Raw genomic sequence first — 56918 nt, 5'->3', positions numbered from 1 at the left:
CTCTCCGTCCCACCCGTGCCGACCAGCGGGGAACTCCCCGGCGAGGCGGCCGCGCTGGCCGCCTTCCGCAAGGTGCGCGCCGAGCGGGCCGACGCGCCGCAGGGGACGTCGGCCGCCCTCGGGCACGGCACCGCGGCGCCGCCCTCCGACGCCGGACTGGTCCGTATCGGCCCGCGCGGCGACGGCGCCCGGCGCCCCCGCCGGCACCGTCCACTGCGCCTCGGGCTGGCCGCCGCGCTGACCGTCGGCATGATCGGCGGGGCGGCGGTGGCCGCGGGAACCGGAGCCTTGCCGACGCCGTTCGACGGCAGCCGGCCGGACCCCGCCGCCACCGTCTCGGCCGCCGCGTCCCCCGACCGGCCGCTCGCCTCGCCCTCGCCGCTGGACGGCGTGCGGGGCGGGCCGGTGCCGGGCAGCCCCACGCCCGGCGCGCCGGACCGGGGCAGCGCGCGGGACGGGGCGGACGGCGATACGGACCAGGACCCCGGCACCGACCAGGACGCCGACGCCGACGCCGACGGCCGGGCAACCGGCGGCGGGCGGCCTGACCTCGCCGCGTCCTGCCGAGACGTACGCGCCGGCAAGGGACTCGACGGCGCCCGTCGGCGCGCGCTGAAGGAGGCGGCCGGTGGTTCGTCCCGGGTCGTGAAGTACTGCAGGAACCTCCTCGCCGGGACCGACAGCGGCGCCCAGGACCGCGGCGGTGGCCGGGAAGGCGGCCGGGACTCCGACGAGTCCGGAGAGAGGAACCGGGACCGGGAGACCGGGAGGGACTCCGGCGACAAGGACGACAGGAGCGGCAAGGGCGGCGAGGGCGGCGAAGAGGGCAAGGGCGGCGGTGCAGGCGGAAAGAAGGGCGGCGGTGACGGCGGCGGCAAGGACGATGACGACGACGGCCACCACATAGCCCCGCCCGCCGGGCAGCACCACGACCCGCACGCCCCCTCGGCCTACGCGCCCCTGCCGCGGCAGGGGCCGACGTACCCGCCGCACACGTCGTCCACCGTCGCCGATCTCCCCCTTGACCTGCACTTTTCCAGGGGCGCAGGAATTTCCTCACCCCGGGTGTGACACTTTCGGCCGCCGTGGCGCAGTAATGAGTGAGCCGACTGGTCATCGGCTTTCGCACCGAGCCGGGGTTCCCCCCGTACCTACGGCTCGTGCACCTCGGCGCGGGCGGGACACGTTCCCCCGGTCCCGCCCGCGCCCCATTCACCGCCCCCGGCGGGGTCCCACCGCCTCACCGGTACACGACGACCTTGTCGCCGTTCCTCACCTGCGCGTACAGATCCGCGATCGCCGCCTCGTCCCGTACGTTGACGCAGCCGTGCGAGGCACCCGCGTAACCGCGTACGGCGAAGTCGTCCGAGTAGTGCACGGCCTGGCCGCCGCTGAAGAACATCGCGTAGGGCATGGCCGAGTCGTAGAGCGTCGAGACGTGGTGGCGGGACTTCCAGTAGACCTGGAACACGCCCTCCCGGGTCGGCGTGTACTGCGAGCCGAAGCGCACCGGCATCGTCGACACGGTCCGTCCGTCGATCATCCAGCGCAGTGTCCGGCTCGACTTGCTGACGCACAGCACCCGGCCGTTCAGACAGCGCGGGTCGGGCGCGGCGGCCGGCTGCCCGCCCATCAGGTACAGCTCCCACTTGCCCGGCTCCCGCGTCATCCCCAGCAGCCGCTGCCAGGTGACGGTGTCGGTCCGACCCGTCCTGGGCAGCCCGCGCTTGCCCTGGAAGCCGCTCACCGCGCGCTCGGTCGGGTCGTCGTACGTCCCGGTCGGCCCGTCGACGAGCCACTCGACCTGGCGCAGCCGGGCCTGCAGCTCACGGACGTCCCGGCCGGTGTCGCCCGGCAGCCACAGCGCCGGAGGTTCGGCACGGGCGGTCGGCGAACTCGACGCGGGGTCGCCGCCCGACGTGCCCTTCGGCATCCGGGGCTTCTTGGGTTCCTCCGGCTTCGCCGGCTGCTTCGGCTCCTTCGGCGGGGTGCCGGTCACGTCTATGTGCACCGGCGCGCGTCCGGCGCCGTCGGCGCTCGTGCCCTGCACGGTGCAGCCGCCCGCCGCCAGCGCGGCCCCCAGGGCGACGGCGACCGCCCTTCCCACGCTTCCCATACCCGTCATACGCATCACGGCCCCCCGCCGTCTCACCGTCCCGCACGGACGTCCCCTGAGATGTTCCCCGCGGATGACGCGGCGTGAACGGCACGGCATCGTTGTGACCGGGACCGCACCAAGGTTGTGAGCAAGGTCCCAGCGTGCGCCCCTGCACCGGGTGGCGCGCACGCCGATACAGTCCGTCGGAGGGTCGGTCTGTACTGGCGAGTATCTGACGGGTAGTTCGAGCAGTTCGAACATGTGCTCAGCGGGAGGCAACACACCATGGCGCGCGAGTCTGAGTCCGGACTGCCCATCGAACCGGTCTACGGGCCCGACACCCAGGCGGACTGGGACCCGGCCGAGAAGCTCGGCGAGCCCGGGAAGTACCCCTTCACCCGGGGCGTGTACCCGTCGATGTACACCGGCCGGCCGTGGACGATGCGCCAGTACGCCGGTTTCGGCACGGCGACGGAGTCCAACGCCCGCTACAAGCAGCTGATCGCCAACGGCACGATGGGTCTCTCGGTCGCCTTCGACCTGCCCACCCAGATGGGCCACGACTCCGACGCGCCGATCGCGAGCGGTGAGGTCGGCAAGGTCGGCGTGGCGATCGACTCGATCGACGACATGCGGGTGCTGTTCGGCGGGATCCCGCTGGACAAGGTCTCGACGTCGATGACCATCAACGCCCCCGCCTCCCTGCTGCTCCTGCTCTACCAACTCGTCGCCGAGGAGCAGGGCGTCGGCGCCGACCAGCTCACCGGCACGATCCAGAACGACGTGCTGAAGGAGTACATCGCGCGCGGGACGTACATCTTCCCGCCCAAGCCGTCGCTGCGGCTGATCGCGGACATCTTCAAGTACTGCAAGGCCGAGATCCCGAAGTGGAACACCATCTCGATCTCCGGCTACCACATGGCCGAGGCCGGTGCCTCGCCCGCGCAGGAGATCGCGTTCACCCTCGCGGACGGCATCGAGTACGTGCGTACGGCGGTCGCGGCCGGCATGGACGTCGACGACTTCGCGCCCCGCCTCTCCTTCTTCTTCGTGGCCCGTACGACGATCCTGGAGGAGGTCGCCAAGTTCCGCGCGGCCCGCCGGATCTGGGCGCGGGTGATGCGCGAGGAGTTCGGCGCCAAGAACGCCAAGTCCCTGATGCTCCGCTTCCACACGCAGACCGCAGGCGTGCAGCTGACCGCCCAGCAGCCCGAGGTCAACCTCGTCCGCGTCGCCGTACAGGGCCTGGGCGCCGTCCTCGGCGGCACCCAGTCCCTGCACACCAACTCCTTCGACGAGGCCATCGCGCTGCCGACCGACAAGTCCGCGCGCCTGGCCCTGCGCACCCAGCAGGTGCTCGCCTACGAGACGGACGTGACGGCGACCGTCGACCCCTTCGCCGGCTCCTACGTCGTCGAGAAGATGACCGACGACGTCGAGGCGGCGGCCCTGGAACTGATGCGGAAGGTCGAGGACCTCGGCGGCGCGGTCAACGCGATCGAGCACGGCTTCCAGAAGAGCGAGATCGAGCGCAGCGCCTACCGCATCGCCCAGGAGACCGACTCCGGCGAGCGGGTCGTGGTCGGCGTCAACCGTTTCCAGCTCGACGAGGAGGAGCCGTACGAGCCTCTCCGCGTCGACCCGGCCATCGAGGCCCAGCAGGCCGAACGCCTCGCGAGACTCCGCGCGGAGCGCGACCAGCAGGCGGTGGACACCGCGCTCGCCGCCCTGAAGAAGGCCGCCGAGGGCGAGGACAACGTCCTCTACCCGATGAAGGACGCCCTGCGCGCACGGGCGACGGTGGGCGAGGTGTGCAACGCGCTGCGGGAGATCTGGGGAACGTACGTACCCTCGGACGCCTTCTGACGTCTTCTGACGCCTGCTGACTGGGCGCTGGCGATCGCGGGGATCGGGGTGGTCTACCGCCGCGACTGAGCCGCGCCGGACGCCTTCGCCCGCTGTGTCGCCCGGTACCTGCGCACCGCGCGGGTGACGACCGGCGGCAGCAGGTCCAGGGCGAGACGGCGGGTGCGGTCACGCGGAGTCGGTGGCCGTGTCGTACGCGCCGCGGCGCCCGCCGGACGCGGCTGCCGGGGCTGCCCCGGCATCGGTCCGGCATCCGGGCGCGGTGCCGTCGCGGGCGCCGGGTGCCGCGAGGACGGCAGTGAGGGCGGCTGCATCCGCTTGCCCTTGGCGCGGGCCCGGACCAGCCGGTGACCGGCCGCCTGCTCCACGGTCACGGCGACGTCGTCGCGCCCGCGCAGGGCGGCGAGCAGCTCCTCCTGGACCGGCTCGGGGTCGCCCCAGGTGCCGTACAGCTTCTGGCTGCTCAGGCAGACGGGCCGCAGCCCGCGGTTGAGCACGGCCTCCCAGGCGGCGACGGCCACGCCCGGGGTGTGCTCGCTGCGGAAGTCGTCGAGGACGACGATGCCGTCCGGCAGCAGCAGGTCCCGGGCCGCGCCGATGTCGCCCTGGACGTGCTCGTACAGGTGCGAGGCGTCGATGTGGGCGAAGCGGCAGGTGCCGGGCGCGACCTCGTCGGTGATCGTGGAGCTGACGGCCTGGACGATCTTCGGCAGGGTGTCGTGGAAGGAGAGGTAGTTCCGCTCGAAGGCCTGCCGGGTGAGCGTGGAGTACGACTTCGCCGCCTCCGCCCGGTTGGCCGCGTCCGGCGGCTCGGTCTCGAACAGGTCGCAGACGGTGAGCGTCTCGCCGTCCCGCAGATGGTGCCCCAGCAGGATCGCGCTCTTGCCCAGGTAGGCGCCCAGTTCGAGCAGGTCGCCGCCGGTGCCCCGCCGCTCCTGCCGCTCCAGGAACCAGGAGAACAGCACCTGGTCGAGCGGCCAGAACCAGCCGGGGACGTCGTTCAGCTCACCGGGGTACTTGTGCGTCTCTTGCGCAGTGGCCATGAGGGGAGGATGCCTCCTCGACGCGCGAAAAGGAGCCAGCGCGCGCAGTACGGTGGCCGGAAAATCGCACGAATCGCTCAACGTACCCGGGCCGGCACCGTCCGCAGCCACGGAGGCGGCGGCTCTTCGACGCAGCGGTGCGGCAGCCGTGCCTCGCGCGCTCAGGTTGCCCGCAGGTACGCCGAGTGGGCCGCCTTGCCCAGGTACGTGAGGCGGGTGCCGTCCTTCAGGTGGTCGTCCAGGGCCTCCTTGACGCCGGGCCAGCTGGGGTCGCCGTAGTCGTCCAGGACGACGATCCCCCTGGGCGCGGCGATCTCCTCGGCCCACTGGAGGTCCAGCCGCACGCCCTTGGCCGAGTGGTCTCCGTCGACGACGATCACGCCGTAGCCGCGGTCGGAGACGGCCGCCCTGGTCTCGGGATCCTCGGAGAAGCCGCGCTGGATACGGGCCGCCGCGCCCGCCGGGCCGGCGAGGGCGAGGTTGGTGCGCACGGCGTGCTCGTCGACCGGGGTGCCCGTCGGGTCGGGGCGCGGGTTGGTGCCCGGCTGGAGCTGCACGCCGGCGAAGGGGTCGACGATGGTCAGGCTCGGGCTGCGGCCGTCGCGCTCCATCATCCGGATCAGCCCGGTGGAGAACATGCCGTACAGCGTGCCTATCTCCAGGATCTCGTCGTTCGGGGGATCGAGGAGCGGGATCGTGCCGAGCTTGCCGCAGATGTTCATGGTGCCGCCCGCGACCCGGCCCACGCCCAGCGACTCCAGCGCCACGAGCAGCCGGTAGGCGGTGGCGACGTTGCGCACCGCCGCGTCACGGTCGCCGGACAGCTCCGCGACCTCGGCGTGCAGGCGCTTCAGCGGGCCGTCGGCCACCACGCGGGAGAGGCCGCGACCGGTGGAGCCGAGGAGCAGTTCGTGGGTGAGCCGGTGGGCGGTGGCCTCCCGGACGGCCGGATCGACCGCCGAGCGGACCTGCCGCTCGACCTGCCGCTCGACCCGCCGGTCGATGCGCTGGTCGATGAGGTCGGCGACGGGACGCAGCAGACGCCGGGAGACCGGACTGCGGAGCAGGGAGCGGCTGTTCATGGGTCAACGACCTCAATCCGTCACGGAGGTGAACGTGCGGGTACGTGGAACGCCTGTGGGGTGGGTGGGGCCAGACTAGGGAGGTCCCTGACCGGAAGCGGAGTTGTCGAACGGGCCGGGAGAGGAACTTCTGCCGAACGCCGCATGGCGGAACGATGACCGCCCTCTTTGTTCACCGGAAGGTCACGCACACGTGGCCGAAGTTCATTCGGGACGGGTTCCAGCCGCTCGTGGCGCTCTCATAGCCTGCATCGATCCCCGAGCCCTGCCGGACACCGGCGGGCCCGCGCGTCCAACCCGGGAGTGACCACCCATCGCCGCCGAGCCCATGACCGCCGCCGCGCCCGTGCGCGACCCCGTCCCCGCCGACGCGGGGACACCGGCCCCGCGCCCCCGGGGCGAGCACCGCTACGACATCGACCTCGTCCGGGTCCTGGCCTCGATCGGGGTCATCGTCTGCCACGCGGCGGGCGAACTCATGAAGGCCGTGGACCGCGACCCCTCCGGGGGCGGACCCGTGTACTGGGTCGCGCTCGCCGGGGACGCGCTGAGCCGGTGCGCCGTGCCGCTGTTCTTCGCGATCGCCGGCTGGGTCGTGCTGAGCGGGGCGCCGCCCCGGGACGACGGGCAGATCCGCAAGCGGCTGACCCGCATCGTCGTGCCGATGGCCGTCTGGACCGCCGCCTACCTGGTGTGGGACTGGGCACGGGACGCCAACACCGACCCCACGCGCGAGCTCGCCTGGGACGCCGTGTTCGGCTCCGTACGGCCCGCCTTCCACCTCTGGTACCTGTACGCCTACGTCCCGGTGATCCTGCTGCTGTCCGTGGCCGTCCTGGTCCGTGCGGGCAAGCGGCCCTGGGGCGCGGGCGCCGCCCTTCTCGGCCTGGCGCTGGCCCCGACCCTCCTGGGCGACCTCGGGCGGCTTCTCGACGTCCGCGTACCCCCCTTCGCCTGGCAGTTCGGCGTTTACCAGATCGTGTACGCGGTCGCCGGCGCCGTACTGCTGTCGCTGCCGGGCTCCGCGGTCGCGGGCCGGGGGCGGCGCCTGCTCTGGCTGGCCGGCGGGCTGTGCGCGTGGGGGGCGGTGGCCGTCTACGAGCACCGGGTGCATTTCCCGAGTCCCTACGCGTCGGTCGTGGTGGCGCTGCTGGCGGGGGCCCTGCTGATGGCCCTCGACCGGATCAGGGTGCCCGAGAGGTTCCGCCCGCTGCTGGGCAGGCTCGCCGGGGCCTCCTTCGGCGCCTACCTGGTCCACCTGCTGTTCCTGGAGGCCGTCGCCCCGCACGTGGTGTCGGCGGACGCGGGCTGGCCGGCCGCCGTGGGCGGGCTCGTGGGGCTGACGGTCGCCACGGTCGTGCTGTCCTTCGCCGCCGCCCTGCTGTGGACGCGGCTGCGGCTGGGCCGCTGGCTGGGCTGAGCCGGGCGGCACGTGAGACACCGGAGCCCCCTTCGGCCACTCGGCGGAAGGGGGCTCCGGCACGGTCCGGGGCGCCGGGTCACTTCTTCCCGGCGCCGCGCCGTACCGCCCTGCGCACCACGCGCCGGGCCCGCCGCACCTGGAGCTTCGCGCGCAGTTGCGGACGGCTGCCGGGCAGGCCCAGCTCGGTCAGCCGCAGCTCGGGGAAGTAGTAGCCGGGGCCGGTGGCCAGGTTGGCGCGCAGCCAGGTCTCCGTCGGTTCGCGCAGATCCGCGTAGGTCTTGGGCTGCATGCAGAAACCGATCGCCCGGACCAGCGGGGACAGCGTCTCGGGGACCGTGTCGACGAGCGCGGGCGTCCGACCGCGCTCCAGGTCGGGCACCAGGTGGTCGACGACGGCGAGGGGCACGCGGTTGCTGTTCGGGTACGGCTTGAGCCGCTCCATCACCAGCGCCGTCCCCACCCGGGCGATGGGCACGTCGTAGTAGGCGGAGGCGGTCACCATCGCCGTGGAGAAGCAGCCGACGACGAGTTCGGGCGCGCAGTGGTGGTACAGCGTCTCGGCCAGCAGGGGCGCGTCCAGCACGGTGAGCCGCACGCCCGCGTCCGCCGCCGCCTTGCTCAGCGCGGCCGTGTAGCCGGCGGGCGCGGTCGGGTGGGGCTTGAAGACGACGGACCGGTGCCCGGCGCGCGCGGCCCCGGTGAGCATGCGGACGTGGAGGTCCTCTTCCTCCTCCGCGCTCAGGATGTTGATCGCCGCGAGATACTGGCCGAGCAGTACGGCCGTCGGCCGCTCCCGCAGCACGGGCGCCAGTCGCGGGTCGTCCGCCGCGTCGTGGGAGATCTCGTCGAGCACCGCGCGGAACGCCCCGTCCGGGACGACCTCGGGCGGGACGTCGTACTCCGACAGCAGCATCGGCTTCAGACCCGGTATCAGGTCGAGGTGGAGCAGCCGCCGAATGCGGCGCGCGATGGTCAGCGGCAGCTTCTCGCGGGTCGGGCCGTAGCTCATCAGGCCGTCGGCGTACACGTGGACGGTGCTCTCGGAGAAGATCGCCGCCAGCGCGCGGGCCGGGTTGACCTGGATCGACTCGACGGCGAGCTCGATCATGTCGCGCTCGCCGATGCCCCAGGCGAGACGGAACGCCTTCTGCCACAGCGGCACGTCGTTCCCGCGCGGACCCCAGGAGCTGGGGTGGTGCGGGCGGATCGCCTCGTTCCAGCCGACCACGGAGTCGAACCGGCCGGATATTCGCTCGTAGCCGTGCATCTCGTCGAGGCGCAGCGCGGTCTCGGGTATGGCGGCGTTGTTGGAGACCAGCAGGATGCGCCGGGCGCCGTCGCGCGGCCCGAACAGGCCCGCGTCGAGCGCCGCGGCGAGGGTGGCCGCTCCGTACAGGGTGGAGACCTGGAAGATCTGGGTCTTGTGGGGCATGGTCAGGCAGCCTTCCGCCCGTCACGCAGGCGGCTGAGCAACCTGCTCCGAGTGCTGTCGATGGTCCGGAGGGTCTCGTCCAGCACGTGCTGGGGCATCCGGTGCAGGGCGTCCCGCGCTTCGCGTCGCAGCCGCTGGGCCGCCGAGGCCTCGTACTCGTTCACCTTGCCGATGTGGAAGGCGATCATGGCGCAGTACGTCCGTACGGCCTTGGGGAGGAAGCGCTCGGCCTCCGGGTCCTTCAGCAGGTCCGCCAGGAGCATGTCGTAGGCCGGGATGAAGTCCAGCTGCCGGGAGTCCTTGATCTGGGTGAGCGAGGTGGCGACGCCCCGCCGGTAGAACACCCCGTGCAGACCGACGGACGCGTACGACTCGGCCTTCAGGTGGAGGCGCCAGATCCACAGCCGGTCCTCGGCCGTGCGCAGTTCGGTCGCGAAGCGCATCCCGCCGTCGTCGAAGAGGTGCCGGCGGTAGATCCCCGCCCAGACGAAGGGGTAGTCGACCATCGTCTCCATGTGGGGCGGCGCTATGCCGTCGCGCGGGTCCATCACGGTGTTGCGCACGGGGGCCGGGGGCCGCCGGACCACCCGCTCGGTGCCGGTGGCCTGGACGTGGTCGGTGCGGGCGAAGTCGCAGCCCAACTCCTCCACCCAGGAGACCAGTTCGGCGAGATACCCCGGACCGTACCAGTCGTCGCCGTCGAGGAACGTGACGAAGTCGCCGCGGGCCGCGTCGATCCCGCTGTTGCGCGCCTGGGCGATGCCCATGTTCTTCTCGTGCCGGATCACCCTGGCGTCGGAACGTCCCTGCGCCCAGCGGTCCACCGCCCATGAGGTGGAATCCGTGGAGCAGTCGTCGACGAGCAGGAACTCGAAGTCGGGGTCCGCGTTGTTGGCGAGACTTCTCAGAGTGCTCTCGGCGAAGACTTCCACATTGTGCATGGGGACGACGACGGACAGTTTCGGCACACGGGCCTCTCACGCTCGAAGGTCGGGGATTGGAACAGGCTAGCTACGCTCCCGGATTCGGCGGTGTCGCAGAAGGCGCGGAGAAGCGAACTCCATTCGCAGGGGAGGTGAACTCTTGGTGTCTCGGCCCGTCTCGGCCCGTCTCGGCCCTTCTCTGGCCTTCTCCAGCCTTCTCAGGCCGATCCGAAGGTATTTCGCAGTTCCTCGATGTTCGACCGAGTGGTCTTCCACAGGAATTCCTGCGCGGTGTGCACGTCCGCCACCGCGGCCGCGTGGTCGTCGAGGATCGCCGAGGCCCGCTCCGCGAGCCGGGGGCCCAGCTCCCGGTCGTGCACGGACAGCCCCCACTCCCGGCGCCCGATGTCGGACAGGAAGTAGGCGAGCTTCGGGTGGGAGACCAGGCTGAGGATCGGGGTCCCGCAGCCGAAGGGGATCATCCCGGCGTGCCCGCGCATCCCGATCACCAGCCGCGAACGGCGGTACAGGTCCCGGATCCCGTCGTTCGACAGGTCGTAGAGCTGCTCGACGGGCAGCGCGAGGCCGTGCTCCCGGCGCAGGTCGTGCACGAACTTCTCGTCGGCCGGCATGTGGGCCGCGTACCGCACGTCCGCCCGCTCCCGCAGACCGCGCAGCGCGGTGGCCAGCTGGGCGAGGAAGTGGCCGTAGTCGTGCCCGAACCGCAGGCCCGCGCGGTCGTACGCGCAGTTGACCAGGACGGTGTCGGACCGCTCCGGCGGAGCGAGCAGGCCGGGGTCCAGGTGCCGGGCCACCGTGGTCGGGCAGGGCTGGTAGCGCACCCGGTCGCGCAGCCCGGCTGGGAGCAGCTCGCGGACCCGGTCGATCGAGCCGTGGTTGCGCAGCCCGAAGAACGCCGACCGTTCGACCAGGACCCGCAGGCTCTCGGCGAACCGGCCCCGGCGGTAGAGCTGCCCGTCGAACACGTTGTAGCCGACCGCGAACACCGCCAGCGGCGCGGTGACGCGGGCCAGGAGGTCGTCCGGGACGTTCCACTGCCAGTGGCTGTTGCCGTTGGGGGAGGTGTCCGGGAGGAAGAGCCCGCCGCCGCCCACGATCACCCCGCGCCGCGCGTTCAGCTGCTCCAGCGCGGCCTCGTCGACCAGCCGGTGCACGGGCTGCGGGTACCAGCGGCGCGGGCCGGTGTCCGGGCCGAAGCACATGCGCACGGCCTCGGGCAGGACCTTGTCCCCGGCGTTCTCGTTGCCCTCGGCGAACAGGGCCACGTGCGCCAGCTGGTCCGCGGCGGCGTCGCCCGGCTGCCGCGGCTCCGGGACCTCCGGGCGGGTGCGCGCGTACCAGCTGTGGCAGCCGGCGTCGGTGGGGTCGGCGTCCAGGCCCTCGCGGGCGTAGGCGTGCGCGTCCTCCTCCCGCCCGCACAGCCAGGACAGGCGGGCGAGCTGCGCGAAGGCGCGCGGGGCGACGTCGGGGGACGCCGCCGCGAGCAGCAGATGCCCCTCGGCCTCGTCGTAGCGCGAGAGCGCCATCAAGGACAGGCCGAGCGTCTCGTGGCAGCGCGGCGCGTCCAGCCGGTCCGCGACGACCGGGGCGAGGACCTCGACGGCCTCGTCGTGGCGTCCCTGCCCGCGGTACACGTCGGCGACCGTGCGGGCGAGGTCCAGCGAGGGGCGGGCCGCCAGCAGGGGCGGCGCGCAGTACGCCAGCAGGTCGGGGTGCTTGCGTCCGGGCAGGGCGCAGTAGGCGGCCCGGAACTCCTCGTCGCTCATCTCGAAGCGGCGGCGCGCCTCGACGGCCGGGCCGTACCCGGGCGCGTCGAGCGGACCGGTGAAGCGCAGGACGGTGACGTGCGCGGGCACCGGCAGGTCGTCGTGGAGGCGGCGGGCGAGGAAGTCGTACCGCGCGTCGAGCGGGGCCAGCACGCCGTCGAGCACCGGGCCGAGGTCCTCGGTGACGCCGGAGAGCCGGGCCGCCAGGGCGTCGTCCACGTCGGCGCGCTGGATGACGAGGAGACCGTCCGGCAGCACCACGCGCCGCTCCCCGGCCTCCCCGGCGCACACCAACTGGGCCACGGCGCCCACCCCGTGGCGCATCCGCAGCAGCTCACCGATGTCGCCCAGGACGACCATGGCGGGGTCCAGGGCGACGACGGTGTCGTAGTCCGCCAGCCGGAAGACGTCCCCACGGCCCTCGGCCCGGCGTGTGACGACGCGCGGGTGCAGTCGGCGCAGCGCGTCGAACGAGGCGTCGGCCAGACCGGGGTGCAGGACCACGAAGTCCTCGCACACGCCCGGGTTGGTCAGCGCCAGGCTGCGTATCAGGGCGGGGAGGCCGGGCAGGGCGTCCTCGTCGGTGTGGACGGCGAAGGCGATCCGGCGTCTGCCGGTGACGGTGCTCCGGTCGTCCGCGGAGGAGGCGGAGGAGTGGGTCATCGCAGGGCGATCCTCATCTTGCTGTCGTCGACGTGCGTCGCGCGGTCCATGACCCACTCGGCCTCCCTGGGCCGCAGCCGGCCGGGCAGGGTGAAGCCGATGAGGTCCAGGCGGGGGCTCGCGTCCAGGAAGTCCAGGAGCCTGAGAACGGTGAAGGCCGTGGTCGTCGCCGTCCCCCAGCCGCCTTCGCCCAGCAGCGCCGGGTCGCCCAGGGGCCGGCGCAGGGAGGCGTCCCCGACGTGGTCCTGCGCGCCGGGGACGAGCCGTTCCCGGGTGGCGCGGCGCCAGGCGGCGGCCGGGTCGCCGAACACCAGCCGGACACCGGCCGGCCGCGTCCAGGCGGGCCCCTCCCACGGAGCGTCGCCCCGCAGCGAGACGGCGTGCAGATCGGTGCGCTCGCCGGTGCCCTCGGCCCGGACGCGGAACGCGTCGCAGCGCACCACCAGGTCGTAGCGGTCGATCTCGGCGCCCAGCGTGCTCCCGGCGACGTCACCGGCGTTCGCGACCAGGCACACCGTCCGCCCCGCGACCAGGCTCCGCAGGCCGCCGACGCCGATCGGGGTGCTGCCGCCGAGCAACGGGTCCGGCATCCCGGCCCGTTCGACGAGCCGGCGGTACGTGCCGTACAGCTCCAGGAGGCGCCGTACGCCGGGGTCGCCCAGGCCGTGCTCGGCGACCGCCGCCCGTACGTACGCGGCGAACCGCGGTGACACGGCCGCGGTGGTCGCATGCGGCTGCCCGAGCAGGTCGCGCAGTGCGGAGCCGGCCTCGGGGAAGAGCGCGACGGCCGCGTCGAGGCAGGCCCGCCGGCGCCGCAGGGTGTCCATCCTGCGGGCGACCTCGGGCGCCGCTTCGCCGTTCGGCAGCAGCGCGACGTACCGCTCGTAGCACTCCAGCGCCTCGTCGCCGCGGCCGAGACCGTCCAGGGCCAGGCCGCGCAGCCGCCACGCCCCCTTGGACCGCTCCCGGATCCGGGCCGACGTCTCGGCGACGCCCAGCGCCAGGCCGAGCCCGCTGTCCCCGCCGGCCTCCAGGGCGCGCTCGCCGACCTGGAGCAGGGTGTCGAAGTGGTCGGCCGCGGGGCTGTCGAGGGAGGTCGCCAGGGCGCCGATGGCCTGGGTGAGCCTGGCCTGCGGGGGAGTGGACCCGGCGCCCTGCACCGCGAGGTGCTCACCGCACAGGCGCATGCCCCGGGCGTACAGCGCCGGCCTGGCGGCCTCTTTCTGCCGTGCCTTGAACAATCCCGCCAGGGGCTTCGTCATGCGTTCCACCGTTCTCCGATCGGAGGCCGAATGTGCCCCAGCGCGACGGGTCGCGGGTGGCTTCGCGGCGGACGGTGGGTGAACACTTTCCCCCCGGCGCGCGGCCGGTGCCCACCGCCCGGCCTCACCGCCGCATCGTGCGCCGGATGGCCCGCGCCCGGCGTACCACCTTCCGCGCCGTGGAGTTGTGCGGCAGGAACCCCAGCCGCGCCGGAATGCCGCCCGGCAGCCCCAGGGAGGTGAGCCGGCGCTTCTTGAAATACCGCCAGGTGCGCGCGTCCAGGTGCTCGCGCAGGTACTTCTCGGCCTCCGGCCGCAGCTCCGGCAGTACCTTCGGCTGCATCGCGAACCCCACGGTCCGCACCAGCGCGGCGAGCGCGCCGGTGTCCATGCCCTGCCGCCCCTCGGCGACGGCGTCGGCGTCGGCCAGGTCCGGGAGGAGCGCGTCCACGATGGTGGCCGGGACGCGGTTGCTGTTCTCGTACGGTGTCAGCCGGTCCAGCAACGTCTCGGTGCCGACGCGGGCGACCGGCAGGCCGTACAGCGCGGACGCGGTGAGCAGGGCCGTGGAGAAGCAGCCGACGACCAGCGCCGGACGCGTCCGCTGGAACAGCACCTCGGCGAGGACCGGTGTCTCCACCACGGTGAGGTCGACGCCGAGCCGCTCGGCCTCCTGCTCCAGGACGCGGGTGTAACGGGCCGGAGCCGTGGGGTGCGCCTTGAACACCACGCACGTGTGCCCGAGGCCGGCGGCGCCGGTCAGCATCCGCACGTGCAGGTCCTCCTCCTCCTCGGCGGAGAGGATGCCCAGCGCCGACAGGTACTGGCCGAGCAGCACCGCGGGCCGCTCCACGTCCGGCAGACCGGCGCCGGTGTCCGCCAGTTCGGCCAGCACCTTGGTGAACGCCGGGGTCGGCACGATCTCCGGCTCGACGCCGAACTCCGTGAGCAGCAGCGGCGCGAGCCCCGGTACCAGGTCGAGGTGGAGCAGCCGCTCCACGCGCGTGCCGACCAGCGGGGCGAGCTTCGTGCGGGTGGGCCCGTAGCTCATCAGGCCGTCCGCGTAGACGGTCAGGGGCGCGTCGGTGAAGATCTGCGCCACGCCGAGCGCGGGATGCACCTGGATCGACTCCACGGCCAGCGCCACGTCGTCGTCGCCCAGCCCCCAGGCCAGCCGCAGGTGCCGCTCCCACATCGGCACGTCCTCCAGCCGCGGCGACCAGCCGCCGGGGTGGAAGGGATAGATCGCCTCGTTCCACGACACCACGTCGTCGAACCGGCCCCGCAACCGCTCGAAGCCGGGCATCCCGTCCACGGACGGCGCCGTCTCGGGCGTCGCCGCGTTGTTGGAGACCAGCAGGATCCGCCGGTCGGCCGCGTCGAAGCAGCCGCTGTCCAGGGCCGCGGCGAGCGTGGCCGTGCCGTACAGCGTCGACGCCAGGAAGATCTGTGTGGTCACGCCGCCGCCCCCGCTTCCAGCTGACCCGCGGCCGCGCGCCGGCGCAGCCGCCGCAGCCGCGTCGCCCGCTCGGCGTCCATCGAGCCGAGCACCTCGTCCAGCGCGTCCTGCGGCATCCGCCGCAGCGCCGCCGCGCTCCTCGCCTTCAGTATCCGGGCCACGGCGGGCTCGAACCTTTCGACGGAACCGAGATGGTGGGAGATGATCGCGCAGTACGTGCGCACCGCCTTCGGCACCAGCCGCGCGGCGTCCGCGTCCCCGGCCGCGCCCGCGAGGACCTCGTCGAAGGCGCGGATGAAGTCGAGCTGGCGGACGTCACCGATCTGGGTGAGCGAGGACGCCACCCCGCGCCGGTAGAAGACACCGAGCAGCCCGGTCACCGCGAAGGACTCCGCCTCCCGGTGCAGCTTCCAGATCCACGGCCGGTCCTCGGCCGTGCGCAGTCCGTCGGTGAAGTGCAGCAGGCCGCGCTCGGCCAGCCGGCGGTGGTAGACGCCCGCCCACGCGTAGGCGTAGTCGACCGAGGTGGTCCGGTGGGCGGGCAGGATCGCGTCGCGCGGACGCAGCGCCACGTTGCGGCGGCCGTGCGGCACCCGGTGCAGCGTGCGGTTCCGTCCCGTGCACTGCACGTGGTCGGTGCGCACGAAGTCGACGCCCAGCCGCTCGATGGCGTCCACCAGCCGGGCGCAGTGGCCGGGCGCCAGCCAGTCGTCGCCGTCCAGGAAGGTGACGTACTCGCCGCGCGCCCGGTCGATTCCGGTGTTGCGGGCGGTCGCCAGGCCACCGTTGCGCTCGTGTATGACCAGCACCGCCCCCGGCAGCTCGCGCTCGGCGCGCGCGAGGAGGTCCACGGTCCCGTCGGTCGAGCAGTCGTCGACGAGGATGAACTCGAAGTCGTCGCGCGCGTTGGCGCGGAGACTCCGCAGGGTGTCTGGTGTGTATTGCCGCACGTTGTAGAACGGCACGATGACGGAGAGCTTGGGCACGTGCACGACGTTATGCGGCGGCCCGGCATTCGGCTTTACCTGCGCCTTGATACGGGGTGAACGCGGCGTGGCGAAGCAGTGAAGCGAACATTTTTACGGACGCCGGGCGGCCCGAATCCCCATTCGGCGATGTGCTGTTCACCGTTTGTTGGATTCCGGTTGGACCGTTCCTAGAAATGGCTTCCTAGCGTCTACGACGTGCCAGCAAGTGCAACGAAGGCCCTGCGAGTCGCCGTCCTGGCGGATTCCGACACCCGGTGGAAATGGGGCGCGCTCACCGCGACCCGCATCTCCCCCGGGTCCCCCGAGAACACGGACATCCACCTCGACGGCTACCTCCTGCGCGGCCGAGCCACCCCCACCGCCCGCCAGCTGCGGGAAGTCGGCGTCACCGCGGACTCGCTCCGCGAGGTGACCGCCGTCGAGTTCCTGCGCGCCATGGGCGACGCGACGGGCGAGGAGTCCTACGACGTCCTCGTCCTCGCCCTGGTCGGCGGCGGCGTCCAGGCGATGCTGCACGGTCTGGGGCGGGTCTGGGAGGACCGCGCCGACCGGCCCGTGCTCGTCACCGGCTACGTCGGCGTCGTCTACGAGAAGCTCGCCGACGGCCTGCTGCTGCGCCATGGCGCCGACCTCGTCCTCGCCAACTCCCGCCAGGACGCGGACCGTTTCCGTGACGTGTACGAGGGGGTCGGCGCCGACGCCTCCGCGGTGACCGAGGTCGCCCTGCCCTTCCTGGGCGGAGCCGCCTACACCGGCGAGCCGGACGGCGACAACGGCGATGACCGGCCCTACACGGTCGTCTTCGCCGCCCAGCCCTCCGTGCCGGACAACCGCAGGGACCGCACGTACCTCCTCGAACGGCTGATCCGGCACGCCCGCCGGCACCCCGAGCGCGAGGTGCTGCTCAAGCTGCGCTCCAAGCCGGGCGAGCACACCACGCACATCGAGGAGCTGCCCTACCAGAAGCTGGTGCAGCGGGCCGACCCGCCGCCCAACTTCCGCCTGGTCTACGGCCACATGGGCGAGGTCCTCGACCGCACCGACCTGCTGGTCACCATCAGCTCCACGGCGGCCCTGGAGTCCCTGCACCGCCGCATCCCCACGGTCGTCCTCACCGACCTGGGCGTGCGTGAGGCGCTCGGCAACCACCACTTCGTCGGCTCCGGCTGCCTCGCCTCCTGGGACCAGCTCGACGAGTCACACCGCCCGGTACCCGACCCCGAGTGGGTCGCCCGGCAGGGCGTGGCGGCGGACGGCGGTTACGAGACCGCCTTCGACGAGGCCCGGAAGCGCATCACGGAGCTGCTCGGCCGGCCCGGCGGCCTGCCCCCGCTCGCCCCGTACTACACACCGGTCACCGCCCCCGGCTACCTGCCCGGCATCCTCGCCCGCCACCACCTCGGCCCCGACGGCACACCGCTGCCCGGCGCGCCGGCCGCGGACAAGGCACCCGGCCCGGTCCGGCAGGTGGTGCGCCGGGCGGCACGCGGCGCCTACCGGCACGGCGTCCAGCGGGTGGCTCCGGTCATCCGGCGGATGGGGGAGCTGTGAGCGCACCGGCACCCGAGACCCGCGCACCCGCGACCCGCGCACCGGCACCCGAGACCCGCGCACCGGCACCCGCGACCCGCGCACCGATACCCGAGACCCCCGCGTCCCCTGCGCAAGGAGCAGAACCCATGTCCAACCCGCAAGCGGGCCAGGGCGCTTCGGTGCGCCGGGTGCTCGCGGTGATCCCCGCGCGCGGCGGTTCCAAGGGAGTGCCCGCGAAGAACCTCGCCCCCGTCGGCGGCGTCCCCCTGGTGGCCCGCGCGGTGCGCGAGTGCCGGGCAACCCGGCTGGTGACGGACGTCGTGGTCTCCACCGACGACCAGACCATCGCCACCGCGGCCCGCGAGGCCGGCGCCGAGGTCGTCCTGCGGCCCGCCGCCATCGCCGGGGACACGGCCACCTCCGAGGCCGCCGTACTGCACGCGATGGACGCCCACGAGGCCCTGCACGGCGCGGCCGTCGACGTGGTGCTGCTCGTGCAGTGCACCAGCCCCTTCATCGTCCGCGAGGACATCGACGGGGTGGCCGGCGCGGTCGCCGAGGGCGGCGCCGACACCGCCGTGACGGTGGCACCGTTCCACGGCTTCGTGTGGCGGGACGGCGCCGAGGAGGGCGAGGCGGAAGAGGGCGGCTACGGCGTCAACCACGACAAGTCCTACCGCCCCCGCCGCCAGGACCGGCCCCAGGACCTCCTGGAGACCGGCGCCGCCTACGCCATGGCCGCGCCCGGCTTCCGCAAGCACCAGCACCGCTTCTTCGGCCGCACCGAACTGGTCCGCACCGACCCGGCCCGCGTCCTGGAGATCGACGACCCGCACGACCTGGCGCGGGCCCGCGCCCTGGCGCCCTTCTTCGACGCCGCCCGGCCCGGCGCGCTTCCGACCGCGCACGACATCGACGCGGTCGTCCTCGACTTCGACGGCACCCAGACCGACGACCGGGTGCTGATCGACTCCGACGGACGGGAGTTCGTCTCCGTGCACCGTGGCGACGGACTCGGCATCGCCGCCCTGCGCCGCAGCGGCCTGACGATGCTGATCCTGTCCACGGAAGTGAACCCGGTCGTCGCCGCCCGCGCCCGGAAGCTCAAGCTCCCGGTGCTGCACGGCATCGACCGCAAGGACCTCGCACTCAAGCAGTGGTGCGAGGAGCAGGGCATCGCGCCCGAACGCGTGCTCTACGTCGGCAACGACGTCAACGACCTCCCGTGCTTCGCCCTCGTCGGCTGGCCCGTGGCGGTCGCGAGCGCCCACGACGCCGTACGCGGCGCGGCCCGCGCGGTCACCACCGTCCCCGGCGGTGACGGCGCCATCCGGGAGATCGCGAGCTGGATCCTCGGCCCCTCACTCGACGTACCCGACTCCCCCGACGTACCCGACTCCCTCGAATCCCCCACGATCACCCAGTCCAAGTAAGGAACCCCTGCCATGAGCACCAACTCCCGCATCCGCGCCTTCGGTTCCCGCGAGGCCGGCCCCGGCCGCCCCGTCTACATCACCGGCGAGATCGGCATCAACCACAACGGTGAGCTGGAGAACGCGTTCAAGCTGATCGACGCCGCCGCCGAGGCCGGCTGCGACGCGGTCAAGTTCCAGAAGCGCACCCCCGAGATCTGCACCCCGCGCGACCAGTGGGACATCGAGCGCGACACCCCCTGGGGCCGGATGACGTACATCGACTACCGCCACCGCGTGGAGTTCGGCGAGGACGAGTACCGCCAGATCGACGACTACTGCAAGACCAAGAACATCGACTGGTTCGCCTCCCCGTGGGACACCGAGGCCGTCGCCTTCCTGGAGAAGTTCGACGTCCCCGCCCACAAGGTCGCCTCCGCCTCGCTGACCGACGACGAGCTGCTGCGCGCCCTGCGCGCGACGGGCCGCACGGTCATCCTCTCCACCGGCATGTCGACCCCGAAGCAGATCCGCCACGCGGTCGAGGTCCTCGGCTCGGACAACATCCTCATGTGCCACGCCACGTCGACGTACCCGGCGCAGGCCGAGGAGCTGAACCTCCGCGTCATCAACACCCTCCAGCAGGAGTTCCCGAACGTCCCGATCGGCTACTCCGGCCACGAGACCGGCCTGCAGACCACCCTGGCCGCCGTCGCCCTCGGCGCCACCTTCGTCGAGCGCCACATCACCCTCGACCGCGCCATGTGGGGCTCCGACCAGGCCGCCTCCGTCGAGCCGCAGGGCCTGACCCGCCTGGTCCGCGACATCCGCACCATCGAGGCCTCCCTCGGCGACGGCGTCAAGAAGGTCTACGACTCGGAGCTCGGCCCGATGAAGAAGCTGCGCCGCGTCCCCGGTGTCGTCGCCGAGGCGGAGATCGCCGCCGCCGCGGGCGAGCCCGTCACCGTCTGACACCCCCACCACGCCCTCACCACGGGACGGTCGTACGCCGATGAGCCCCCGCGCCGGGAATGCCGGCCCCCACACTCTCGCCTTCGTCGAGAGCCCGGTACAACTGCTGAACGTGCTGGAGTGGGCGCACACGTGCGCACCCGGCGCGGAGCTCACCCTCGTGGTCCTCTCACCCGTGGACCCGATGACCCGCGGCCAGCTGCGCCGCATGGCGGAACTGGCCCGCAAGGAGGGCCACGAGATCCGTTGGGAGGAGGCGCGCGGCGGCGCCACGGCCCCCTTCCGCACGGTGGGCGGACTGACGACCGCCCTGCGCCACGCGGACCGGGTCGTCATGGGCGACCCCTTCTCCCGCTACGTACAACTGCTTCTCACCATCACCCGCGCCCACGACCTGGTCGTCGTCGACGACGGCACGGCCACGATGGAGTTCGTCACCCAGCTGGCCCACGGGGAACGCCTGGTGCGCTGGCACCGCAAGGGCAGCCGCCCCGGCCCCCGCGACCTGCTCTTCGCCCCCGTCTCCAGGTCCGCCCGGCACCGTCTGACGCCGACCCCGGACCGCCAGGTCTCGGTCTTCTCCTCCATGCCCATCGAGGACACCCCGGACGGCGTGACCGTCACCGCGAACGACTTCGCCTGGACCCGCTCCCGCTTCGGCCCGCCCCGCATCACCAAGGGCGCCGACATGGTCGGTACGTCCCTGGTGGAGACCGGCGTCGTGGACGCCGACCGCTACGTGGGGGCCGTGCGGGGCCTGGCGAGGACCCACGGCGCGGCCCGTTACTTCGCCCACCGCCGGGAGAGCGCGGAAAAGCTCCACCGGCTGGCCGTCGAGACGGGCCTGGAGATCGTCCGCCCCGACCTGCCCCTGGAGCTGATCGCCCGGCGCGGCCCGATCGGCCGCACCGTCCTCAGCTTTCCGTCCACCGTCGTCCACACCCTCCCGCTGGCCCTGGCCGGCACCGAGGTCCGCGTCGCCGTCTGCGACATCGACCCCGCCTGGCTCACCCAGCACGCCTCACCCCGCGCCCGGGGCTTCCTGAGCGGCGTGACGGGCTCGGCACGGGACGTGCACCGGCTGTCGGCGGTCGCGGGCGCCGGGTAAGTGTCCCGGGCACGTCCGGGGGAGTCCTGGGCACGTCCGGATGGACGCCCCCGGCGTGGCTCGGCCGTACCGTGGTATCCGTGAGGGGAGCAAGGAAAACGGAGTCGGGTGCCGAGGCCAAAGACGGGTGAGTGTACCCACCCCCGTTGAGAGCCATGCGCCGTGCGGCCAACTTTTCTTCCCCTAACGGGCTGAACTTTTGTTGATCGTGGGACAGTTGACCGCCCCGGCGTCCTACCCTTCAAAGGGTGAAGCAACTGATGTCCCGAGAGACCGAGGCCGATCCGTCAGGGGAAGCGCTGCTCCCCGGTACCTTGCCGGAGGCGCTCCGCGCAGAGCTCGTAGCCTTCCGCCGCGACCTGCACATGCACCCCGAGCTGGGCAACCAGGAGTTCCGCACCACCGCCGCGATCAAGGAACGGCTGGAGCGGGCCGGCCTCAAGCCGCGGGTGCTTCCCGTCGGGACCGGGCTCGTCTGCGACATCGGCACCAACACCGACTCGGGACAGTGGGCCGGCGGGCCGCGCATGCTCGCCCTGCGGGCCGACATCGACGCGCTGCCCATCCCGGACACCAAGGGCGACTGCCCGTACCGCTCCCGCGTGCCGGACCGCGCCCACGCCTGCGGCCACGACGTGCACACCACCGTCGTCCTCGGCACCGGGCTCGTGCTCGCCGCCCTCCACGAGCAGGGCCTGCTGCCCCGCCCCGTGCGGCTGGTCTTCCAGCCGGCGGAGGAGGTGCTGCCCGGCGGCGCCGCCGACGCCATCGAGGGCGGCGCGCTCGACGGAGTGCGCCGCATCCTGGCCGTGCACTGCGACCCCCGGGTGGACGCCGGACGGATCGGCCTGCGGGTCGGCCCCATCACCTCCGCCTGCGACCGGCTGGAGATCGCCCTGAACGGCCCCGGCGGCCACACCGCCCGCCCGCACCTGACCACCGACCTGGTCACCGCCGCCGCCCGCGTGGTCACCGACGTGCCCTCGCTCGTCGCCCGGCGCGTGGACAGCCGCAGCGGGCTCGCCATGACCTGGGGGCGGATCGAGTCCGGGCACGCCCCGAACGTCATCCCGCAGCACGCCGAACTCGCCGGGACCGTGCGCTGCCTCGACCTCGACGCCTGGCGGCAGGCGCCCGACCTCGTGGTCGGCGCCATCGACGAGATCGCCAACCTGTACCGGGCCAAGTCCGAGATCACCTACGTCCGCGGGGTGCCCCCGGTCGTCAACGAGGTCACCAGCACCGAACTGCTCCAGGCCGCCATGGTCGCCCGGCGCGGCACGGACTCCGTGGAGACCACCGAGCAGAGCCTCGGCGGCGAGGACTTCTCGTGGTACCTGGAGCACGTGCCCGGCGCCATGGCCCGCCTCGGCGTCCGCCCGCCCGGCGAGCGCACGGTCCGTGACCTGCACCAGGGCGATTTCGACGTGGACGAGCACGCCATCACCGTCGGCGTGGAGATGTTCACCGCGGCGGCGCTGATCGAGGCCGTCTAGCGCGGGCGGCGGGCCCGGCCCCCGCCGCGGTTGCGGCCGCGGCGGGTCGGGGGCAGCCTGGTGCACAAGCGCACGAGGGTGCGCGGCATGCCCCGAACAGCCCGCGGCACGAATGGGTAACGGCCCCGCGGAACCCCGTTCCCAGGAGTTTCTACGCGCGTTACTGTGCGCCGAACCGAGCGCCCGCTGCGGGGCTTTGGAGAATGGGGAACTTCAGATGCGTCGGATATCGAGACTGACCCGTGCCGCGGTGGGGGTCGCGTCGCTCGCACTCGCCGCCACGGCCTGCGGCGGCACCAGCGGCGAGAGCGACAGCGGCGACGAGGGCAAGGACGACAAGGGCCTCGCCATCGCCTACGACATCGGCGGCAAGGGCGACCAGTCCTTCAACGACGCCGCGTACGCGGGGCTGGAGCGGGCCCAGAAGGAGTTCGGCTACAAGACGGCCGACATCGAGCCCACCGAGGGCGAGACCGACGCCGACAAGGAGCAGCGCCTCGCCTCGCTCGCGAAGCAGGGGTACAACCCGGTCATCGGCGTCGGCTTCGCCTACGGCCCGGCGATGAAGGCCATCGCCTCGAAGTACCCGGACACCACCTTCGGCATCGTGGACTCCGTGGTCGAGGGCAAGAACGTCGCCTCCCTCGTGTTCGCCGAGAACGAGGCCTCCTACCTCGCGGGCGTCGCGGCGGCCAAGGCCACCAAGACCAACACGGTCGGCTTCGTCGGCGGCGTGGACGTACCGCTGATCCACAAGTTCGAGGCCGGCTACAAGCAGGGCGTCACGGACACGAACCCCAAGGTCAAGGTCATCTCGCAGTACCTGACGCAGACGGCCGAGGAGGGTGGCTTCTCCAGCCCGGACAAGGGCCGCGCCGCCGCCGAGGGCCAGATCGAGAAGAAGGCCGACGTCGTCTACCAGGCGGCCGGTCTCTCCGGCCAGGGCGTGATCGAGGCCGCCGCCAAGGCGAAGGTCTGGGCGATCGGCGTCGACTCCGACCAGTACAAGCAGGAAGCGCTCGCGGCGTACAAGGACCACATCCTGACCTCCGCCCTCAAGGACATCGACGGCGCGGTGTTCGCCCTGGCCAAGTCGGTCGAGGACGGCAAGCCGCTGACCGGCACCCAGACCTTCGACCTCGAGTCCGACGGTGTGGGCCTGTCCGACGCCAACCCGAAGTACGCCGAGGTCCCGGGTCTGACGGACGCGGTGGCCAAGGCCAAGGCGGGCATCATCGACGGCTCCATCAAGGTCAAGACGGAGTAGCCCCACCGGCACCGCACAGAACCGGATGAAGCGGGCGGGCGCCCGGAGGTGCCCGCCCGCTTCGGCGTGTCCGCGACCGGCCGCCCCGGCGTCACCCTCCGCCACGCCCCGTTCGCGTCCGGCAAGCTCGGGCACCCGCACGCCGCGCCGAGGGGGTGTCGTTTGGATCATGCCGGGGTCGCGGGGGCTGGCACGCGCATCTGCGGCGTTGTCGTCGGTTGCCAGGGCTCCGCCCTGTCGCCCTCCTCCGCCTTGCAGCTGCACGCACCAGCCCCCGCTCGGGTCGGCCACGAGGCAGCGTGCCTCGGAGCCGGCCTGATCCAAACGACACCCCCAGCTCACGGGCGGATAACAAGAAGGACAGAAGGGGTTTTCAGGCAGGTCTACGCGCGTTAATCTGCGGCGAAGCCAGCGCCGTACTCGAACCGTCCCCGGCGCTTGTACGACAGGAGCACCAGACATGCGCCGGATTTCCCGGATCACGGTCGCAGGCGCAGCGACCGCCTCCCTGGCCCTCGCCCTCTCCGCCTGCGGTGGTACCTCGACCTCCTCCGGGTCGTCGGAGTCCAAGGGGGACAAGGGCCTCGCCATCGCGTACGACGTCGGCGGCAAGGGCGACCAGTCCTTCAACGACGCCGCGTACGCGGGTCTGGAGCAGGCGAAGAAGGAGTTCGGCTACGAGACGGCCGACATCGAGCCCACCGACGGCGAGACCAACGCCGACAAGGAGCAGCGCCTGGTCTCCCTGGCCAAGCAGGGCTACAACCCGGTCGTCGGCGTCGGCTACGCGTACGCCGCCGCGCTGAAGAGCGCCGCCGAGAAGTACCCGGACACCACCTTCGGCATCGTGGACGACGCCACGATCGAGGCGAAGAACGTGGCCGACCTGGTCTTCAACGAGGAGCAGGCCTCCTACCTCGCCGGTGTCGCCGCCGCCAAGAGCACCAAGACCAACACGGTCGGCTTCGTGGGCGGCGTGGACATCCCGCTGATCCACAAGTTCCAGGCCGGCTACGAGCAGGGCGTCAAGGACACCGACCCGAAGATCAAGGTGATCTCGCAGTACCTGACGCAGACCGCGGAGGAGGGCGGCTTCTCCAGCCCCGACAAGGGCAAGACCGCCGCCGAGGGCCAGATCGAGAAGAAGGCCGACGTCGTCTACGCGGCGGCCGGTCTCTCCGGTCAGGGCGTCATCGAGGCCGCCGCCGCCAACAAGGTGTGGGCGATCGGCGTCGACTCCGACCAGTACAAGCAGGAAGCCCTCGCGAAGTACAAGGACCACATCCTGACTTCGGCCACGAAGGACGTCGCCAAGGCGGTGTACAACCTCGCGAAGTCGGTCGAGGACGGCAAGCCCGAGACCGGTATCGTCAGGGGCGATCTGAAGTCCGGCGAGGTCGGCCTTTCGGACTCCAACCCGAAGTTCGCGGACGACGCCGAGCTCCAGGCAGCCATCAAGACGGCCAAGGAGAAGATCATCAGCGGCGAGATCAAGGTCAAGAGCAGCTGACCCGAGCAACACCTCGAACAGCGTGTAACCGCGGTGGTCGCACCGCTCGACGGGGTACGAGGAGGACGCCTCCCAGTCCTCCTCGTACCCCGTCGTGTCGATGTGCCGCCGCCGCTTTTAGATGCCGTAGGGGCGCTACGCGCGTAGACGGCCCCCGTCCCCAGGAGAGTGCGCCATCAACGCGTCCAGCAGCCCTCCGGCCGGAGCGGCGGTCAACGAATCGGTGACCGCCGTCGAACTCGCCGGGATCACCAAGCGATTCCCGGGTGTCGTGGCCAACCACGACATCCACCTGACCGTCCACAAGGGCACCGTCCACGCCCTCGTCGGCGAGAACGGCGCCGGCAAGTCGACGCTGATGAAGATCCTCTACGGCATGCAGAAGCCGGACGAGGGCACCATCGCGATCGACGGCGAGCAGGTGGCCTTCTCCTCGCCCGCCGACGCCATCGCCCGCGGCATCGGCATGGTCCACCAGCACTTCATGCTCGCCGACAACCTCACGGTCCTCGAGAACGTGGTGCTCGGCAGCGAGAAGCTGTACGGCATCGGCGCCAAGGCCCGCCGGAAGATCAAGGAGATCTCCGAGCGGTACGGACTCGGCGTGCGCCCCGACGTCCTGGTCGAGGAGCTCGGCGTCGCCGCCCGCCAGCGCGTGGAGATCCTCAAGGTCCTCTACCGCGGCGCCCGCACGCTGATCCTGGACGAGCCGACCGCCGTCCTGGTCCCGCAGGAGGTCGACGCGCTCTTCGACAACCTGCGCGAACTCAAGGCCGAGGGCCTCTCGGTCATCTTCATCTCGCACAAGCTGGGCGAGGTGCTCTCCGTCGCCGACGAGATCACCGTCATCCGCCGCGGTACGACGGTCGGTACCGCCGTGCCCGCCGAGACGACCCCGCGTCAGCTCGCCGAGCTGATGGTCGGCAGCGAGCTGCCCACCCCGGAGACCGCCGAGTCCACGGTCACCGACCGCCCGGTCCTCACCGTCGACACGCTGCGCCTCGCGGCCCCCGGCGGCAAGGCCCTGCTGGACGACATCTCCTTCACCATCCACGCCGGCGAGGTGCTGGGCATCGCCGGTGTCGAGGGCAACGGCCAGACCGAGCTGGTCGACGCGCTCATCGGCCTGCGGCACGCCGACTCCGGCACCATCCGCTTCCTCGACGAGGACATCACCGCGCTGCCCACCCGCAAGCGCCGCGAGCAGGGCGTCGGCTACATCCCCGAGGACCGCCACCGCCACGGCCTGCTCCTGGAATCCTCCCTCTGGGAGAACCGCATCCTCGGCCACGTCACCGAGAAGCCCAACAGCAAGGGCGTCTGGCTGAACCCGAAGGGCTCCCAGGAGGACACCCGGCGCATCGTCGAGACGTACGACGTCCGCACCCCCGGCATCGACGTCACCGCCGCGTCCCTGTCCGGCGGCAACCAGCAGAAGCTGATCGTCGGCCGGGAGATGAGCCACAAGCCGCGCTTCCTGATCGCCGCCCACCCCACCCGGGGTGTGGACGTCGGCGCGCAGGCCGCCATCTGGGACCACATCCGCGAGGCGCGCCGCGAGGGCCTCGCCGTCCTGCTGATCTCCGCCGACCTGGACGAGCTGATCGGCCTGTCCGACACCCTCCGGGTGATCTACGACGGCAGGCTGGTCGCGGACGCCGACCCGGCCACCATCACCCCCGAGGAGCTGGGCTCGGCGATGACCGGCGCCGCCTCCGGACACCTCGAACACGAAGAGACCCCGGCCGACGGCGGCCAGGGTGCGGAAGACGAGGCCCGCTGATGAAGAAGTTCGACAAGGAGCGCGTGCTCCTCGCGGTGGCCGGTCCGGTCATCGCGCTCGCCGTGGCCTTCGTGCTGAGCGCGATCGTCCTGATCGCCTCGGGCAAGAACCCGGTCGAACCGTTCGCCCTGATGTTCGAGCAGGCCGGATTCTCCGACATCCAGGTCCTGATCATCAACCAGGCGTCGATGTACTACATCGCGGCCCTGGCGGTGGCCATCGGCTTCCGGATGAACCTGTTCAACATCGGCGTCGACGGCCAGTACCAGCTGGCCGCCATGATGGCCGCGATCGTCGGCGCCCACGCCAACCTCCCGGCCGCCCTCCAGATCCCGCTGCTCCTCCTGACCGCCGTGCTCACCGGCGCCTTCTGGTCCGGCATCGCCGGTGTCCTCAAGGTGACCCGCGGCGTCAGCGAGGTCGTCGCGACGATCATGCTGAACGCCATCGCCACCTCCGTCATCGGCTACCTGTGGCTGCCGGACGTCTTCGGCGTCAAGATCGGCAACAACAACACCACCGGCGAGATGCACGAGTCCGGCTGGGTCCCCGGCATCGACATGGGCGCGGCCGGCGAGATCTACGGCCTGGTCGTCCTCGCCGTCCTCCTCGGCATCGGCTACTGGATCGTCCTCAACCGCACCCGCTTCGGCTTCGACCTGCGCGCCTCCGGCGCCTCCGAGTCCGCCGCCGCGGCCAGCGGCGTCAACCCCAAGCGCATGGTGCTCACCGCGATGCTCATCTCCGGCGGCCTCGCCGGACTCGCGGGCCTGCCCATCCTGCTCGGCGACACCCACACCTTCAGCCTCAACTTCCCCACCGGCATCGGCTTCCTCGGCATCGGTATCGCCCTGCTCGGCCGCAACAGCCCGGTCGGCATCGCCTTCGCCGCCCTGCTGTGGGCCTGGCTCGACAAGGCCTCGCCCGAGCTGGACTTCCACGGCTACGACAAGGAGATCGCGGTCATCATGCAGGGCCTGATCGTCCTCTCCGTCGTCGTCTCCTACGAGGCCGTCCGCGAGTGGGGCCTGCGCCGCCAGCAGCGCCGCGTCGGCGCGGAGCTGGCCGCCGGTCACGTCCTCGGCGCCACCGACAACACCAAGAAGGAGGTGGCTGGCCGATGACCACCGCAACCGACCTCAACCAGCCCGCGCTGGAGCACGGGGCGCCGGCCGGCCGCCGTGTCTCGCTGCCCGTCCTGCTGCTGATCATCGCCGGTGCCCTGGCACTGACCTCCATCGTCCGCCTCATCACCGGCGCCAACGGCATCACCAACGTCAGCCAGATGTCCACCGCGCTCCAGCTCGCCGTGCCGATCGGCCTCGCCGGTCTCGGCGGCCTGTGGGCCGAGCGCGCGGGCGTCGTCAACATCGGCCTGGAGGGCATGCTGATCCTCGGCACCTGGTTCGGTGCCTGGGCCGGCTTCCAGTGGGGCCCGTGGACCGGCGTCCTCATGGGCATCGTCGGCGGCGCCCTCGGCGGCCTGCTGCACGCCATCGTGACGATCACCTTCAACGTCAACCACATCGTCTCCGGCGTGGCCATCAACATCCTCGCCCTCGGCGCCACCCGCTACCTCGCCCCGCTCGCCTTCGAGGGCCACCAGGGCGGCTCCGCCAAGCAGTCCCCGCCGGTCGAGTCGCTGGGCCACTTCACGGTGCCGGGACTCTCCGACGCCCTGGAGAGCCTCAACGACCAGCACTGGTTCTTCGTCTCGGACATCGCCGGCCTGCTCGGCGGCCTGGTCACCGACGTCTCCTGGCTCACCCTGATCGCGGTCGCCCTGGTCCCCGCCAGCTGGTACATCCTGTGGCGCACCCCGTTCGGCCTCCGCCTGCGCTCCTGTGGCGAGAACCCGATCGCGGCCGAGTCCCTCGGCGTCAACGTCTACAAGTACAAGTACCTGGCCGTGATCATCTCCGGCGGCCTGGCCGGTCTCGGCGGCGTCTTCCTCTCCATCGTGGCCAACCCCTTCTACCTGGAGGGCCAGACCAGCGGCCGCGGCTACATCGGCCTCGCGGCGATGATCTTCGGCAACTGGATGCCGGGCGGCCTCGCCATCGGCGCCGGCCTCTTCGGCTACACCGACAGCCTCAACCTGCGCGGCGGCTCCGCCAACGTGCACGCCCTGCTGCTGCTCGGCGCGCTGCTGCTGGTCGCCGGTGCCATTTGGCTGGCGATCCGCAAGAAGTACGTCAAGGCCGCGATCACCGTGGTCGTCGGCGCCCTGGTCTTCGCCTGGTACGCCACCACCGACGACGTCCCCAACCAGGTCGTCTCCGCGACGCCGTACGTGGTCACGCTCGTCGTCCTCGCGCTGTCCGCGCAACGCCTGCGCATGCCGAGGGCCAACGGCATGCCGTACCGGAAGGGACAGGGCAAGTGACCGACGTCGACTGGGGCGCGCTGCGCACGGCGGCCCGCGAGGCGATGGCCCGGGCCTACGCCCCGTACTCCGGCTACGCCGTCGGCGCGGCCGCCCTGGTCGACGACGGCCGCACCGTCACCGGCTGCAACGTGGAGAACGCCAGCTACGGCATCGGCCTGTGCGCCGAGTGCGGGCTCGTCTCCCAGCTCCAGCTCACCGGCGGCGGCCGGCTGACGCACTTCGTCTGCGTCGACGGCCACGGCGAGATCCTCGTGCCGTGCGGCCGCTGCCGGCAGCTGCTGTACGAGTTCGGCGGCCCGGAACTGCTGCTGGAGACCCCGGCGGGAATCGTCCCCCTCTCGGAGATGCTCCCGCAGGCCTTCGGCCCCGACCACCTCACCACGTAAGGAAGCGAGCCTTCATGGCCATGGACGTCATCTCCGTCATCCGCACCAAGCGGGACCGCGGCGAACTCAGTGCCGAGCAGATCGACTGGGTCATCGACGCCTACACGCGCGGCGAGGTGGCCGACGAGCAGATGTCGTCGCTCGCGATGGCGATCCTGCTCAACGGCATGAACCGCGGCGAGATCGCCCGCTGGACCGCCGCGATGATCGCCTCCGGCGAGCGCATGGACTTCTCGTCCCTGTCCCGCCCGACCGCCGACAAGCACTCCACGGGCGGCGTCGGCGACAAGATCACGCTGCCACTGGCGCCTCTGGTGGCGGCCTGCGGCGCGGCCGTCCCCCAGCTCTCCGGCCGGGGCCTCGGCCACACCGGCGGCACCCTGGACAAGCTGGAGTCCATCCCCGGCTGGCGCGCCCTCCTCTCCAACGAGGAGATGCTGAACGTCCTGGAGGGCACCGGCGCGGTGATCTGCGCGGCGGGCGACGGCCTCGCCCCCGCCGACAAGAAGCTGTACGCCCTCCGGGACGTCACCGGCACGGTCGAGGCGATCCCGCTCATCGCCTCCTCCATCATGTCCAAGAAGATCGCCGAGGGCACCGGCTCCCTGGTCCTGGACGTGAAGGTGGGCTCGGGTGCCTTCATGAAGACCATCGAGGACGCCCGCGAGCTGGCCTCGACGATGGTCGGCCTCGGCACCGACCACGGCGTGAGGACGGTCGCGCTCCTCACGGACATGGCGACGCCCCTCGGCCGCACCGCGGGCAACGCCCTGGAGGTCCGCGAGTCGGTCGAGGTCCTGGCCGGCGGCGGCCCGTCCGACGTGGTCGAGCTGACCCTCGCCCTGGCCCGCGAGATGCTCGACGCGGCGGGCCTGCCCGACGCCGACCCGGCGAAGGCCCTCGCCGACGGCTCCGCGATGGACGTCTGGCGCCGCATGATCGCGGCCCAGGGCGGCGACCCGGACGCGGCCCTGCCCACGTCGAAGGAGCAGCACGTGATCAAGGCGGGCGCCTCCGGCGTCCTGACCCGCCTCGACGCCTACGCCATCGGCGTCGCCGCCTGGCGCCTGGGCGCGGGCCGCGCCCGCAAGGAGGACCCGGTACAGGCCGCGGCGGGCGTCGAACTCCACGCCAGGCCCGGCGACACGGTCACCGAGGGCCAGCCCCTCCTGACCCTCCACACCGACACCCCGGACCGCTTCGAGTACGCCCTCGCGGCGGTCGAGGACTCGTACGACGTCGCCCCGACCGGCACGGCCTTCACGGCGTCGCCGGTGGTGCTGGAACGTATCGCCTGACCTGCGGTTTCCCCATTCGGGTGAACGGGACCGGTAGACCTGTGCCGGTCCCGTTCGGCATGCTGGGATCGGTGACCCACCGATAGGAGAACCGCCATGAGCGCACTCACCGTCAGCCATGATCCCGAGCAGAGCTGGGACGAGCTCGTCCGGTTCTGGGAGGAGATGGAGTGGCCCGAGGGCAGCAAGGTGGAGATCATCGAGGGGATCATCACCGTGTCACCCACTCCGGCGTATCGCCACAATGTGATCGCGGATCGCATTCAGCGCCGTCTCTACTCAGCGATTCCCGAGGACTGGGCGATTTTCCAGACTTTGGCCATCGCTGTGCCTTCCCGGCTGGGGATGCTCATCCCGGACCTTCTGGTGACACCGATCGATGACGAGTGGGGCGGAGAGGACAGGCACATCCCCGCCGCCGTCGCAGAACTCGTCGTCGAGGTCACTTCCCGGTCCAACGCCCGTCACGACCGCATCACCAAGCCCGCCGCCTATGCCACTGCGGGCATCCCGCTCTATCTCCTGGTGGACCGCTGGGCTCCCAGCGGCCCCACGGCGACGCTCTACGGTGAACCGAAGGCTGACGTATACCGAGTTCTGAGCACTGCCAAGTTCGGCGAACCTCTCAAACTTCCCGCACCCTTCGACCTGACCCTCGACACGGGCGAGTTCCCCGCCTCCTGACTCACCCCAGAACCGCCGCCACCCCCACCAGCACCGGCACCGAAACCACCGTCGACACAAGGATCGCGTCCCGCGCCAGCCGCTCGCCCACCCCGTAGGTCGACGCGTACGTGTAGAGGTTCTGCGCCGCCGGCAGCGCCGACGTCACCACCACGTCGAGCAGGTGCGCGCCCCGCAGCCCGAACACGCCGTACGCCAGTGCCCAGGCCACCGCCGGCTGCCCCACCGTCTTCAACGCCACCGCGAGCAGCACCGGCCGCCGTTCCACGCCCCGCAGCGGCATCGTCGAGCCGCACAGGCCGATGCCGAAGGCCAGCAGGACCGCCGGGACCGACATGTTGCCGATCAGGGTCACCGGGTCCATGACCGCGTCCGGCACCCGTACGCCACTCGCGGCGACCGCGACCCCGGCCAGCGAGCCCAGCGCTATCGGATTGCGCAGCGGCGTCAGCAGCACCCGCCACAGGGGGCCCTTGCCGCCCCCTCCCGACAGGTCCAGGAGCGTCACCGCCACCGGCGTCACCAGCACCAGCTGGAACAGCAGCACCGGCGCCACCAGCGACGCGTCGCCCAGGACGTACACGGCGATCGGGATGCCGAGGTTGCCGGAGTTGACATAGCCCGAGCAGAGCGCGCCGATCGTCGTCCGGCCCACGCCCCAGCCCCGTACGACCCCCACCGCGACGAAGACCCCCGCCACCGCCACCGTGGACAGCGCCGTGACCAGCAGCCGGCTGGAGAAGACCACCGACAGGTCGGCCGTCGCCAGCGTGGTGAACAGCAGGGCGGGGGAGGCCACGTGGAAGGCGAGCTTGGTCAGGACCTCGCGGCCCTGTGGGCCGAGGTGGCCGCGCAGGCCCAGCACATAGCCGACGGCGATGACGACCGCGATGACCGCGAAGCCGGTCAGCACCCCCTGCACGGCACCTCCCCGCCAAGCACGCCGAGCGGACGGACCCGGAACGGCAGGGCGCGGGGAGGGGATGTGTGGAGCATGCAGCAAACCCTCCGGGTGAGGGTGCGCGCACGTCAATGTGATCTCTGATGGCGGGCACCGATGAGTTCCCGGCCCGCGCCGGGTCTACCGCACGTGGACGCCGTGACACCCGCCGTACTCGTGCTGCCGGGGCCTGTCTCCCGAGAGGAGACGCCCCGGCTATGCGACGAGGTGCGCGCGCTGCTGGAAACCACCCGGGCCGGGGTGGTCGTCTGCGACGTCGGCGGGCTGGGACCGCCGGGGCTCGCCGCCGTCGACCTGCTGGCCCGCCTGGAGCTCACCGCCCGGCGGGCCGGGGGCCGGATCCGGCTGCGCGACCCCGACCCCGCCCTGCACGGACTACTGGACCTCGTCGGTCTCCGCTTCGAGACGGAGCGGCAGGTCGAACAGCGGGAACCACCGCTTGGTGTCCAGGAAGCAGTGGAACCCGGTGATGCGGCCGTCTGAGATCTCCAGTACCTGGACCGCCCACGGCGCGAAGCCGCCCGCCTCCTCGTCCGGCTTGTAGTGCGCGAAGGCCGGCAGCCCGTTGGCCTCGACCGGCACCAGCCGCGAGTTCGCGCACGCGGCGCCGAGGGTCGTCATGAAGCCGGTGATGTCCGCCGAACCCGACAGCCACAGGTCGAACGGCGGCATCGTCATAACGGCGTCCTCGTGCAGCAGCGCCGTCAGCGCCGTCATGTCGTAGCCCTCGAAGGCCGCGACGTAGCGGTCCAGGAGCTTCTGCTGCTCCTCGTCCAGGGGGTCGGAGACCGCCGCGCCGTCCCCCTGGTCCGCCCGCTCGGCGAGGGTCGCGCGGGCGCGCTGCAAAGCGCTGTTGACGGACGCGACCGTCGTGCCGAGCAGCTCGGCGACCTCGCTCGCCTTCCAGGCCAGCACCTCGCGCAGGATCAGCACCGCCCGCTGCTTGGGCGGCAGCTGCTGCAGGGCGGCCATGAAGGCGAGCCGCACGGACTCCTTGGCGACCGCGGCCTCGGCCGGGTCGGCGGTCGAGGGCAGTACGCGGGCGTCCGGCATCGGCTCAAGCCAGGTGTGGTCCGGGCGGGGGGACAGGGCGGCCTGGGCGAGCGGCGTGGAGTCCGTCAGGTCCATCGGGCGGGCCCGCTTGTTGCCCGCGGTCAGCATGTCCAGGCAGACGTTGGTCGCGATGCGGTAGAGCCAGGAACGGAGGCTGGAGCGCCCCTCGAACTTGTCGTAGCTCCGCCAGGCGCGGACCAGGGTGTCCTGGACCGCGTCCTCGGCCTCGAAGGAGGAGCCGAGCATCCGGTAGCAGTACCCCGTCAGCTCGACCCGGTGCTTGTCCAGCGCGGAGTCCAGCTCCGTCGTCACGGTGCCGTTGGTCATCGTCCACCCACCCCTGTGGCGTCCTTCGTGCGCGTCTTCGCGCCTCGCACTTCGGAAGCTACCGCAGGGGACTGACAATGGCCTGTGCAGTCAAGAAAGGCGCAGGTCAGCGAGTGAGGCCGAAGACCCGCACCGGCGTGTTCGCGGCCTGCCGGCGCGCCGCCAGGGAGCCGAGCACCGTGATCGCCACGACACCGGCCACCGCCAGCAGCCCGACGCCGACCGTGCCGGCCCAGCCGCCGGAGTGGAAGGCCACCGCGCCGACCGTGCTGCCCGCGCTGGAGCCCACGTAGTAGGCGGACTGGTACAGCGCCGAGGCCTGGGCGCGGCCGTGCGTGGCCGTCTTGCCGACCGCCGAGGACGCCACCGCGTGCCCGGCGAAGAAGCCCGCCGTGATCAGCACCAGGCCCAGTAGGACCAGCGGCAGGGAGGGGGCGAGGGACAGCAGCAGGCCCGCCGCCGTCGTACCGCCGCCCAGGTACAGCGCCCCGCGGCGGCCGAGGCGGCCCACCAGGCGGCCGGCCGTCGACGCCGAGACCGTGCCCACCAGGTAGACCAGGAAGATCGAGCCGATCAGGCCCTGCGGAAGCGAGAACGGGGCCTCCGCCAGGCGGTAGCCGATCACCGTGTAGACGCCGCCGAAGACCGTCATGAACAGCGCGCCGATCGCGTACAGGCGGCGCAGCAGCGGGTCGGCGAGGTGGTCGCGGACCGTGCGGGCCAGGACGCGCGGGCGCAGCGAGCCCGGCGTGAAGTGCTTCGGCGCCGGCAGCAGCAGCCGGAAGGCGACCGCGCACGCCACCGCCAGGACCCCGACCACGCCGACGGCGATCCGCCAGCCCCACTCCTGGGCCACCCAGCCGGTGATGACCCGGCCGCTCATCCCGCCCACGCTGTTGCCCGCGACGAACAGGCCGATCGCGGTGACCAGCGCGCGCGGGGTGACCTCCTCCGCCAGGTACGCCGTCGCCGAGGCCGGCAGTCCGGCCAGTGCCGCGCCCTGCACCGCGCGCAGCGCGACGAGCGCCGGCAGTGACGGGGCGAAGGGGACCAGCAGTCCGACGGTCACCGCGACCGCCAGCGACGCCGTCATGACCGTACGCCGTCCGAAGCGCTCCGACAGTGCGCTCATCGGCAGCACGAACACCGCGAGACCGCCGGTCGCGGCGGCCACCGTCCAGCTCGCGTCGCTCGCGGTGACGCCCATGTCGCCGGAGACGAGCGGCAGCAGGGCCTGGGTGGAGTAGAGGAGCGCGAAGGTCGCGACGCCCGCCAGGAACAGGGCGAGGCTCATCCGGCGGTAGCCGGGCCCGCCGGGGGCCATGCGCGAGTCGCGGGCGTCGGGGGCGTCGGAGGAGGAGACGGATGCAGCGGCGCCCACGGTGGTGGACGCCCCGGTATCGGCGGGAGTCATGCTGCGACGGTACGGAGAGCGTCACTCATCCGTCCAATGCATGGAATGGCCATAATCGTTCCCATGGTGCATCAGCAAAGCTCACAGGCCCGCCTGTCACCTTCCGGTGACACAGAAGACATCGTCGCGCTGCTCGCGCCCCGCCTCGCGCACTTCGCCGGCGTCGCCCGCACCGAGCACGTCACCCGGGCCGCCCAGGAGATGAACGTCCCCCAGTCGACCCTCTCCCGCGCCCTGGTCCGCCTCGAAGCGGACCTCGGCGTCGACCTGTTCGTGCGCCGCGGCCGCACCCTCGCGCTGACCGTCGCCGGACGCACCTTCCTCGGCTCCGTCGAACGCGCCCTCGCCGAGGTCGAGCGCGCCGCCGACGAGGTCCGCGCGGACGCCGACCCGGCCACCGGCAAGGTCGCCTTCGGCTTCCTGCACACCATGGGCGCCGAGACCGTCCCGGGCCTGCTGCACGCCTTCCGCGCCGACCACCCCCGCGTCCGCTTCAGCCTCGTCCAGAACTACGGCGAGGCCATGCTGGAGCGCCTGCGCGCGGGCGAGCTGGACCTCTGCCTGACCTCCCCGGTCCCGGACGCCCCCGGCCTCGTCGCCCGCCGCCTCGACGAGCAGAAGCTGCGCCTGGTGGTCCCGGCCGACCACTCCCTGGCCGGCCGCAGGCGCATCCGCCTCGCCGAGGCCGCCGACGAGGCCTTCGTGACCCTGGAGCCCGGCTACGGCCTGCGCCGCATCACCGACGACCTGTGCAAGGAGGCCGGTTTCCGGCCCAGGGTGGCCTTCGAGGGGGAGGAGGCGGAGACGCTGCGCGGCCTGGTCGCGGCGGGCCTCGGGGTCGCCCTGCTGCCGCCGCCCGCCGTGCCCCGCCCCGGCGTGGTCGAACTGACGGTGACGGCCCCGCGCGCGGCCCGCGAGATCGGCGTGGCCTGGCTGGCGGGGCGTACGGACACGCCCCCGGTGGCCGCGTTCAAGAAGTTCCTGCTGTCGAGGCGGGGCCACCTGCTTCCGTCCTGACCCGGCCCGCCCGCTTCCGTCCTGACCCGGCCCGCCCGGCCCCGGACTCCCCCCGCCGGCACGGAGCCCGACCGCCGCCTGCGCCTACCGCCGCAGCGACTTCCCGAACCCCACCGCCAACGGCATCCGCAGCCCCAGCGGCGGGGGAGCGGCCAGCGCGTCCTCCACCGGCCGCGAGAACGAGTGCCCGAACAGCACGCCCATCACGAAGTCCTCGGTGAGCGCGACGACTTCGTCCCGGTAGTGCCGCAAGCCGTGGCCGTCGGAGTGCACTTCGAACCGGCACACCGCACGGTTCGCCTTCTTCGCCCGGGAGGCCAGCCGGAACGACAGCTCGGGGTCGCTGCGCTCGTCGTTCGTGCCGTGCACGATCAGGACCCGGCGCCCGGCGAGCTGCTTCACCGGTTCGGGTGGGGCGGCCACGTCCTCGTCGGGCAGCCAAGGGGCGATCGCCAGCGCCGAGTTGACGGCCTCGTGTCCGGCGGCGCGCAGCGCGGCCCGCCCGCCCATGTCGATGCCGACCAGGCAGACGGGTACGTCGCCGTAGAGCCGTACGGCCTCGTCGGCGGCCCAGTCGGCGTCCCGGGCGAGATGGGCCTCGGCGCCGTTCCACCCCCGGTAGCGGTAGTGCACGACGTGTGCGGCCAGGCCCTCGTCCCGTCCCGCGCGCGCGAGCCGACGCCCCAACGCGCGTACGGACGCGGCCGCCAGCAACGGAGACGGCTTGCGGCTGGACACCTCGTCGCCGCCGGGGAGCAGCAGCACCACTCCGCTCACCGCCGTCCCCTCCGGACCGAGCGTTCGCCCCAGCCGGGCCTGGCGGACCGGCGTCGCTTGCTGTGCCATGGCAGAACATTCTCAGAAGACCGGGTGTACGCCACCCGTCATCGCAGTCACCGTTACATATCGACGAGTACGTACACCGCGGCCCCGTATCCGGTCCGCGTTCCGTGTCCGTGCGTTCACCCCACGTTCTACGCGCGTAGGAGTTAGAGTGCGGAAATGACGAGCCAGAGCACCGCGAAGACCACCGCGAAGACTCCGACGCCGGACCGGATCCGCCGGGCGCCGAAGGTTCTGCTGCACGACCATCTCGACGGCGGGCTGCGCCCCGGCACGGTCGTCGAACTCGCCCGCGCGACCGGCTACTCGGCACTCCCCGAGACCGACCCCGACCGGCTCGGCGCCTGGTTCCACCAGGCCGCCGACTCCGGGTCGCTGGAGCGGTACCTGGAGACCTTCTCGCACACCGTCGGCGTCATGCAGACCCGCGACGCCCTGGTCCGGGTCGCCGCCGAGTGCGCCGAGGACCTCGCCGAGGACGGCGTCGTCTACGCCGAGGTGCGGTACGCCCCCGAGCAGCACCTGGAGGGCGGGCTCAGCCTCGAAGAGGTCGTCGAGGCCGTCAACGAGGGCTTCCGGGAGGGCGAGCGGCGCGCGCGGGCGGGCGGCCACCGCATCCGCGTCGGCGCCCTGCTCACCGCCATGCGGCACGCCGCCCGCGCCCTGGAGATCGCCGAGCTGGCCAACCGCTACCGCGACCTCGGCGTCGTCGGCTTCGACATCGCGGGCGCCGAGGCCGGGTACCCGCCCACCCGGCACCTGGACGCCTTCGAGTACCTCAAGCGGGAGAACAACCACTTCACGATCCACGCCGGCGAGGCCTTCGGGCTGCCGTCCATCTGGCAGGCCCTGCAGTGGTGCGGCGCCGACCGGCTCGGGCACAGTGTGCGCATCATCGACGACATCCAGGTCCACGAGGACGGCACGGTCAAGCTCGGGCGGCTCGCCTCGTACGTCCGGGACAAGCGCATCCCGCTGGAGCTGTGCCCCAGCTCCAACCTCCAGACCGGCGCGGCGGACTCGTACGCCGAGCACCCGATCGGGCTGCTGCGCCGACTGCACTTCCGTGCCACCGTCAACACGGACAACCGGCTGATGTCGCACACCGGCATGAGCCGGGAATTCGAGCACCTTGTCGACGCGTTCGGTTACACGCTCGACGACATGCAGTGGTTCTCCGTCAATGCGATGAAATCAGCGTTCATTCCTTTCGATGAACGACTGGCCATGATCAATGACGTGATCAAGCCCGGATATGCGGAGCTGAAATCCGAATGGCTGTTCCAGTAGACGGCTTCCACCAGCGGTTCTTCGCAGGCCGAGGGCTGAGCGGGAGTCGACGGTAATACGGAAATGCGGACGGGCTTTCACAATCCGTCCGCATTTCGATGTTTGCCGGAAGAGGGGTCGCGTGTTTACGTTCAAGGACCGCTCACATCCCCGTCATCCCATTTCGAGGACGCATTTCATGAAGCAGTCTGCTGCCAAGACCCTCGGTGTCGCCGCCCTCGGTGCCGCCTTCGCCGCCGCCGGCGCGGGCGCGGCCACCGCGGCCCCGGAGCTGCCGGACACCGCCCAGACGGTGGACTCGGTCGCCCGCACGCTCCCCGCGGAGACCGTCTCCCAGGTGGTGCCCGGCGCGGGCAACATTCTGGAGCAGGGCCGCCACGTCTCCGGCGTGGGTCTGACCGCTGCCCAGCCGGTGGTCGAGCAGGTAGTCGAACAGCAGCTCTCCGAGGGCCCGACCAAGCCGGTCGCCGGTCTGCTCGGCGGACTGCCCGCCAAGGGCCTGCCCACCCAGGGCCTGCCGGTCAACGGCCTCCCGATCGGCGGCTGAGCCCCGCCCCTCCGCCTCCCCGCCTCTCCCCACGCGCCGACGGGGCGCACCCGGTGTCCCGGGTGCGCCCCATCGGTGTACCAGAGGGGAGGTACGTTCGGCGGCCGCCGTCACGGCCCGTACGGGCCCGTCACCAGGCCGTACGGGCGGCCTTCTCCTCGGACGGCAGCAGGAGCCACAGGGCGAGGTAGAGCAGGAACTGCGGGCCGGGCAGCAGGCAGGAGACCACGAAGATCACCCGCATCGTGGTGGTGGAGGTGCCGAAGCGCCGGGCCAGCGCGGCGCACACTCCGCCGATCATGCGGCCGTTGGTGGGGCGGGCGAGGCGGGACATCGCGGCTCCTTCGTGAGCGTGTGGTGGGGGCTGCCGTTCGGCTTCCCCTTCATCTGCCTTCCACGCTACGGAGACGAACGGAACAAAGCGTCGCTCTACGGGGCGATACCGACCCTGGGAATCGTCGGGGTCCGACCCTGAGTGGGCTCATCCCGGGGGACGTCCTCCCGGTACCCCTGCTCGGACCTGCGACGGAGCCGGGCCCGGCCCGCGGGGACGAGGGCGAGGTGTGCCAGGGCCACGCCCGCCGTGTTCAGGAGCAGCGAGTCGACGTCGACGACCTGACCGGGCACCCCGGTCTGGAGCAGTTCGATGCCCAGCGACAGCAGGGCCGCCGCCGCCATGGTGCGCAACAGGGAGGCCAGTGGCGAGACGGTCAGCCGGCCGCCCGCCATCGGCAGCAGCACGCCCAGCGGCGCCAGCAGGGCGAGCGACCCGCCGATGGCCCGGGCCGCCGCGGGCCAGCCGAGCGCCAGGTCGGCGCGGACCCCGTCGAGCGGCCGCAGGTTGGGCGGCAGCACCCAGGGGACGTCCAGTGGCCGCAGCGTGTACCAGGCGACGAACGCGAGATGTGCGACCAGGAGGACACCTCCTGTCACACGGATGCGGAGCGCGGCGCTGCCGCCGAGGAACCCATGACGCTGCACGCATCCCTAGACGCGGCCGCCGCCGCACTCGGTTCCGGCCCCTCCTCCGCAAGGGTGAGGCTTGCGCCACACGGCCCACGGCGCTGCCTGCGCGCCCGCCCCGCCCCTGCCGGTCGCCGGGGCCGTCAGCCGTCCGTGACCTCGCCCGCCGGCGGTTCGTTGCTGCCCGGCCGGGCGCGGACCTCGTCCGTGCAGACGTGGCGGCGTGCGGACCGGTCGCCGGGCCCGGCCAGGACGACGGAGCCGTCGCCCTCGCCCGCGGCCGAGTCGGAGAGGGTGCAGACGACCTGGGCGAGGGCGTACGACGTGAGGTCGTCGGGGGCGACGTCGAGCCGCAGCGTGTCCTCCGGGTCGCCGGGGCGCGGGCCGGTCACGGTGACGCCGCGGCGTACGTCCGTGGTGTACCCGGCCTCCTTCTCCGCGGCCGACGGCGGCGCCGCCAGCTCGTTCAGCAGCCCCTGTGCCACCAGTACCCGCCGCCCGGAGTCCACGCCGTCCGGCACCCGCACCGTCCGGTCCACGGCCACCAGTGACGACCCGCACAGCAGGAAGACCTGCACCGGCACACCGGGCGCGGCCTGCGTCGACACGTCCGGCTCGGCGAGCGAGCAGCGCACCCGCGAGGGAGCGGGACCGTAGTCCGTGGGCACCTCCGTGGCCCGGATGCCGCACCCGGCGAGCAGCGCGGCCAGCACGGCCAGCCCGGGCAGTGCCGACAGGCGGCGTACGGTCATCAGACCTGTCCCTTCGCGTCCTTGCCCGTGCTCCCGTCACCCGAGGTTCCCCCGGCGTCTTCGGCGTCCTCGGCGTCCTCGTCCGCCGGCGGGTCCTGCGGCAGCCGCAGCGTGAACACCGCACCGCCCTCGGGGGAGTTCTCGGCGGTGATCCCACCGCCGTGGATGTGCGCGTTCTCCAGGGCGATGGACAGGCCGAGCCCACTGCCCTCGGAGCGCGGCCGGGAGGCGCTCGCCTTGTAGAAGCGGTCGAAGACGTGCGGCAGGACGTCCTCGGGGATGCCGGGCCCGTGGTCCCGCACCCGGATGACCACCTCGTCGTCCGCCCGCGCCACCGACACCCGCACCGGCGACCCGCCGTGCTTGAGCGCGTTGCCGATCAGGTTGGCCAGGATCACGTCCAGGCGGCGCGGGTCGAGACGGGCGTGGATGCCGCGCTCGGCGTCCAGGTCGACGGCGTCCAGCCAGGCGCGGGCGTCGATGCAGGCGGTGATCTGGTCGGCGACGTCGACGTCGTCCAGGACCAGCCGGGCGGTGCCCGCGTCGAAGCGGGTGACCTCCATCAGGTTCTCCACCAGGTCGTTCAGCCGCCGCGTCTCGCTGACCACCAGCCGCACGGCGGGCTCGATCATCGGGTCGAAGCCGCCGCCCTCGAACTCCAGCTCCTCCTCCAGCACCTCCGTGACGGCGGTGATCGCCGTCAACGGCGTGCGCAGCTCATGGCTCATGTCCGCCACGAACCGCCGCGAGGCCTGCTCCCGGCCCGCCATGTCCGCGACCCGCTTCTCCAGCGCCTCGGCGGCGCTGTTGAACGTCCGGGACAGATCCGCCAGTTCGTCGGTGCCGGACACCCGCAGCCGGGTGTCCAGCCTGCCCTCGCCGAGGCGCCGCGCCGCGACCCCGAGCCGGTGCACCGGCTTCAGCACGGTCGTCGCCAGCGCCTGCGCGAGCAGCGCGGAGCCGAGCAGGGCGAGCGCGGTGGCGATCCCCAGCGACCAGGCGAGCGAGTTCAGGTCCTTGGCCTCCGGTTCCAGCGACTTGAGCATGTAGCCGGTGGCCCCGCCGCCGATCACCTTCGTCCCGGCCACCAGGTAGGGGGTGTCGTCGTCGGTGATCCGCTGCCAGTACAGGTGGTACGCGTGCTTGTTGGCCGGGGTGACCTTCTGCTCCTTGTTCACCGCCGTGCGCAGCGACTCGGGCACGTCGGAGAGCGCGAAGCCGCCCAGGCCGCCGGAACCGCCGTACACGGTCTCGCCGGCGGCGTTCTCGGCGACCAGCAGCACGCTGAACCGCTGGCTGCTGTTGGCCATCTGTCCCGCGGTGTGCTGCAACTCGTCCTGGGTGGGGCGCTCGGGCAGCGCGCCCGCCCGGTTCTGCATCTCCCGCTCGAAGTCGCGCAGCACCGCGTCCTGGGCGCGGGTGAGTACCGCCTCCCGGTTCAGCCAGTAGGCGATGCCGGACGCGGACACGGCGGCGGTGAGCGCGACGAGACCGAAGACGAGGACCAGCCGCAGGCGCAGGCTGGTGAAGCGCAGCCAGGACCAGACTCCCTTGCGAGCCGCGACCCAGCCGCGTGAACCCCCCTGGTGTTCCTGTGTCACTGAGGCGGATCCAGCCGGTAGCCGACACCCCGCACGGTACGGATCAGGGTCGGGGACGACGGCACGTCCTCGACCTTGGCGCGCAGCCGCTGCACGCAGGCGTCCACCAGCCGGGAGTCACCGAGGTAGTCGTGCTCCCACACCAGCCGCAGCAACTGCTGCCGGGACAGCGCCTGCCCCGGCCGCCGGCTCAGTTCGAGCAGCAGCCGCAGCTCGGTCGGCGTGAGCTGGAGATCCTCGCCGTTCTTCGTCACGGTCATCGCCGACCGGTCGATGACCAGGCCGCCGAAGCTCGCCGAGTCGGTCGACTCCCGCTCCCCGCGCCGCAGCACGGCCCGGATACGGGCATCCAGCACCCGGCCCTGGACGGGTTTGACGACATAGTCGTCGGCGCCCGACTCGAGACCGACGACCACGTCGATGTCGTCGTTGCGCGCGGTCAGCAGGATGATCGGCAGCTGGTCGGTGCGCCGGATGCGACGGCACACCTCGAAACCGTCGATGCCGGGCAGCATCACGTCCAGCACGATCAGGTCCGGCCGCTGCTCGCGCAACAGCTTCAGACCGTCCTCACCGCTGGCAGCGGTGGCCACCCGGTGGCCCTGGCGGGTCAGGGAGAGCTCCAGGGCCGTACGGATGGCGTCGTCGTCCTCGATCAGCAACAGGGAAGGCACGGGCTCATTCTGGCCCATGGAGGGGGTGCGGTTCGACCTGTGGGTCCGGATGGGGCCCCGCCACGCCGCCGGACCCTGTGAAGGAACGGTGGTGCGACCGTGACGGACCCCTGTGACAGCTCTGTGACAGTCGGCGGACACGGCCATGAAGTCGCCGCGGCAAGCTTTTCGTCACAGGCAACACCGGAAGTCCACGACGGGGGGCGCGAGATGAACACGCTGAAGGGCACCAGCACCAGCGCAGTGGTCACGCGTCTGCACGACGTGCACACACACCGGGGTTCCGAGAAGTCCGGTGCCGATGGGGGTCCCTCCCGCGCGAGCGGATTCGAGCGTGGGGGAGGGCGGGGGTGCGCTCGCGGCACCGGGCGTCAGCACACCGCTTACATGGCGGTGGTCGACGCCCACCAGGGGGAGACGCACGGGGGAACCGCGTACGGGGAGGCAGAGGGGGAGCGTCGCTCGCTGTCGGAGGCGGAGTTCACCGCCTACGTCCGGGAGCGCCGCGCCTCCCTGTACGCCACCGCCTACCACCTCACCGGCGACCGCTTCGAGGCCGAGGACCTGCTGCAGAGCGCGCTGTTCTCGACGTACCGGGCGTGGGAGCGGATCAGTGACAAGGCGGCGGTCGGCGGATACCTCCGCCGCACCATGACCAACCTGCACATCAGCGCCTGGCGGCGCCGCAAGCTCAACGAGTACCCGACCGAGGAACTGCCGGAGACGGCCGGCGACACGGACGCGATGCGCGGCACCGAACTGCGCACGGTCCTGTGGCAGGCGCTGGCCCGGCTGCCCGAACTCCAGCGCACCATGCTGGTCCTGCGCTACTACGAGGGCCGCACGGACCCGGAGATCGCGGACATCCTCGACATCAGTGTCGGCACGGTGAAGTCCAGCATCTGGCGGTCGCTCCGCCGGCTGCGCGAGGACGAGGTCCTCAGCTTCGGCCGTGACCGGGAGGACGCCTTCGGCGAGTTGGTCGCCTGAAGGACGGCGGGCCGGGGGGCCCGCGAAAAAAAGTAGGAGCCGGGGTGTATCAGGGGGAGGGTGCCGGGCTCTTACTCACGGGGAAGCACCACGGGGGAACAACGGGGGGACACGGGGGAAGCACGGGGGACACGGGGGAAGCACAAGGAGAGCGGGACTGGAGGGCCGGGGGGTCCGTCCAGTCCCGCTTCTCTGTGTGCGGGCGCGCGTCACACGGCCGTACGCGCCGTGGCGCACCGGCCCGCCGCGGCGGCGGCCAGGCGGCCCATCGCCTCGTCCCGGTCGCAGGCGTGGGCGCCCAGGGCCGTCTGGCGGGCGATGACCGACCGCTCCTGCCGCATCAGCCGCCAGCCGCGGCGCACGAGGAACGGCACGGACTTGCGGCCCTCCCGCAGGTCCCGCAGGAAGCGGCGGCGGAAGGTCGTCAGCGGGCCCCGGCTCAGGCACAGCGCGTCGGCGAGCACACCCAACTCCCGGCAGCGAGCCACGATCTCGGCGGCGAAGATGCCCTCCGCGAGGAACAGCGGGGTGCGCCCGATGTCGATCGTCTCCTCGCCGGTCCGGGCGCTGAGCGCGAGGTCGTAGAGGGGCACACGCGTACGGCCGGTGCGGCACAGTTCCGTGATGGCGGCGACGGCCGTGTCCGCGTCCCACGATCCGGGGTGGTCCCAGTCGATGTCGGAGCTCTGGGGCACCAGCGGCAGCGTCGGGTCGGTGCCCTCCTTGTAGAAGTCGTCGAGCCGCAGCACCGGAAGACCGGAGCGGGCGGCGAGGAGGGACTTGCCGGAGCCGGAAGGGCCGCAGAGCAGCACGACTCGCGTCGGTATGGGCGGATGGGAGCTCACGGGACACCAGTCTGAGGCATCGAACGGCCGCCGTACGACCCGGCGGAAGGACTTTGCCGCACGCGTCACAGCTGGGTCACCGTACGCGGTGACCTGATCACGGTCCGTACTGTTAGCACGGTAGTCCGTAGCAACCCACACCAAGAGGTGGCAGCAGCGATGGCCCGACACGCGTCCCCCCGCACCCCGCACGCACAGCGCGTCCTGGTCGCCCTCGCGACCACCGGAGCCGCCCTGGCGGCAGGAGCGGGGACGGCCTCCGCGGACGGCGGCGAGACGATCGCCGGCCTGGCGCACACTCGGCCCACCTCGATGGGCAACATCGACCCGCAGGCCGGCCTGCAGGCCGTGACCGGCATGGTCGGCTACGTCACCGGCCCGGTCGCCGACCTCAAGCCCAACCCGCTGGCCGGCACCGGCGTCGACCCGCTGGACAACGGCGTCGGCACGAAGGTCGCCGACTTCCAGCCGCTGGCGTCCACCGCCCTGACCGGGCCGGTGGCCCAGGCGCAGTCCCTGGGTGCCGTGCCGGTGGTGGGGCAGGTGACCGGGCTGGTGCGCTGACGGTCCGGCGACCGCATGCCGAGAGCCGCGCCTTCCCCGGACGGAGGGAAGGCGCGGCTCGTCCCGTGGGTGCGGCGCGGGTGTGCCCGGACCCGGTGGCGGCTCAGTACGACGAGCCGGAAGCGCCCAGCGCGCCCGTCGGGTGCCAGACCGTCTTCGTCTCCAGGAACGCCGTCATGCGGTCGATGCCCGGCGCCGCCGACCAGTCGGCGTCGTCCACAGGCTGTGGACGCAGGACGCGCTTGAGGTTGTCGGCCGCCGCGATCTCCAGCTCCTTCGCCAGCGCCGCGTCGGCGCCCGTGAGGTCGATCGCGTTGACGTCCTGGTGGGAGGCGAGGGGGGTGGCGATCTCGGCCGTACGGCCGGTGAGGATGTTCACCACGCCGCCGGGGAGGTCGGAGGTGGCCAGGACCTCGCCCAGGGAGAGGGCGGGGAGGGGCGACCTCTCCGACGCCACCACGACCGCCGTGTTACCGGTCGCGATGACCGGGGCGACGACCGAGACCAGGCCGAGGAGCGACGACTCCTGCGGGGCCAGGACGGCGACGACGCCGGTCGGCTCCGGGGAGGACAGGTTGAAGAAGGGGCCCGCGACCGGGTTGCCGCCGCCGACCACCTGGGCGATCTTGTCGGTCCAGCCCGCGTACCAGACCCAGCGGTCGATCGCGGCGTCGACCTGCGCCGCCGCCTTCGACTTCGACAGGCCCTCGGCGTCGGCGACCTCCGCGACGTACTGGTCGCGGCGGCCCTCCAGCATCTCGGCGATCCGGTAGAGGATCTGGCCGCGGTTGTACGCCGTCGCGCCGGACCAGCCGCCGAACGCCTTGCGCGCGGCGACCACCGCGTCACGGGCGTCCTTGCGGGAGGAGAGCGGGGCGTTCGCCAGCCACTTGCCCTTTGCGTCGGTCACCTCGTACACCCGGCCGCTCTCGGAACGCGGGAACTTCCCGCCGACGTACAGCTTGTAGGTCTTCAGCACATTGAGTCGCTCAGACATCGAGGTACGCCTCCAGGCCGTGGCGGCCGCCCTCGCGGCCGAAGCCCGACTCCTTGTAGCCGCCGAACGGCGACGTCGGGTCGAACTTGTTGAACGTGTTGGACCAGATCACACCCGCGCGGAGCTTGTTCGCGACCGCCAGGATGCGCGAGCCCTTCTCCGTCCAGATGCCGGCGGAGAGGCCGTACGGCGTGTTGTTGGCCTTGGCGACCGCCTCGTCCGGCGTACGGAAGGTCAGCACCGAGAGCACCGGGCCGAAGATCTCGTCGCGGGCCACCGTGTGCGCCTGGGTGACGTTCGTGAAGAGCGTCGGGGCGAACCAGTAACCGGACGACGGCAGTTCGCAGGCCGGGGACCAGCGCTCGGCGCCCTCCGCCTCGCCCTGGTCGGCCAGCGCGGTGATCCGGGCCAGCTGCTCGGCGGAGTTGATCGCGCCGATGTCGGTGTTCTTGTCCAGCGGGTCGCCCAGGCGGAGGGTGGAGAGCCTGCGCTTGAGGGAGTCCAGCAGCTCGTCGTGGATCGACTCCTGGACCAGCAGGCGGGAGCCCGCGCAGCAGACCTGGCCCTGGTTGAAGAAGATGCCGCTGACGATGCCCTCGACGGCCTGGTCGATCGGCGCGTCGTCGAAGACGATGTTGGCGCCCTTGCCGCCCAGTTCGAGCGTCAGCTTCTTGCGGGTGCCCGCGACCGTGCGCGCGATCTGCTTGCCGACGGCCGTGGAGCCGGTGAAGGCGACCTTGTTCACGTCGGGGTGGGCGGTCAGCACGGCTCCGGCGCGGCCGTCACCGGTGATGATGTTGACGACGCCCCTGGGCAGGCCCGCCTGACGGCAGATGTCCGCGAAGAACAGGGCGGACAGGGGGGTCGTCTCGGCGGGCTTGAGGACGACCGTGTTGCCGGTCGCGAGCGCCGGGGCGATCTTCCACGCCAGCATCAGGAGGGGGAAGTTCCAGGGGATGACCTGGCCCGCGACGCCCAGCGGCCTCGGGTTCGCGCCGTAGCCGGCGTGGTCGAGCTTGTCGGCCCAGCCCGCGTAGTAGAAGAAGTGCGCGGCGACCAGGGGGAGGTCCGCGTCGCGGGTCTCCCTGATCGGCTTGCCGTTGTCGAGGGTCTCGAGGACGGCCAGCTCGCGGCTGCGTTCCTGGATGATGCGGGCGATGCGGAAGAGGTACTTCGCGCGCTCGGAGCCCGGGAGTGCCGACCACTTCTCGAAGGCCTTGCGGGCGGCCGCGACGGCGCGATTGACGTCCGCCTCGCCCGCCTCGGCGACCTCGGAGAGGACCTCCTCGGTGGACGGGGAGACCGTCTTGAAGACCTTGCCGTCGGCGGCCTCGGTGAACTCGCCGTCGATGAACAGGCCGTAGGAGGGAGCGATGTCGACGACCGCGCGGGACTCCGGCGCCGGTGCGTACTCGAAAACAGGTGCCATGGTGATCAGTCCACCGTCACGTAGTCGGGGCCGCTGTAACGGCCCGTGGCCAGCTTCTGACGCTGCATCAGCAGGTCGTTCAGGAGCGAGGAGGCGCCGAAGCGGAACCAGTGGTTGTCCAGCCAGTCCCCGCCCGCGGTCTCGTTGACCAGGACGAGGAACTTGATCGCGTCCTTGGTGGTACGGATGCCGCCGGCCGGCTTCACGCCGACCTGGACGCCGGTCTGCGCGCGGAAGTCGCGGACCGCCTCCAGCATGAGGAGGGTGTTGGCGGGCGTGGCGTTCACCGCGACCTTGCCGGTGGACGTCTTGATGAAGTCGGCGCCCGCCAGCATGCCGAGCCAGCTCGCGCGGCGGATGTTGTCGTACGTCGACAGCTCGCCGGTCTCGAAGATGACCTTCAGGCGGGCGGACGTGCCGCAGGCTTCCCGTACGGCGACGATCTCGTCGTACACCTTCATGTAGTTCCCCGCGAGGAACGCGCCGCGGTCGATGACCATGTCGACCTCGTCGGCGCCCGCCGTCACGGCCTCGCGCACGTCGGCCAGCTTCACGGCGAGCGAGGCGCGGCCGGCCGGGAACGCGGTGGCGACGGAGGCGACCTTCACGCCGGAGCCGGCGACGGCCGCCTTGGCGGCGGGCACCATGTCGGGGTAGACGCAGACGGCCGCCGTGGCGGGGGCCGTGCGGTCCGTCGGGTCGGGGCGGACCGCCTTCGCGCCGAGCGCCCGGACCTTCCCCGGGGTGTCCGCGCCTTCCAGCGTCGTCAGGTCGACCATCGAGATGGCGAGGTCGATGGCGTACGCCTTCGCGGTGGTCTTGATGGAACGGGTGCCGAGCGAGGCGGCGCGCGCCTCCAGGCCGACCGTGTCGACGCCGGGCAGCCCGTGGAGGAAGCGGCGCAGCGTGCTGTCGGACGCGGTGACGTCGGCGAGTCCGTGTGCGGGAGCAGCGGATGCAGTGGTGGGCATGGTCACCAGGCGAGCATATCTACGCGCGTAGCGGCTGTACAGTCCCGTGCGCTCATTCTGCGGACCGGCACCGCCTATGAGCGTCCTCGGGGCCGTCGGGCACAATCGGCACCATGACGACCCCGGAGCCCCAGTCACCCTCGCCGCAGCCGTCGGTACCCGTGTCCAAGGACCGGATCTACCGGTCGCCCGCGGGCCTCGCCGGCGGCGTTCTGCTGCTCGCGCTCGCCCTGTGGCTCGGCATCGACGCCCTGGTCGCGGGCGAGGGCCGCACTCCCTGGATGGCGCTCGCCGCGCTGCTGTTCCTGGTGCCGCTCATCGCCGCGTACACCGTGCGGCCCGCCGTCTTCGCGAACGACGACCGGCTGCGGGTGCGCAATCCCTTCCGTGTGGTCGTGCTGCCCTGGGGACAGGTCGCCTCGTTCCGGTCCGGTTACTCCAACGAGGTCTTCACGGAGTCCGGCGACAAGTACCAGCTGTGGTCCATCCCCGTCTCGCTGCGCGGCCGCAAGAAGGCCGCCCGGCAGGAGGCGCGGCGGGCCTCCGGGGGCGGCCGGGGGCGCGGTGGCGTGCTCGGGGGCCTCGGCGGGGGCGGTGCGCGGGCCGGTGCCGGTGGGGCCGGGGCCGCCGCGGCGGACGGGCCGGTGCGGGCGGAGACCGACAAGGTCATGAACGAGCTGCGCGAGATGCGGGAGGCGCGGGGGTCCGCCGACACGTCGCAGGGCGAGGTGACGGTGCGCTGGGCGTACGAGGTCGTCGCGCCGGTGGTGGCGGGGGCGGTGCTGCTCGCGGTGCTGCTGGGGATGGGCTGAGGGGCTGAGGGACTGAGGGGCTGAGGGACTGACGGTTCGGTCCGTGTGGCGGGTCGGGCGCCGGGTGTGTCAGGGCGCGGCCGGCCAGATCAGGAGCATGTACGCCCCGCAGTACGTGGAGCCCAGTACCGCCGCCGTCAGCACCAGTGCGCGGTGGCGCCGGGAGGCGCGGGACAGGTGCAGGGCCAGCGGCAGGAGCAGGGGGAAGGCCGGGAGCAGGAAACGGGCCCGGGAGAAGTACACGCCGCCACTGCCCAGGACGATCGCCAGCATGACGCCCGTGAAGACCAGCAGAGCGACGGGCTGGCGGTCCCACACCGACAGGCCGAAGAGGACCACCGACGCGATCAGCGTGAGCGTCACCATCACCAGGAACAGCTGTGGGGTCGGGTCGCGCCACAGCAGCCACCGGATCTGGTGCAGCGTCCGCAGGCCGCCGTCCAGCTCGTTGTACCAGAGCCGCTGTACGGCGAAGTAGCCGTCCCAGCGGCCCAGGCGCAGACCCACCCAGCCGAGGTACGCGCACCAGCCGAGCGGCGCGAGGAGCGCGGCCGCCAGGACGCGGGGGACGACGGCGCGGTGGCGGACGAGGTGCAGTAGCGCCGTCAGGGTGACCGCCGCCGCCACCGCGATGCCGGTCGGGCGGGTCAGGCCGGCGAGCGTGGCGAAGGCCGCCGCACACAGCCAGCGACCCGTGAGCACCGCGTACAGCGACCATGCCGCGCACGCCGTGAACAGCGACTCCGTGTAGCCCATCCACTGCACCGCGCCGACCGGGAACGCCGCCCACAGCGTGGTGAGGAGCACGCCGGCGCGGCGGCCGTGCAGGTGGTCGCCCACCGCGAAGATGCCCCACGCCGCGATGAGCGAGGCGACGACCGCGAGGCCGAGGCCCGTGGACGCGCGCGTGCCGGGGGTGAGTACCGCCACCGCCTTCACCAGGACCGGGTAGAGCGGGAAGAACGCCAGGTTGTTGGAGTTGTGGGCGGTGCCCAGTTCGTCGTCGTAGCCGTGGTCGGCGATCGCGAGGTACCAGTCGGAGTCCCACTGCGCGGCGAGGTTCACCCAGAGGTCCTGGTGCCGGCGGGGGGCCCAGATCACGAGCACGAGCAGGCCCGTGAGGCGTACGGCGAGGTAGGCGCCGAGGGCGGGGGCGGCGTGGCGTGCGGCGCGGTGTGCGGCGCGCAGGACGCGCTGGGCGTGGGCGCGGGCGTTGCTCCGCGGGGGTGGAGTGGCGGTCGCGGGGGGCCGCGGGCGCCGGGTGCCGGGGATGTGTCCGCTCGGGGTGGTCTTGGGGGCGGTCGAGGACACGGCGGCGGCTCCCTGGTGGCTCGGCGGTGCGCGTACCGGCGGCGTGTGCGTGTACCGGCGGTGCGTTTTCCGGTCCACCGTTGCCCGGGGGGCGGCTCAGGGAGGGGACGGCGGGTCAACGGGCGGGGGGAAATCACCCGATGGGGTGCCCCCGGGTGGGGGCACCCCATCGGGTTCGGTTGTTCGGTTGTCCGGGCTCGGGGTCAGATGCCCGCTGCCGTCGACAGGTCCCGCTTGAGTGCCGTCAGCAGGTCCGTGGCCTTCGCGCGGGCCTCGGGGAGGGCGGCGTGCGCCGTGACCGGGACGACCACCTCCAGGTAGCACTTCAGCTTGGGCTCCGTACCGCTCGGGCGGACGATCACCCGGGCGCCGTCGAGGGTGTAGCGCAGACCGTCCGTGGGCGGCAGCGTCTCCGTGCCCCGGGTGAGGTCCTCGGCCTTCGTGACGGCGAGGCCCGCGAGGTGGGTCGGAGGCTGTTCGCGCAGGCGGTGCATCGCGGCGGCGATGAGGGAGAGGTCCTCGACGCGGACCGAGAGCTGGTCGGTGGCGTGCAGGCCGTGCTCCACGGCGAGGTCGTCGAGGAGGTCGAGGAGGGTGCGGCCCGTCTCCTTGAGGGTGGAGGCGAGTTCCGTGATCAGGAGGGCCGCGGTGATGCCGTCCTTGTCGCGTACGCCCTCGGGGTCCACGCAGTAGCCGAGGGCCTCCTCGTAGCCGTAGCGCAGGCCCTCGACGCGGGCGATCCACTTGAAGCCGGTGAGGGTCTCCTCGTACGGGAGGTTCGCCTTCTCGGCGATGCGGCCGAGGAGGGAGGAGGAGACGATCGACTCCGCGAACGTGCCGTGCGCTCCGCGGGTGACCAGGTGGGCGGCGAGGAGGGCGCCGACCTCGTCACCGCGGAGCATGCGCCAGTCGGTGCCGTCGTGAACCGCCACGGCGCAGCGGTCGGCGTCCGGGTCGTTGGCGATGATCAGGTCGGGGTCGGTCTCGCGGGCCTTGGCGAAGGCGAGGTCCATCGCGCCGGGCTCTTCCGGGTTGGGGAAGGCGACGGTGGGGAAGTCCGGGTCGGGCTCGGCCTGCTCGGCGACGAGGGCGGGCTCCGGGAAGCCGGCGCGGGCGAAGGCGGCGAGGAGGGTGTCCTTGCCGACGCCGTGCATCGCGGTGTAGACGGTGCGGGCGGTGCGGGGGGAGCCCGCGGAGAGGACGGCGTCCGTGCGGGCGAGGTAGGCGTCGAGGACGGAGTCGTCGAGGGTCTGCCAGCCGGCCTCCGGGCGGGGGACGTCGGCCAGGGAGCGTACGGCGTCGATCTCCGCGGCGATCTCGGCGTCGGCGGGGGGCACGATCTGGGAGCCGTCGCCGAGGTAGACCTTGTAGCCGTTGTCGCGGGGCGGGTTGTGGCTGGCGGTGACCTCCACGCCGGCGACGGCGCCGAGGTGCCGTATGGCGAAGGCGAGGACGGGGGTGGGGAGGGGGCGGGGGAGGACGGCCGCGCGCAGGCCGGCGCCGGTCATGACGGCGGCGGTGTCGCGGGCGAAGTCCTCGGACTTGTGGCGGGCGTCGTAGCCGATGACGACGAGGCCGTTGTCGTTGCCCTGCTTCTTGAGGTACGCGGCGAGGCCGGCGGCGGCGCGGATGACGACTGCGCGGTTCATGCGCATGGGACCGGCGCCGAGTTCGCCGCGCAGGCCGGCGGTGCCGAACTGGAGGGTGCCGGAGAAGCGTGCGGTGAGTTCGGCGTGGTCCTCGGCGTCGATGAGCTTGGCGAGCTCGGCGCGGGTGTCCGCGTCGGGGTCCTCTGCCAGCCATGCCGTGGCCCGTGCGAGGAGGTCGTCGTCGTGCACGTCGGTCAGCCTCTCGTGTGTGGTGGTGGGGGGTGCCTGCGGGTGCCTGCGGCGGCCTGTGCGGGTTCGGTGGGGGTGCGGGTAGCGCGTGCGGTGGGGTGGTGGGTCGGGGCCGCGCCGGGGGTGTCCGTCCTCGGAACGGCGCGGAATCGGTTGGCCACGGAAGTGCCGTCCGTTGACGCGCCAACCGCTGCGGGCGGACACCCCCCGACACGTCCCCTTCTCGCCGTACGCGGCTACCGGTTTCCCCCGCCTCGCGTAGCTGCGTGCACGTCGTACGCCGCCGCTGCGGGCAGTCGTGCCGCTGGGGCGGCGCGGGTGGGCGCGGCGGTACCCCGTAGCGCCGGGCCGCGTCACCCACCCCGCGCCCGCACCCGCGCCGGGTGCCGAGCGAGCGCCGCGTCACGGGCCGGTTTTACAGCCGCCCGAGCACCTGCGTCAGCAGCGAACCCATCCGCGTGGCGGAGTCGCGGCCCGCCTGGAGGACCTCCTCGTGGTTGAGGGGCTCGCCCGTCATGCCCGCCGCGAGGTTGGTCACCAGGGAGATGCCCAGGACCTCCGCGCCGGCCTCGCGGGCGGCGATCGCCTCCAGGACCGTCGACATGCCCACCAGGTCGGCCCCGATGACGCGGGCCATGCGGATCTCGGCCGGCGTCTCGTAGTGCGGGCCGGGGAACTGGGCGTAGACGCCCTCCTCCAGCGTGGGGTCGACCTCCTTGCACAGGGCGCGCAGGCGGGGGGAGTAGAGGTCGGTGAGGTCGACGAAGTTGGCGCCGACGATGGGGGAGGTGGCGGTGAGGTTGATGTGGTCGCTGATCAGGACGGGCTGGCCGGGGCGCATGCCCTCGCGCAGGCCGCCGCAGCCGTTGGTCAGGATGATCGTCTTGGCGCCGGCGGCGACGGCCGTGCGGACGCCGTGGGAGACGGCGGCCACGCCGTGGCCCTCGTAGTAGTGGGTGCGGCCCAGGAAGACCAGCGCTCGCTTGTCGCCGATGGAGTACGAGCGGATCTTGCCGCCGTGTCCCTCCACTGCGGGCTTGGGGAAGCCCGGCAGGTCGGTGACCTGGAGATCGGTCTCGGGGGCGCCCAGGGCGTCCACGGCCGGTGCCCAGCCGGAGCCCATCACGAGGGCGACGTCGTGGGTCTCGGCGCCGGTGAGTTCGCGCAGGCGGGCCGCGGCGGCGTCGGCGGCGGCGTAGGGGTCGCCCTGGATGTCGTCCGGAAGAAGAGATGCGTTCACGCCGAAGAGGGTAGCCGGTTTACGCCTACGCGCGTAGATGACAGAGCTCACGGGATTGCGATTGTTGTTTTGTTGCTTTTGACGAGGGCTGCGACTCAGCAGGGGCGCTTGCGCAGTTCCATGACGTAGTCGTGCGGCGCGCCGGCCGATTCCGCGGCGTCCGCCACCTCGCCCAGGTAGCGGGCGGAGGGCAGACCGCCCTCGTAGGCGTTCAGGACGTACGTCCAGGCGTTCTCCTCGCCCTCCAGGGTGTGGACGCGGACGCGGGTGCGGCGGTATATGTCCAGGCCCACGCCCTCCCAGCGGTCGAGTGAGTCCTCGTCCATCGGGGCGATGTCGTAGAGGGCCACGAAGACCTGGGAGATCGGGTCCTCGACGAGGGTCGCGAGTGCGCCCTCCCAGCCCATGTGCTCGCCCCCGAAGGTCAGCCGCCACCCGTTCAGCCAGCCGGTGGCGCGCAGCGGCGAGTGCGGTGCGCGGCGGGTCATCAACCGCGCGTCGAGGTTGCCGGCGTAAGCGGCGTAGAGCGACATGGGGGAGAGGGTACGGCAGGGCTCCCGGGAGTCGCTCTTGTAACAGACGTGCCCCCGGGCGGCCCCACATTGAAGGGTGCGGGACAATGGAGTACGTGACTCGGATCGTGATCATTGGCGGCGGACCCGGCGGATACGAAGCGGCGCTGGTGGCCGCGCAACTCGGCGCGGAGGTGACCGTCGTCGACTGCGACGGTCTGGGCGGGGCATCGGTGCTGACCGACTGCGTGCCGTCCAAGACCCTCATCGCCACGGCCGAGGTGATGACCACCTTCGATTCGTCGTACGAGGAACTGGGGATCATCGTCGCCGACGACACCCCGCCCATGGAGCAGGCCGCCCGGGTGGTCGGCGTGGATCTGGGCAAGGTCAACCGGCGTGTGAAGCGGCTGGCCCTCGCCCAGTCGCACGACATCACCGCCTCCGTGACGCGCGCCGGTGCGCGGGTCATGCGCGGGCGCGGGCGGCTGGAGGGCATGCAGGCGCTGGACGGGTCGCGGAAGGTCGTGGTGCGCGCCGCCGACGGGAGCGAGGAGACGCTCACCGCGGACGCGGTGCTCATCGCGACCGGTGGGCATCCGCGGGAGCTGCCGGACGCGCGGCCCGACGGGGAGCGCATCCTGAACTGGACCCAGGTGTACGACTTGGATGAGCTGCCCGAGGAGCTCATCGTGGTCGGGTCGGGTGTGACTGGTGCCGAGTTCGCCGGTGCCTACCAGGCCCTCGGGTCGCGGGTCACGCTCGTGTCGTCGCGGGACCGGGTGCTGCCGGGCGAGGATCCGGACGCCGCCGCCGTGCTGGAGGACGTCTTCCGGCGCCGCGGCATGAACGTCATGTCGCGGTCCCGGGCCCAGTCCGCCAAGCGTGTCGGGGACCGCGTGGAGGTGACGCTCGCCGACGGGCGCGTCATCACCGGCTCGCACTGTCTGGTGGCCGTGGGCGCCATTCCCAACACCGACGGGATGGGGCTGGAGGAGGCCGGGGTCAAGCTCAAGGACTCCGGGCACATCCGGACCGACCGCGTCTCGCGGACCTCCGCTCCCGGTGTGTACGCCGCCGGTGACGTGACCGGCATCTTCGCGCTCGCCTCGGTCGCCGCCATGCAGGGGCGCATCGCCATGTACCACTTCCTCGGCGACGCGGTCACCCCGCTGAACCTGAAGACCGTCTCGTCCAACGTCTTCACCGACCCCGAGATCGCCACCGTCGGGTACTCGCAGGCCGACGTCGACGCCGGCAAGATCGACGCCCGCGTGGTCAAGCTGCCGCTGCTGCGGAACCCGCGCGCCAAGATGCAGGGCATCCGGGACGGGTTCGTCAAGATCTTCTGCCGGCCGGGTACCGAGATCGTCGTGGGTGGTGTGGTCGTGGCGCCGCGCGCCTCCGAGCTCATCCATCCCATCTCGATCGCGGTCGACAACAACCTGACGGTCGAACAGATCGCGAACGCCTTCACCGTGTATCCCTCCCTTTCGGGGTCGATCGCGGAGGTGGCGCGGCAGCTGCACACGCGGAAGGCCGGCGGAGAGGGCTAGGGCCTGTCCGGCGGATCAGGTCGCAGGAAAGCGACGGCGCCTCATCAGCGCAGGTGAGCGGGGGCTGGTGCGGCCAGCTGCAAGGCGGAGGAGGGCGGCAACGCGGAGCGTTGACAACCGACGACAACGCCGCAGATGGGCGTGCCGGCCCCCGCGTCTGCGGCATGATCCGCTGGACAGGCCCTAGGGGCTGAGACCGCGGCTTGATTCGACTCCCCGCTGGTCACAGGGAGTTGCGGAGCTTGCGGGCGGCATAGGCGGCCCGGGTAGGCCCGTATACCACTTCCGGCTCTGGCGTGCGAACAACTTCTGTTATTCGGCGCATACTGCTGAAAGCAGACGGTCGTTGGGGTTACTGTCAGTTTCGTGTTCGCTGCAGAACGTCGCCAATTGATCCTCGAAATGGTGCGAGCGAACGGGGCCGTGTCGCTCCGTGAGCTCGCCCGCGTCGTCCAGACCTCCGAAGTGACCGTACGGCGGGACGTGCGCGCACTGGAGGCAGAAGGACTCCTCGACCGCCGGCACGGCGGTGCGGTATTGCCGGGC

The 56918-nt window shown here is 72.2% G+C and carries 51 protein-coding genes (2 of these 51 only partly in view); 25 read left to right on the top strand and 26 right to left on the bottom strand.

Features of this window, described 5'->3' with window-relative positions; translation table 11 throughout:
- Window positions 1–1071, top strand: the 3' portion of a protein-coding gene (locus RI578_RS15200) for a hypothetical protein (RefSeq protein ID WP_310871608.1). Its footprint begins 129 nt before the window's first position; only the last 1071 of its 1200 coding nucleotides appear in the window; the start codon falls outside the window, past its left edge; its stop codon occupies window positions 1069–1071.
- A gap of 169 nt (window positions 1072–1240) precedes the next feature.
- On the opposite strand, the gene RI578_RS15195 is transcribed toward RI578_RS15200, so the two are convergent.
- Window positions 1241–2131, bottom strand: coding sequence for a L,D-transpeptidase family protein (locus RI578_RS15195; RefSeq protein ID WP_310871607.1), 891 nt, complete (start codon window positions 2129–2131; stop codon window positions 1241–1243).
- A 252-nt stretch (window positions 2132–2383) separates the two neighbouring features.
- On the opposite strand from RI578_RS15195, the gene RI578_RS15190 reads away from it, so the two are divergent.
- Complete coding sequence (locus tag RI578_RS15190; protein ID WP_310871606.1) at window positions 2384–3964, top strand: methylmalonyl-CoA mutase family protein; 1581 nt, start codon at window positions 2384–2386, stop codon at window positions 3962–3964.
- A gap of 53 nt (window positions 3965–4017) precedes the next feature.
- Here RI578_RS15190 and RI578_RS15185 read toward each other — a convergent pair whose 3' ends face one another.
- Window positions 4018–5007 carry a class I SAM-dependent methyltransferase gene (locus tag RI578_RS15185; RefSeq protein ID WP_310871605.1) on the bottom strand — a complete coding sequence of 330 codons (990 nt, stop codon included), beginning with the start codon at window positions 5005–5007 and terminating at the stop codon, window positions 4018–4020.
- Between the two features lie 161 nt (window positions 5008–5168).
- Window positions 5169–6089, bottom strand: a complete 921-nt coding sequence (locus RI578_RS15180; protein ID WP_310871604.1) for a class I SAM-dependent methyltransferase — start codon at window positions 6087–6089, stop codon at window positions 5169–5171.
- 328 nt (window positions 6090–6417) lie between these two features.
- Here RI578_RS15180 and RI578_RS15175 point away from each other — a divergent pair, with 328 nt between their 5' ends.
- Entirely contained in the window at window positions 6418–7509 is a 1092-nt protein-coding gene (locus RI578_RS15175; protein WP_310871603.1) for an acyltransferase, read from the top strand.
- A gap of 79 nt (window positions 7510–7588) precedes the next feature.
- Here the strand turns inward: RI578_RS15175 and RI578_RS15170 are convergent, their stop codons facing one another.
- The 6 genes from RI578_RS15170 to RI578_RS15145 form a co-directional block, all read right to left on the bottom strand.
- The gene (locus RI578_RS15170; protein WP_310871602.1) at window positions 7589–8944 is read right to left on the bottom strand and encodes a polysialyltransferase family glycosyltransferase; all 1356 of its coding nucleotides are present in this window, start codon (window positions 8942–8944) and stop codon (window positions 7589–7591) included.
- A 2-nt stretch (window positions 8945–8946) separates the two neighbouring features.
- Window positions 8947–9912: a glycosyltransferase family 2 protein gene (locus RI578_RS15165; RefSeq protein WP_310871601.1), complete on the bottom strand. Its 966-nt coding sequence runs from the start codon at window positions 9910–9912 to the stop codon at window positions 8947–8949.
- 173 nt (window positions 9913–10085) lie between these two features.
- Window positions 10086–12317, bottom strand: a complete 2232-nt coding sequence (locus RI578_RS15160; RefSeq protein ID WP_310871600.1) for a tetratricopeptide repeat protein — start codon at window positions 12315–12317, stop codon at window positions 10086–10088.
- On the bottom strand, window positions 12314–13579 hold the full coding sequence (locus RI578_RS15155; protein ID WP_310871599.1) for a tetratricopeptide repeat protein: 1266 nt from the start codon (window positions 13577–13579) through the stop codon (window positions 12314–12316). The genes RI578_RS15160 and RI578_RS15155 overlap by 4 nt, the downstream gene beginning before the upstream one ends.
- Window positions 13580–13703: 124 nt before the next feature.
- Window positions 13704–15038 (bottom strand): polysialyltransferase family glycosyltransferase, encoded by a 1335-nt coding sequence (locus RI578_RS15150; protein ID WP_310871598.1) that lies wholly within the window; start codon window positions 15036–15038, stop codon window positions 13704–13706.
- Complete coding sequence (locus tag RI578_RS15145; RefSeq protein ID WP_310871597.1) at window positions 15035–16024, bottom strand: glycosyltransferase family 2 protein; 990 nt, start codon at window positions 16022–16024, stop codon at window positions 15035–15037. The genes RI578_RS15150 and RI578_RS15145 overlap by 4 nt, the downstream gene beginning before the upstream one ends.
- Window positions 16025–16222: 198 nt before the next feature.
- Here RI578_RS15145 and RI578_RS15140 point away from each other — a divergent pair, with 198 nt between their 5' ends.
- From RI578_RS15140 to RI578_RS15080, 13 genes are all read left to right on the top strand, one after another.
- Window positions 16223–17578, top strand: coding sequence for a DUF6716 putative glycosyltransferase (locus RI578_RS15140; protein ID WP_310871596.1), 1356 nt, complete (start codon window positions 16223–16225; stop codon window positions 17576–17578).
- Between the two features lie 128 nt (window positions 17579–17706).
- Window positions 17707–18993 carry an N-acylneuraminate cytidylyltransferase gene (locus tag RI578_RS15135; RefSeq protein WP_310871595.1) on the top strand — a complete coding sequence of 429 codons (1287 nt, stop codon included), beginning with the start codon at window positions 17707–17709 and terminating at the stop codon, window positions 18991–18993.
- 12 nt (window positions 18994–19005) lie between these two features.
- Window positions 19006–19944: an N-acetylneuraminate synthase family protein gene (locus tag RI578_RS15130; RefSeq protein WP_210957791.1), complete on the top strand. Its 939-nt coding sequence runs from the start codon at window positions 19006–19008 to the stop codon at window positions 19942–19944.
- A 40-nt stretch (window positions 19945–19984) separates the two neighbouring features.
- Entirely contained in the window at window positions 19985–21052 is a 1068-nt protein-coding gene (locus tag RI578_RS15125; RefSeq protein WP_310871594.1) for a hypothetical protein, read from the top strand.
- Window positions 21053–21312: 260 nt separating this feature from the next.
- Window positions 21313–22548 carry a M20 family metallopeptidase gene (locus RI578_RS15120; protein ID WP_310875770.1) on the top strand — a complete coding sequence of 412 codons (1236 nt, stop codon included), beginning with the start codon at window positions 21313–21315 and terminating at the stop codon, window positions 22546–22548.
- Between the two features lie 217 nt (window positions 22549–22765).
- A complete protein-coding gene (locus RI578_RS15115; protein WP_310871593.1) occupies window positions 22766–23815 on the top strand; it encodes a BMP family ABC transporter substrate-binding protein in 1050 nt (349 codons plus the stop codon).
- A gap of 460 nt (window positions 23816–24275) precedes the next feature.
- Window positions 24276–25325 carry a BMP family ABC transporter substrate-binding protein gene (locus tag RI578_RS15110; protein ID WP_310871592.1) on the top strand — a complete coding sequence of 350 codons (1050 nt, stop codon included), beginning with the start codon at window positions 24276–24278 and terminating at the stop codon, window positions 25323–25325.
- A 223-nt stretch (window positions 25326–25548) separates the two neighbouring features.
- Window positions 25549–27108, top strand: coding sequence for an ABC transporter ATP-binding protein (locus tag RI578_RS15105; RefSeq protein ID WP_310871591.1), 1560 nt, complete (start codon window positions 25549–25551; stop codon window positions 27106–27108).
- Window positions 27108–28232, top strand: a complete 1125-nt coding sequence (locus tag RI578_RS15100; protein ID WP_310871590.1) for an ABC transporter permease — start codon at window positions 27108–27110, stop codon at window positions 28230–28232. The genes RI578_RS15105 and RI578_RS15100 overlap by 1 nt, the downstream gene beginning before the upstream one ends.
- On the top strand, window positions 28229–29494 hold the full coding sequence (locus RI578_RS15095; RefSeq protein WP_310871589.1) for an ABC transporter permease: 1266 nt from the start codon (window positions 28229–28231) through the stop codon (window positions 29492–29494). The genes RI578_RS15100 and RI578_RS15095 overlap by 4 nt, the downstream gene beginning before the upstream one ends.
- Window positions 29491–29883 (top strand): cytidine deaminase, encoded by a 393-nt coding sequence (locus tag RI578_RS15090; protein WP_210957782.1) that lies wholly within the window; start codon window positions 29491–29493, stop codon window positions 29881–29883. The genes RI578_RS15095 and RI578_RS15090 overlap by 4 nt, the downstream gene beginning before the upstream one ends.
- 14 nt (window positions 29884–29897) lie before the next feature.
- Entirely contained in the window at window positions 29898–31181 is a 1284-nt protein-coding gene (locus tag RI578_RS15085) for a thymidine phosphorylase (protein WP_310871588.1), read from the top strand.
- A gap of 96 nt (window positions 31182–31277) precedes the next feature.
- Complete coding sequence (locus RI578_RS15080) at window positions 31278–31865, top strand: Uma2 family endonuclease (protein ID WP_310871587.1); 588 nt, start codon at window positions 31278–31280, stop codon at window positions 31863–31865.
- Between the two features lies 1 nt (window position 31866).
- Here RI578_RS15080 and RI578_RS15075 read toward each other — a convergent pair whose 3' ends face one another.
- A complete protein-coding gene (locus RI578_RS15075) occupies window positions 31867–32787 on the bottom strand; it encodes an AEC family transporter (RefSeq protein ID WP_310871586.1) in 921 nt (306 codons plus the stop codon).
- Window positions 32788–32922: 135 nt separating this feature from the next.
- On the opposite strand from RI578_RS15075, the gene RI578_RS15070 reads away from it, so the two are divergent.
- Window positions 32923–33309: an STAS domain-containing protein gene (locus RI578_RS15070; RefSeq protein WP_310871585.1), complete on the top strand. Its 387-nt coding sequence runs from the start codon at window positions 32923–32925 to the stop codon at window positions 33307–33309.
- On the opposite strand, the gene RI578_RS15065 is transcribed toward RI578_RS15070, so the two are convergent.
- Together RI578_RS15065 and RI578_RS15060 are read right to left on the bottom strand one after the other, a co-directional pair.
- Window positions 33202–34206, bottom strand: a complete 1005-nt coding sequence (locus tag RI578_RS15065) for a sigma-70 family RNA polymerase sigma factor (RefSeq protein WP_310871584.1) — start codon at window positions 34204–34206, stop codon at window positions 33202–33204. The two genes, RI578_RS15070 and RI578_RS15065, sit on opposite strands and share 108 nt — an antisense overlap.
- A 106-nt stretch (window positions 34207–34312) precedes the next feature.
- Window positions 34313–35620, bottom strand: a complete 1308-nt coding sequence (locus RI578_RS15060; protein WP_310871583.1) for an MFS transporter — start codon at window positions 35618–35620, stop codon at window positions 34313–34315.
- Window positions 35621–35683: 63 nt separating this feature from the next.
- On the opposite strand from RI578_RS15060, the gene RI578_RS15055 reads away from it, so the two are divergent.
- On the top strand, window positions 35684–36637 hold the full coding sequence (locus tag RI578_RS15055; protein ID WP_310871582.1) for a LysR substrate-binding domain-containing protein: 954 nt from the start codon (window positions 35684–35686) through the stop codon (window positions 36635–36637).
- Window positions 36638–36721: 84 nt separating this feature from the next.
- Here the strand turns inward: RI578_RS15055 and RI578_RS15050 are convergent, their stop codons facing one another.
- Window positions 36722–37483: an alpha/beta fold hydrolase gene (locus RI578_RS15050; protein ID WP_310871581.1), complete on the bottom strand. Its 762-nt coding sequence runs from the start codon at window positions 37481–37483 to the stop codon at window positions 36722–36724.
- Between the two features lie 156 nt (window positions 37484–37639).
- Between RI578_RS15050 and RI578_RS15045 the strand changes: the two genes are divergently transcribed.
- The gene (locus RI578_RS15045; RefSeq protein WP_310871580.1) at window positions 37640–38770 is read left to right on the top strand and encodes an adenosine deaminase; all 1131 of its coding nucleotides are present in this window, start codon (window positions 37640–37642) and stop codon (window positions 38768–38770) included.
- A gap of 178 nt (window positions 38771–38948) precedes the next feature.
- Window positions 38949–39317: an ATP-binding protein gene (locus RI578_RS15040; protein WP_310871579.1), complete on the top strand. Its 369-nt coding sequence runs from the start codon at window positions 38949–38951 to the stop codon at window positions 39315–39317.
- A 130-nt stretch (window positions 39318–39447) separates the two neighbouring features.
- Here RI578_RS15040 and RI578_RS15035 read toward each other — a convergent pair whose 3' ends face one another.
- From RI578_RS15035 to afsQ1, 5 genes are all read right to left on the bottom strand, one after another.
- Complete coding sequence (locus RI578_RS15035) at window positions 39448–39651, bottom strand: PspC domain-containing protein (protein WP_310871578.1); 204 nt, start codon at window positions 39649–39651, stop codon at window positions 39448–39450.
- Window positions 39652–39746: 95 nt separating this feature from the next.
- A complete protein-coding gene (locus tag RI578_RS15030) occupies window positions 39747–40298 on the bottom strand; it encodes a VanZ family protein (protein ID WP_310871577.1) in 552 nt (183 codons plus the stop codon).
- Between the two features lie 125 nt (window positions 40299–40423).
- A complete protein-coding gene (locus RI578_RS15025) occupies window positions 40424–41032 on the bottom strand; it encodes a hypothetical protein (RefSeq protein ID WP_310871576.1) in 609 nt (202 codons plus the stop codon).
- A complete protein-coding gene (locus tag RI578_RS15020) occupies window positions 41032–42633 on the bottom strand; it encodes a HAMP domain-containing sensor histidine kinase (protein WP_310871575.1) in 1602 nt (533 codons plus the stop codon). Before RI578_RS15020 ends, RI578_RS15025 begins: the two co-directional genes overlap by 1 nt.
- Window positions 42630–43307 carry a two-component system response regulator AfsQ1 gene (afsQ1, locus tag RI578_RS15015; RefSeq protein WP_055418182.1) on the bottom strand — a complete coding sequence of 226 codons (678 nt, stop codon included), beginning with the start codon at window positions 43305–43307 and terminating at the stop codon, window positions 42630–42632. Before afsQ1 ends, RI578_RS15020 begins: the two co-directional genes overlap by 4 nt.
- 210 nt (window positions 43308–43517) lie before the next feature.
- Between afsQ1 and RI578_RS15010 the strand changes: the two genes are divergently transcribed.
- Window positions 43518–44297 carry a SigE family RNA polymerase sigma factor gene (locus RI578_RS15010; RefSeq protein WP_310871574.1) on the top strand — a complete coding sequence of 260 codons (780 nt, stop codon included), beginning with the start codon at window positions 43518–43520 and terminating at the stop codon, window positions 44295–44297.
- A 209-nt stretch (window positions 44298–44506) separates the two neighbouring features.
- Here RI578_RS15010 and RI578_RS15005 read toward each other — a convergent pair whose 3' ends face one another.
- Window positions 44507–45109: a uridine kinase gene (locus RI578_RS15005; RefSeq protein ID WP_310875769.1), complete on the bottom strand. Its 603-nt coding sequence runs from the start codon at window positions 45107–45109 to the stop codon at window positions 44507–44509.
- A gap of 192 nt (window positions 45110–45301) precedes the next feature.
- Between RI578_RS15005 and RI578_RS15000 the strand changes: the two genes are divergently transcribed.
- Window positions 45302–45706, top strand: a complete 405-nt coding sequence (locus RI578_RS15000; protein WP_310871573.1) for a hypothetical protein — start codon at window positions 45302–45304, stop codon at window positions 45704–45706.
- A 103-nt stretch (window positions 45707–45809) separates the two neighbouring features.
- Here the strand turns inward: RI578_RS15000 and RI578_RS14995 are convergent, their stop codons facing one another.
- From RI578_RS14995 to deoC, 3 genes are read right to left on the bottom strand one after another with little or no spacing between them, the layout of a single operon-like run.
- A complete protein-coding gene (locus RI578_RS14995; protein ID WP_310871572.1) occupies window positions 45810–46703 on the bottom strand; it encodes an aldehyde dehydrogenase family protein in 894 nt (297 codons plus the stop codon).
- The gene (locus tag RI578_RS14990) at window positions 46696–48132 is read right to left on the bottom strand and encodes an aldehyde dehydrogenase family protein (RefSeq protein ID WP_310871571.1); all 1437 of its coding nucleotides are present in this window, start codon (window positions 48130–48132) and stop codon (window positions 46696–46698) included. Before RI578_RS14990 ends, RI578_RS14995 begins: the two co-directional genes overlap by 8 nt.
- 5 nt (window positions 48133–48137) lie before the next feature.
- Complete coding sequence (deoC, locus tag RI578_RS14985) at window positions 48138–49103, bottom strand: deoxyribose-phosphate aldolase (RefSeq protein ID WP_310871570.1); 966 nt, start codon at window positions 49101–49103, stop codon at window positions 48138–48140.
- Between the two features lie 113 nt (window positions 49104–49216).
- Between deoC and RI578_RS14980 the strand changes: the two genes are divergently transcribed.
- Window positions 49217–49915, top strand: a complete 699-nt coding sequence (locus RI578_RS14980; protein WP_310871569.1) for a PH domain-containing protein — start codon at window positions 49217–49219, stop codon at window positions 49913–49915.
- A 69-nt stretch (window positions 49916–49984) separates the two neighbouring features.
- Here the strand turns inward: RI578_RS14980 and RI578_RS14975 are convergent, their stop codons facing one another.
- The 4 genes from RI578_RS14975 to RI578_RS14960 form a co-directional block, all read right to left on the bottom strand.
- On the bottom strand, window positions 49985–51226 hold the full coding sequence (locus RI578_RS14975; protein WP_310871568.1) for a hypothetical protein: 1242 nt from the start codon (window positions 51224–51226) through the stop codon (window positions 49985–49987).
- Window positions 51227–51429: 203 nt separating this feature from the next.
- Window positions 51430–53073: a phospho-sugar mutase gene (locus RI578_RS14970; RefSeq protein ID WP_310875768.1), complete on the bottom strand. Its 1644-nt coding sequence runs from the start codon at window positions 53071–53073 to the stop codon at window positions 51430–51432.
- Window positions 53074–53479: 406 nt separating this feature from the next.
- Window positions 53480–54304, bottom strand: coding sequence for a purine-nucleoside phosphorylase (locus RI578_RS14965; protein WP_310871567.1), 825 nt, complete (start codon window positions 54302–54304; stop codon window positions 53480–53482).
- 95 nt (window positions 54305–54399) lie between these two features.
- Window positions 54400–54837 carry a gamma-glutamylcyclotransferase gene (locus tag RI578_RS14960; protein WP_310871566.1) on the bottom strand — a complete coding sequence of 146 codons (438 nt, stop codon included), beginning with the start codon at window positions 54835–54837 and terminating at the stop codon, window positions 54400–54402.
- An 86-nt stretch (window positions 54838–54923) separates the two neighbouring features.
- Here RI578_RS14960 and RI578_RS14955 point away from each other — a divergent pair, with 86 nt between their 5' ends.
- Entirely contained in the window at window positions 54924–56372 is a 1449-nt protein-coding gene (locus RI578_RS14955; RefSeq protein WP_310871565.1) for an NAD(P)H-quinone dehydrogenase, read from the top strand.
- A 366-nt stretch (window positions 56373–56738) separates the two neighbouring features.
- A protein-coding gene (locus RI578_RS14950; RefSeq protein WP_310871564.1) for a DeoR/GlpR family DNA-binding transcription regulator crosses the window boundary here: on the top strand, window positions 56739–56918 show its 5' end (the start). The gene runs 810 nt beyond the window's last position; the window shows 180 of its 990 coding nt (coding positions 1–180); it begins with the start codon at window positions 56739–56741; the stop codon falls past the right edge of the window.

Origin of the sequence: Streptomyces sp. BB1-1-1, assembly GCF_031597775.1 — a bacterium.
GTDB classification, from domain to species: domain Bacteria; phylum Actinomycetota; class Actinomycetes; order Streptomycetales; family Streptomycetaceae; genus Streptomyces; species Streptomyces thinghirensis.
Note: the sequence above shows the minus strand (reverse complement) of the source record. Positions and strands in the feature narration are given on the sequence as shown.

Excerpts from the sequence above, each read along its gene's own strand:
- RI578_RS15190 (WP_310871606.1), top strand. The coding sequence starts at position 2,384 with ATGGCGCGCGAGTCTGAGTCCGGACTGCCCATCGAACCGGTCTACGGG.
- RI578_RS15100 (WP_310871590.1), top strand. The coding sequence starts at position 27,108 with ATGAAGAAGTTCGACAAGGAGCGCGTGCTCCTCGCGGTGGCCGGTCCG.
- RI578_RS15175 (WP_310871603.1), top strand. The coding sequence starts at position 6,418 with ATGACCGCCGCCGCGCCCGTGCGCGACCCCGTCCCCGCCGACGCGGGG.
- RI578_RS15025 (WP_310871576.1), bottom strand. The coding sequence starts at position 41,032 with ATGACCGTACGCCGCCTGTCGGCACTGCCCGGGCTGGCCGTGCTGGCC.
- RI578_RS15185 (WP_310871605.1), bottom strand. The coding sequence starts at position 5,007 with ATGGCCACTGCGCAAGAGACGCACAAGTACCCCGGTGAGCTGAACGAC.
- RI578_RS15040 (WP_310871579.1), top strand. The coding sequence starts at position 38,949 with ATGAAGCAGTCTGCTGCCAAGACCCTCGGTGTCGCCGCCCTCGGTGCC.
- RI578_RS15195 (WP_310871607.1), bottom strand. The coding sequence starts at position 2,131 with ATGCGTATGACGGGTATGGGAAGCGTGGGAAGGGCGGTCGCCGTCGCC.
- RI578_RS15180 (WP_310871604.1), bottom strand. The coding sequence starts at position 6,089 with ATGAACAGCCGCTCCCTGCTCCGCAGTCCGGTCTCCCGGCGTCTGCTG.
- RI578_RS15130 (WP_210957791.1), top strand. The coding sequence starts at position 19,006 with ATGAGCACCAACTCCCGCATCCGCGCCTTCGGTTCCCGCGAGGCCGGC.
- RI578_RS15085 (WP_310871588.1), top strand. The coding sequence starts at position 29,898 with ATGGCCATGGACGTCATCTCCGTCATCCGCACCAAGCGGGACCGCGGC.
- RI578_RS15095 (WP_310871589.1), top strand. The coding sequence starts at position 28,229 with ATGACCACCGCAACCGACCTCAACCAGCCCGCGCTGGAGCACGGGGCG.
- RI578_RS15045 (WP_310871580.1), top strand. The coding sequence starts at position 37,640 with ATGACGAGCCAGAGCACCGCGAAGACCACCGCGAAGACTCCGACGCCG.
- RI578_RS14980 (WP_310871569.1), top strand. The coding sequence starts at position 49,217 with ATGACGACCCCGGAGCCCCAGTCACCCTCGCCGCAGCCGTCGGTACCC.
- RI578_RS15060 (WP_310871583.1), bottom strand. The coding sequence starts at position 35,620 with ATGACTCCCGCCGATACCGGGGCGTCCACCACCGTGGGCGCCGCTGCA.
- RI578_RS15160 (WP_310871600.1), bottom strand. The coding sequence starts at position 12,317 with ATGACCCACTCCTCCGCCTCCTCCGCGGACGACCGGAGCACCGTCACC.
- RI578_RS15065 (WP_310871584.1), bottom strand. The coding sequence starts at position 34,206 with ATGACCAACGGCACCGTGACGACGGAGCTGGACTCCGCGCTGGACAAG.
- RI578_RS15000 (WP_310871573.1), top strand. The coding sequence starts at position 45,302 with ATGGCCCGACACGCGTCCCCCCGCACCCCGCACGCACAGCGCGTCCTG.
- RI578_RS15050 (WP_310871581.1), bottom strand. The coding sequence starts at position 37,483 with ATGGCACAGCAAGCGACGCCGGTCCGCCAGGCCCGGCTGGGGCGAACG.
- RI578_RS15135 (WP_310871595.1), top strand. The coding sequence starts at position 17,707 with ATGTCCAACCCGCAAGCGGGCCAGGGCGCTTCGGTGCGCCGGGTGCTC.
- RI578_RS15125 (WP_310871594.1), top strand. The coding sequence starts at position 19,985 with ATGAGCCCCCGCGCCGGGAATGCCGGCCCCCACACTCTCGCCTTCGTC.
- RI578_RS15110 (WP_310871592.1), top strand. The coding sequence starts at position 24,276 with ATGCGCCGGATTTCCCGGATCACGGTCGCAGGCGCAGCGACCGCCTCC.
- RI578_RS14995 (WP_310871572.1), bottom strand. The coding sequence starts at position 46,703 with ATGTCTGAGCGACTCAATGTGCTGAAGACCTACAAGCTGTACGTCGGC.
- RI578_RS15070 (WP_310871585.1), top strand. The coding sequence starts at position 32,923 with ATGAGTTCCCGGCCCGCGCCGGGTCTACCGCACGTGGACGCCGTGACA.
- RI578_RS15155 (WP_310871599.1), bottom strand. The coding sequence starts at position 13,579 with ATGACGAAGCCCCTGGCGGGATTGTTCAAGGCACGGCAGAAAGAGGCC.
- RI578_RS15010 (WP_310871574.1), top strand. The coding sequence starts at position 43,518 with ATGAACACGCTGAAGGGCACCAGCACCAGCGCAGTGGTCACGCGTCTG.
- RI578_RS14990 (WP_310871571.1), bottom strand. The coding sequence starts at position 48,132 with ATGGCACCTGTTTTCGAGTACGCACCGGCGCCGGAGTCCCGCGCGGTC.
- RI578_RS14960 (WP_310871566.1), bottom strand. The coding sequence starts at position 54,837 with ATGTCGCTCTACGCCGCTTACGCCGGCAACCTCGACGCGCGGTTGATG.
- RI578_RS15170 (WP_310871602.1), bottom strand. The coding sequence starts at position 8,944 with ATGCCCCACAAGACCCAGATCTTCCAGGTCTCCACCCTGTACGGAGCG.
- RI578_RS15115 (WP_310871593.1), top strand. The coding sequence starts at position 22,766 with ATGCGTCGGATATCGAGACTGACCCGTGCCGCGGTGGGGGTCGCGTCG.
- RI578_RS15035 (WP_310871578.1), bottom strand. The coding sequence starts at position 39,651 with ATGTCCCGCCTCGCCCGCCCCACCAACGGCCGCATGATCGGCGGAGTG.
- RI578_RS15080 (WP_310871587.1), top strand. The coding sequence starts at position 31,278 with ATGAGCGCACTCACCGTCAGCCATGATCCCGAGCAGAGCTGGGACGAG.
- deoC (WP_310871570.1), bottom strand. The coding sequence starts at position 49,103 with ATGCCCACCACTGCATCCGCTGCTCCCGCACACGGACTCGCCGACGTC.
- RI578_RS14955 (WP_310871565.1), top strand. The coding sequence starts at position 54,924 with ATGGAGTACGTGACTCGGATCGTGATCATTGGCGGCGGACCCGGCGGA.
- RI578_RS15120 (WP_310875770.1), top strand. The coding sequence starts at position 21,313 with ATGTCCCGAGAGACCGAGGCCGATCCGTCAGGGGAAGCGCTGCTCCCC.
- RI578_RS15055 (WP_310871582.1), top strand. The coding sequence starts at position 35,684 with ATGGTGCATCAGCAAAGCTCACAGGCCCGCCTGTCACCTTCCGGTGAC.